Raw genomic sequence first — 57671 nt, 5'->3', positions numbered from 1 at the left:
GGTAAGGGCCGTAGGCTTCTTCGGCGCTGATGGTCACGTCAAGTTTTTCGCCTTTGACTTTGCCTTCTAACGCCGCTTCTAAACCTGGGATCAGGTTTTCGGTGCCATGCAAATACAGCATAGGTTCTGCGCTAAAAGAGTCTTCTAGCAGTCTGCCTTCTTGGTCTGATAAACGGTAATGAATGGTTACCGCGCTGTGTTGGGTGATCTTCATATCGCCTCCGGTTCGGAATGTGCGCGCATAATAACGTGCTTTTTTGACGCTGGCGATAATTTGAAGCAGCTTATGTTAGATATCGCACAGCTTTTTTTTCGGAGGATTAACCGCTGTTTTGTGCTGTGGAGTATGTGTAATGTGATTTTTGCTTGTTAGCCTACCAATATGCTCTGAGTGACAAGATGGAACAAATAAATGAGCCATAAAAAATAACTGATAAATAATTTTATGAAAAATAAGTGATTTTTATGTGTTTTTTTGGTGGTCTTACGTTAACGTCAACAGTTATCCTTTGCATAAACCGCATTTTTATCCCTGGAAAACTTTATATTAACTAATCTTGATGCAGCATTTTGTTGAGCCTTAAGATTTGCCTATAAATAATCCATTTTAGGGGTTGACAAGCGCGGGTAAAAAAAGCAATTCTGTTTATTAAGAAGTTAACATGGATTAGCCCAAACACATGCATAGCCTAGGTTTCGTAGTAATTACCATTATTACAACCACCACTACAACAACAGTGGGGGCGGGCTGATACACCCTAAAGAATTTTAACGATAAGCCCGCTTCCCACAAAGAAGCGGGCTTTTTTGTTTCTAGCTCTTATTTCTAAGTCGGGCGCGGTACACAGGAGAATAAAATGAAAGTAATGAAATTTGGTGGTACCTCGCTTGCAAATTGGCAGCGATTCTCGATGGCTGCGGATATCGTTGCCAAGTCATCTAAGCTAGAACCCATAGCCACTGTGCTATCGGCCCCTGCAACTGTGACCAATGCGTTATTAGAAATGGTCGACGTTGCAGTTAAAGGCGAAGATTATTCCCCAGTGATACAACATGTTGAACGGGTATTTACCTCGCTTTACCAAGATGCGGTGGCTTCTGGACTCTCTAGTGCCCAAAGTGAACATTTGTTTGCAGGTTTAGCGAGTCAGTTGGCGTTATGGCAAGATAGACTCCGTGGGATTGCCTTGTTGCAAGAGTGTCCCGATGGAATACGTGCCGAAATCGTGGTGGCGGGTGAGCGACTTTCTGCGGCCTTGATGGAGCAAGTCATGCTAGCAAAGGGTATTACATCGGGTTTGCTCGACCCCCGTGCATTATTTTTGGGGCGGGGGAAACCGTTGGAGTCCGTCGTTGATATCGGCGTCAGTAAACCAAGATTCAAAAGTTTAACCCTCGGGGAAAAGCGGGTGTGGGTGATGCCAGGTTTCACCGCCGCCGATGACCAAGGTAAAGCTGTTACTTTAGGCCGCAATGGCTCTGACTATTCTGCCGCCGTGCTGGCCGCCTGTTTAGATGCTTCAAGCTGTGAGATCTGGACCGATGTCGACGGTGTCTATAATACCGATCCTCGGGTGGTTGCCGACGCTAAACTCTTGTCTCAGCTCAGTTATCAAGAGGCGATGGAGCTTTCCTATTTTGGTGCTAAGGTACTGCATCCTAAGACGATTGCCCCTATCGCTCAGTTCCATATTCCCTGTTATATCAAAAACAGTTTTAACCCCGATGCCCCCGGCACTTTGGTATCCAATCAAGCCGATAAGAGCGGTTTGCAGGTTAAGGCTATTTCCAATCTCGATAATCAAACTATGTTTGATGTTTCTGGCCCAGGTATGAAGGGCATGGTTGGCATGGCGAGTCGTACTCTGGCGGCAATTTCCCGCAGCGGCGTGTCTGTGTCTCTCATCACCCAAAGCTCCTCTGAATACAGCATCAGCTTCTGTGTGGCGACGTCTGATTCGGCCAAAGTGAAATGGGCTTTAGAGCAAGAGTTTGAATTAGAAATAAAAAGTGATTTGCTTGAGCCTATCGCTATGCGCCATGAGCTGGCCATCGTTTCTTTGATTGGTGATGGCATGCGTACCCACAAAGGGGTTGCGGCGCGTTTCTTTCAAGCCTTAGCACAGGCAAGCGTGAACATTATCGCCATTGCGCAAGGTTCGTCCGAACGCTCGATTTCAACGGTAATCGAGCAGCGAAAGACAAAGCATGCGGTGGCGGCTTGTCATCAAGGCTTTTTCGATGTGCAGCAATATTTAGATGTGTTTCTAGTGGGTTGCGGCAATGTGGGCGCGGGTTTACTCGAGCAAATCAAACAGCAGGCGCCAGTCTTGAAGGATCAACATATCAGTATCCGAGTTTGTGGAATTGTGAACTCAAATAAGATGCTACTCGACAGCGCGGGTATCGACTTAAGCAACTGGTCTAGTTTACTTGCCGATAGTCAGCAAGCCTGTGATATTCCTGCGCTACTCGCATGGGTGAAAGAGCAACAGTTACTCAATCCAGTGCTGGTGGATTGCACTTCGAGCGAGCAAGTGTCGAACCTGTATTTGGATGTGATGAACGCAGGTTTGCATGTGGTCACGCCGAACAAAAAGTCTAATACCCGCGATTATGCTTATTACCAAGCACTGCGCCAAACGGCATTAAAACAGCGTCGCCAATTTTTATATGAAACCACAGTCGGCGCGGGTTTACCTGTGATCGATAACCTGAAAAAACTGTTATTTGCGGGTGATAAACTGCATAAGTTTAACGGTATTTTATCGGGTTCTTTATCCTTTATCTTCGGTATGCTCGATGAAGGCATGACACTGTCTGAAGCGACTGGTCTTGCGAGGGAAAAATGTTTTACTGAGCCCGATCCCCGTGATGATTTGAGCGGTATGGATGTGGCGCGTAAGGTGCTCATTCTTGCCCGTGAAGTGGGACTAAAGCTAGAGCTCAGTGATGTGCAGGTGGAATCTGTATTGCCTGCCGAGTTTGATGATTCAGGTGATGTTGAAAGCTTTATGGCACGATTGCCGCAAGTTGATGCCGTAATTGCCGCAAAAGTGGCGCAGGCCAAAGCCCAAGGTAAAGTGCTGCGTTATGTTGGGCAAATCGAGGATGGTGTGTGTCGTGTGCGTATCGCCGAAGTGGATGCAAATGATCCGCTTTATAGCGTTAAAGGCGGTGAAAATGCCTTGGCATTCTACAGTCGTTATTATCAGCCCATTCCCTTTGTGCTACGCGGCTATGGCGCAGGGACTGAAGTAACCGCCGCCGGCGCCTTTGCCGATGTATTAAGAACTTTGAATTGGACTCGTGAGGTGAGTGTATGAGTTTGACTGTTTACGCTCCAGCCTCTATGGGTAACGTGGGAGTCGGTTTTGATTTACTCGGTGCAGCATTGGCGCCGATTGATGGCAGTTTACTGGGCGATAGAGTGACAATCGCCGCGGCAGAGTCGGGTGTGAGCCTGACACAAACTGGCATTTGGGCCCATAAACTGCCTGATAATCCAAAAGATAATATTGTGTACCAATGTGCCGAGTTCTTTTTAGCTGCCCTGAGTAAGGAGTTCTTAACCGAGTTGGGTAAAGTAGATGAAGGCGTGGCACTGACACTGGAAAAGAACCTGCCCGTTGGCAGCGGGTTAGGATCGAGTGCAAGCTCGGTCGTGGCGGCGTTATATGCCTTGAATGAACATTTTGACAGACCCTATAGCGAGCAAGCACTGCTTGAACTGATGGGCGAGTTTGAAGGTAAGATCAGCGGCAGTGTGCACTATGACAACGTTGCGCCTTGTTACTTGGGCGGCATGCAATTGATGCTCAATGTGTCGGGCACAGTTTGCGAAGCGATACCGAGTTTTAAAGAATGGTATTGGGTTGTGGCCTATCCCGGGATTTCACTCTCAACGGCAATGATGCGTAAACTCATGCCTGATCAATATGATAAAAGTGTCACTATCGATTTTGGTCGCTATTTAAGTGCCTTTGTACATGCGTCTTACCAGCAGAATGCCAAGCTTGCGATCAGCGTATTAAAGGATGTGTTAGCCGAGCCTTACCGCGCCGCCGCGATCCCGGGTTACGACAAGGCCAGAGCCGCGTTAGCCGATTTAGGCATGTTGACTACGGGGATTTCCGGCAGCGGCCCAACGCTGTTTTCGATTACAGATGATTTAGCCACGGCAAATATCGCTAAAACTTGGTTAGAGCAGCATTATCTCACCGAGGCGGGTGGTTTTGCCCACGTGTGTCGCCTCGATGAGCAGGGCACGCGTAGAGTCGATTAATCGTCAATTTAGCTAAGACTAGCAACAAAAATTCGCATTTAAGCTTTAGCATCAAAAGGTTGAGTAAGCATGGAACTGTATAATTTAAAACACCCTTCGCAGAAAGTGAGCTTTAAGGAAGCGGTACAACTAGGATTAGGGAAAGACAGAGGTTTGTTCTTCCCCAGCCAAATACCTGTACTAGACGATATTGAAGCGCTGCTGGCATTGCCATTCGTTGAGCGCAGTAAAAAAGTACTCGGCGCCTGGCTTGCCTCTGAATTAGGCCAAGATGCGGTCGATGAATTAGTTGAGCGTGCCTTTAACTTCGAGTTACCTTTAGTTGCCGTCGATGAGCAGCGTGCCTGCCTCGAATTGTTCCACGGTCCAACCCTAGCGTTTAAAGATTTTGGCGCTCGTTTTATGGCGCAGTGCGTCAATGCCTTTGTCGGTGACACACGTTTAACCATTTTGACGGCGACCTCGGGTGACACTGGCGCCGCAGTTGCCGATGCCTTTTTCGGGCTTGAGAAAGTCAATGTGGTGGTGCTCTATCCTAAGGGCAAAATTAGCGAACTGCAGGAGAAGATGTTCACGACTTTAGGCAAAAATATTCATACAGTTGCTATCGAGTCTGACTTTGATGCCTGCCAAGATCTGGTTAAGCGGGCCTTTGATGATCCAGAAGTCCGTGATGGTTTGAGCTTAAACTCGGCGAACTCTATCAACATCAGCCGCTTACTCGCGCAAATTTGCTATTACTTTGAAGCGGTTGCCCAGTCTAAACAACGGCATGAAGCCGATCCTGTGATTTCGGTGCCAAGTGGTAACTTTGGCAACCTCACCGCAGGTTTATTTGCTAAAGCCATGGGATTACCGGTTAAACGCTTTATCGCCGCGACCAATGCCAACGATACTGTGCCGCGCTATTTAGACAATGGCCAATGGCAGCCCAATCCGACTCAAGCGACTATGTCCAATGCCATGGATGTGAGTGAGCCCAGTAATTGGCCGCGAGTGGAAGCCATTTGTGAGAAATTAGGCTGGCCACTGAGTAGCTTAGTGGGTATTCGTTTATCGGAGGAGCAAACTTCACAGGCATTAGCTGAGTTACATGCTCAAGGTTATGTGTCTGAGCCCCACGCGGCGATTGCGGCTAAGGCCTTATCTTTAACCTTAGTGCCCGATGAAGTGGGCATATTCTTAGGTACGGCGCATCCCGCTAAGTTTAAGGACGTAGTGGATAGGGAGCTTAAGCTTAACTTACCACTGCCTGCCGAGCTTGAGGCTGTGGCGACTAAGGCGATTTTATCCGCCCAGTTACCCGCAGACTTTGCCAAATTGAAGGCACATTTATTGACCCTGCTCGCCTAGTCTTAGGCTAAGTACACATCATTGCGAGTTTGGGGGAGCGAAGCTCCCCTTTTTACCGCTGCCTGCTGGTAACGCTATGACACATTTGCTAAAACTTCTTCGTTTTGAAGTTACTGAACTCTCTATCAAATTCTGCTAGCTTGATGGGCTAAATTATCAAACCTTAGGTTTGATTAACGCACATTGCGCAAAAGCTTATTACAAAAGCTCATTACAAAGTCCATGCAAAGGATCCATTGCTAACAATAACAATAGGATAAAGGCCATTTATGAAACTTCGTCATTCCGTCGCCTGCTGTATGCTCGCCCTAGGCACTTTAACTGCGACCCACGCCATCGCTGCCGTGAATAATCAAGGCTATTACCGCGCGCCAGCCCTGCAGGATCAAACCTTAGTCTTTACCGCAGAAGGGGATTTATGGACTCAGACCTTAGGCCAAAAAGCGGCGACTCGCTTAACAAGCTTACCCGCAGAAGAGCTAGGGGCGACTATTTCGGCCGACGGTAAGTGGGTTGCTTACGTTGCCAACTATGAAGGCGCGAGCGAAGTGTATGTGATCCCCATTACCGGCGGTGTGGCTAAACGGGTGAGTTTTGAAAATAGCCGTGTGCGGGTTCAGGGCTGGACTGCCAAAGGTGAGATTTTATATTCCACCGACACAGGCTTTGGCCCTGCTAATAATTGGATGCTGCGCAGCGTCGATCCTAAAACCCTCACCACCACAGATTTACCCTTAGCCGATGCGGTCGAAGGTGTGATTGATGATCGCAACGAATATGTGTACTTCACCCGCTTTGGTCTGCAGGTGACTGGCGATAACGCCAAAGTATACCGTGGCGGTGCAAAGGGCGAATTATGGCGCTTTAAACTCGGCAGCAAAACCGAAGCACAGTTACTCAGCGGCCAACACGACGGCTCAGTGCGCCAACCTATGCTATGGCAGGACAGACTCTATTTTATCAGCGACAGCGATGGCAACGACAATATCTGGTCGAGTGCGCTCGATGGTTCAGATGCAAAACAGTTGACCCAATTTAAAGATTGGCAAGTCCGCGGTGCGCGTATGGATCAAGGCAAAGTGGTATTCCAGTTAGGTGCGGATATCCATGTGTTTGATATTGCGGCCGCTAAAGACTCGTTACTCAATATTGAACTCATTTCCGATTTTGCCGAGCGCCGTGAGCATTGGGTAAAAGATCCTATGGATTACGCTTCTTCGACTAATTTGGCCCCCGCTGGCGATAAAGTGGTGATCACCGCCCGCAGCCACGTGGCGATCGCGGGTATTGATGGCTCGCGTTTAGTGCAAGTGGCACTGCCGGGGACTTATCGCGTTAGGGAAGCGGTGTTGAGCCAAGATGGCAAGTCGGTTTATGCGATTAGCGATATGACGGGCCAACAGGAAATTTGGCAATTCCCCGCCGATGGCAGCAGTGGCGTTAAACAGTTAACCAAAGATGGTCATACTTTAAGAATGAGTCTTAATTTGTCCAGTGACGGTCGATTTATCGCCCATGATGATAACGATGGCAACGTGTGGCTGCTCGACTTAAAGAAAAATACCAATCAAAAAATCATCACTAACGGCGAGGGACTTGGGCCTTACGCCGATATCCGCTGGTCCGGAGATAGCCGTTTTATTGCCTTAACTAAGTCGGAAATCGGTAAACAAAGACCGCAAATCGTCCTTTACTCTGTGGATGAAAATAAGGCAGAGACACTCACCAGCGACAAATACGAGTCCTATTCACCAACCTTTAGCCGTGACGGCCAGTGGCTATATTTCCTATCAAACCGCCAATTCAGCGCTACGCCAAGTTCACCCTGGGGCGATAGAAATATGGGGCCAGTGTTTGATAAACGCAGCCAAATTTTTGCCATCGCACTGGTCAAAAATGCCAAATTCCCCTTTAGTAAACCCAATGAACTCGAATCTAATCAAGTTGAAAAAACCGATGCTAAGGATAAACCGAGTCCAGTGAAAATCGATTGGGTGGGGATCTCCCAGCGTTTATGGCAAGTGCCTGTCGATTCAGGCAATTACAGTAAGCTGCGCGTCGTCGATGATAGACTTTATCTGTTAGATCAAGCGATTGGCGACGATGTTGCACCTAATTTAATGACCATCAAATTTGACCGATTAAGCCCCAAAGCCGAGGTTTTTGCCGAGGACATTGGCCAATATGAGGTTTCTGCCGATGGTAAAAAGCTGATGCTACGTAAGCACAGTAATGAGAAATCACTCCTGATTGTTGATGGCGGCGATAAATTAGGCGATACGGATAATGCCAAAGTGCAAACGGAACAATGGCAGTTAGCGATTTCTCCGCAGCTTGAATGGCAGCAAATGTTTGAAGATGCGTGGTTGATGCACCGAGAATCTTTCTTCGACAAGAAGATGCGCGGCCTCGATTGGCAGGCCACTAAGGCTAAGTATCAGCCTTTGCTCGACCGCCTGACCGATCGTAACGAACTGAATGACATCTTCATGCAAATGATGGGCGAGTTAGATTCTTTACACTCACAGGTGCGCGGTGGTGACATACCTCAAGATCCCGATGCGGCTAAAGCGGCAAGTCTTGGTGCGCGCCTACAACAAACTGCGGATGGCGTTAAAATCGCGCACATTTACAGTAACGATCCTGAGTTACCGGCTAATGCTTCACCGTTAAATCGTATCGAAGTCGATGCTAAAGCAGGTGATATGCTGCTGGCTATCAATGGCACGCCAGTGGCGAATGTGGCCGATGTCACGCGTCTTTTACGCAATCAACAGGATAAGCAAGTATTACTACAGCTTAAGCGTGGCAGCCAAACCCATAAAACCATCGTCATGCCCGTTAGTTCTGTGGTGGACAGTCAATTACGTTACTTGGATTGGGTGAGCCATAACGCAACTGTGGTCGAGGATGCAAGTCAGGGCAAGATGGGTTATTTGCACTTATATGCCATGGGCGGCGGGGATATTGAAAGTTTCGCCCGTGAGTTTTATACCAATTACGATAAAGAGGGTTTGATTATCGACGTTCGCCGTAACCGCGGTGGCAATATTGACAGTTGGATTATCGAGAAGTTACTGCGCCGCGCTTGGGCGTTTTGGCAACCGACCCACGGCACGCCAAACACCAATATGCAGCAAACCTTCCGCGGTCATTTAGTAGTATTAACCGATGAACTGACCTATTCCGACGGCGAAACCTTCTCCGCAGGGATTAAAGCGCTGGGTATTGCCCCCTTAATTGGTAAACAAACGGCAGGAGCGGGCGTGTGGTTATCTGGGCGAAATGCGTTGACCGATAAAGGAATGGCGCGGGTGGCGGAGTATCCACAGTATGCAATGGATGGCCGCTGGGTGCTGGAAGGCCATGGCGTAACGCCGGATATCGAAGTCGATAACTTACCTTTTGCTACCTTTAATGGCAAAGATGCGCAGCTCGAGGCGGCGATAAGCTACCTAAAAGATGAGCTAGTGAAACAACCTATTCCGGCCTTAAAGGCGCAGCCTATGCCTGCAAAAGGTATGGCCCAGGATATTAAAGCTAAGTAGTTGATGTTTAAGTTCAGTATTTAACTGAAATTTAAGCTATCTAGGTTAAGATGCTTAGGTACAAAGTTAGGGTGTTGTCTTGTAGTTCCCGAGACAACACCCATTTTTATGCCCATTCATCAACATCGTTACTCGCTTCTACATAGGTTTGCATAGTGTTTATTTGTTGTTGATATGCGAGGTGATTGACACTCGCTGCCCTAGCTTCTTCGTTATTGCTTAGATAATAGGCCGTCGGGGCTGAAATCCCTTCGCTATTCCCCATTGCAATGTTTGTCATATCGGATACGACCTGGTATTTCATTCTGGTTTCTTGAAAGGCAACATATTTTTCGATGTTGTCCTCAATCTGTGGCATATCCGGCACGCTGGGTAGCGGAGTTGACTCTGTCTTATCTTCGCCTTGAGCCTCTATTTGCGCAAGCTGTCTTGCTTCACTGGAGATGGTCACTGTTTCCGAGGACGCGGGCGGCAAGTTCGTTTGGGTCGAATTCAGCCAAGGTGCAGAATTGTTGGTATTGATGTATTTGCTTGCATTTACGCTTGCGACATAAGCGTTAGATTGGATATGCATGGCTTACCTCTTTCAAATCAAGACTGATAAATCGAGTCATTCAAGTGGGAGGTATCGTACGGTAAAAAAGCTGGACCTAAGCTGAATAGAGTGTAATTTAAACAGCGCAAAAGATGTTGGGCAAGCAAGCTTAAGCGCAAACTTGCCCTAATAGCTTAAAACTTGATGTGGATATCCGTTGCTAAACTATTGGCAATAAAGCAGTTAGCGTGTGCTTTCTCGTGGATCTTTTCGATCGTATCTCGGCTAACCTCGACACCGTCGGCAAATATCACTTTAGGATTGAGCACCATTTTGGTGACGGCTAACTTGCCTGCATCATTTTTTCCAAGTTCAGCCGTGGCTTCATCTACGTAGGATACAACGGGTAAGCGCTTAAGATGCGCAATCGCGAGGAAGGTCAACATATGGCATGAGGATAATGCCGCCAGCAGGCTTTCCTCTGGATTGACATTATGTTTATTGCCTTTGTATTCGGGTGCGGATGATGCCTGAATCGTTTGGCCGCTACCAAAGGTAATGCTGTGATCTCGGCAAAATTCGCCCTCTTCGGCGGGGGAGGTTTGCCAGTTAACCGTTAAGTTAAAGCCCATTATTTTCTCCTATCTGAAGGACATCAGGGCACTATAGCCTAGCTGTGCTTACTTAGCCATGACCAGCGGCTCAGCGTGGCAGAAGTTATAGTTTAGAGCGGCAGAAGTTATAATCCCGCGCCCAGTAATAGGCTGCCAGTGAGTACACTGCCTGTGACTATGCCAATAGGTAAATGTCGAGGGCTGTAGCTTAGGGTGAGAATGACCAGCATTGCCGCCAGGGAAATAATCCCCATAAACAAGATACTCCCGTACGCCCAACCTTGATCCCGCACGCAGGCGCTTAAGCTGAACATCAGCAATAACCATGCAAATAAGCTTAATAGACGGCTCTGCCACTGAGCCGGGGGACGATTAAAGACATCCTTAAAATGGCCAAATTTGGCTAAGGCAAATAGGGCGAGGGAGAGATAGCTCAAGCCTAAAATCCCAAGTACGGGAATAAATGCGGGCATCATGGTTTAGCTTCCTCCATTGAAGGCGAGGTGAGTTCGTTGGCGAGGGATGTTTTTGGCTCGCCGCGGCGCGCCTTATCGGTCTTGGTATTCGTTGAGGGTTTTCTTGCCTGGCGTTTCGCGGGGGCGGCCTTTGCAATCAGAGTTAATTTTTGACTGGCAAATAGCATAGCGCCGCCGAGCAGGATGGCGAGCAGATCAAACCCGACTAAAGCCCATTGTTGGGATTGGATATTATCGATGAGATTGCTTGGCGATGTGAAGGCATTGAGCACGGGCAGCGCACAGCACAAGGTCCCTGTGAGTCGTAATGCCGTTTGCCACTGACGACGTGAACGGCCAAAACAAGCCCAGACTCCCATTGCCACTAACGCGATAAAGAAGCTGTGAACTTCCCATTCAGCGCGGCCCGCAAAGCTTGTCGGTAGCAGACGGTTTGCGTAAAAGAAGCTCACAGCGCCTAAGGGTAATCCTAAGATAAACATAAAGTTCAACCCTTCAACCAAGCGCAATCCAAAGCTTGGTTTCTCGCCTTTATCTATGGCTTTCTGTTGTTTTTGACGTAGACGAATGGCCCACATCAAAGTGCCTGTGGCGACCATAGCGCAACCTAATAAACCGCAGAAAAAGAACAATATACGTAATAATGGGGCGGCAAAACGCGCCGTGTGCAGCGACATCATAGTGTCGTAGGTTGCCAAAGCCCCCGAGGTTTGGTGCGGGCTGGCATATTTAAGTTCACCATTTACACCGTTAAATATCATAATGTTAGCTTCATCGGTCACAGTTTTACCTGTGTTTTGATAGAAGGTTACTTGGCTATTTTGATCTTTAGGGTATGACACTATCACTTGCTTAATTGGCGCATCACCCCAGGCGGCTTTCACTTGAGGTAGTAATTGACTCAATTGCACCTGTGGTGCGCTAATGCCTGCGGCTTTCTCGGTTTGTCTGGCGGGGTTAAGTTCCTTTAAAAACGCTTGGTTATCGCCCGAATAGGCGGTATCCACAGTCCATGGGATATAGATCAGCATCAGGGTAATAAGCCCCGTATAAGTGATCATCAGATGATAGGGCAGGGCGATAACCGAGCTCACATTGTGTGCATCTAACCAAGAGCGGGCGCCTTTATCCCGTCTAAAACTGAATAAATCTTTGAAGATCCGTTTGTGGATCACTATGCCGCTGATAAGGGCGATTAGCATAAACATAGTGCAAATGCCGACGATATAGCGGGCGGTTATTGCGGACATATAATGTAAGTCAAAGTGCAGCCGATAGAAAAAATCGCCACCGCGACTGCTGCGAACTTCTGAGATCATGCCGCTACCCTCGGCGAGGGCGACATCTTCTTCTACCTTGCCGCGGCGCTGACCTTTTTCCGGCGGCAGTTGCCAGCTAAAACTTAAAAAGGGTTTACGCTCGGATGGGAAGTTGATCATCCAGCGCTGCGCCGTTTCGGGCGAATGGGTTTCTAGGTAGCGCTGGCCGCTGTCTAATTGCTCCTCGAGTGTCTCGGCTCGATAGTCTTGATACACCCCTTTATGTAACTCAGGTTCATTCCAAAGGCTGATCTCATGGCGAAAATAGCTCAAACTGCCCGCAAAGAAAATGAGCAGTAGTACCCAACATACGAGCAAGCCTGCCCAGGTATGTAGCCAAGATAAGGTTCTAAAAAATGTCTCTTTCATCCTACAGCCCACACACCTTAATCAATCCAAAACACAGTAAACTCACTAGGCCTAAATCTCGCCATGCATGCCAGGTTTTACGTACACAAAAGGCGTAAATAATAGCGATGGCATAGAACAAAAAGGACAACATATTGGCGGTTAAGGTACTTTCTAGCCTTGGCATGGGCAGCACTAATGTCAGTAGGCAGGCCAGAGTAGCGGCTGCAATATAACCCGCGAGTAGGGCTGCACTCGCACGGGCGAAGACTTTGAAGGCAAATAGCGATTGCTCTTGCTTAAACCATTGCACAATCTGCACAATCCCCCGTGAAATCAGCGAGAACGAGCGTATTTGCGCTGCTGGGGAGTGCGTTGAGGTTTCAAGCGCAGGTGTATTAGACATAAGTACCACTTCTCATTCCGTGTCTAGATGACGCTGTTTTGGTTTTTGCACTGGGGCTAATTATGGCCACTGTGCATTAGAGGCAAAGCGCAACTGGGTTGCATTCATAAGTGGAGACACTATGATTTTTTGGAGTATAACGCAGTTTATTTAAATGATAAACGATATCATTTAGGTTTAGATGTAAAATTGCGACCCAGCGCGAGTTTCCATTGCTCTTGCCTCTTTGCTTTGGGCATTATTGTGGGGGCCTCTCCTCTTTTTCCATCGTAAATGTTTGGTTTTATAGGTTTGATGGTTATCACTTGTTTAGCTTTTGGTTAATTTTTCTACTGTCATTGTGAGCTTAATCAAGGTAGACAGCTTGTCCTTTTGGCAAAATGCCACCCATCTTTTTACCGAGAGTCTGCCCTATAAACTATGCAAACACATTCTACAAAGGGTGAAAAACACCTGTCTGATAACGCCATTCTACTGTCCACAACTGACCTTAAGGGCAACATTAAATATGTAAACCAGACCTTTTCGCAGATCAGTGAGTTTAGTGTTAACGAGTTGCAGGGTAATCCGCACAACATAGTGCGCCATGCCGATATGCCCGCCGCCGCCTTTAAAATCCTGTGGGAGCGAATAAAGAGCGGTAAACCTTGGATGGGAATAGTCAAAAATAAAACGAAACATGGCGGTTACTATTGGGTGAATGCCTATGTTGCACCTGTGTATGAGAATGGGGCCATTCACGAGTTTCAATCCGTTCGCCGCCAGGCTACACCCGAGCAGATCAAAGCGGCCGAGGCTATTTACAGCGATATTAATCAGGGTAAACAACCTAAGGCATTGCGCAAAGATAGACTCGGTTTTAGCGGTAAAATTCTGCTGGCTATGCTGGTTTCGATTGTTACTACAGCTGTGATTGCCAGTTATTCTCCCATAGTGGCGGCGATTGCGGGGATGGGCATTGCGTGCCTCGCTTGGTACTACCTGATGCAGCCGTTACAAAAGTTGGTGTCGATAGCAACCAATATCATTGACGATCCCGTCGCCATGGGAGTGTATACCGGCCGGCAGGATGAAATAGGCAAGTTGGATCTGGCCTTGCGATTTTTAATCACCGAAATAGGCGGTGTGGTCGGGCGCATGGCCGATTCCGCCAGCGAAATCCAAGAGCAGAGCGTGAACCTTAAACAAACCATTACCAATACTTGGGAACATGCGGATAGCCAGAGCGAGCAAACGACGCAGGCGGCTACTGCGATGGAGCAAATGAGCGCAAGTTTTGCCGAAGTCACAGGTAATATCCATCGCACTGCCTCTGAAATGGTGTCTAGTCATCAGGCGGCGCAGCGCGGCCACTCACGCCTAGAAACCGTTATCGATGCAATTCATCAGTTGAGCGTGCAGGTCAGCCATTTCTCCGATGTAGTGCAAACGATTGAGCAGGATAGTCAGGCTATTCATCAGGTATTAGAAGTGATACGCGCCATTGCCGATCAAACTAACCTATTAGCCTTAAATGCGGCCATTGAGGCTGCTCGAGCAGGGGAGAGTGGCCGTGGTTTTGCCGTGGTGGCCGATGAAGTCAGACAATTATCGAGCCGTACCAGCCAATCGACCTCGCACATTGAGCAAATCGTCAGCCGATTTAGGGACAGTACCCATAAGGCGACCTCGACTATGGTCGCAGGACAGGAACAGGTCAAACGTTCCGTTGAGTTAGCCCAGGATGCGAGCGTGGCCTTTGGTGAGTTATTGTCATCCATCGCCAGAATTAACTCCCTCAGTGATGACAACGCTGCGGCTATGACCCAACAAGCCTCCGTTGCCGCTGAAATTAGTCGAGCTATCCATGTGATCAGTGATCTCGCTCAGCAGAGCCTAGAACAGACCCAAGATGCGGCCGCGCGGGGCGATCAAGTGTCGCGTTTATCGACTAAGACCCACCATTTATCCCAGCAGTTTTGGCAACAGAGCGTGCAGCGTAAATATTGAGTGCAATTAAAACGATTGAAATAGGCTAAATAGGTGGCAGTGGTTGATTTTTATACGGTTTGACTTTTTAAAATCAACCACTTACTCATCTATTAGATGGCGCATTTCTTGATGCGCCTCACATTTAGACACTGCTAATACCCGCTTTACCCGAAATATTTATCTTTAGGGCTTGTGTTTTATTCTGCATGCCCCAAGCTCTAATAGTGAAACGAAAATAAAAGTAATGACACTAAAAGGGACAACCTATGAAAATAAATCTTTCTGGTCACCATGTCGATGTTACTGATTCTGTTAAAGAACATGTCAACGAAAAGTTTTCAAAAATCGCCACCCATTTCCCTACTTTGATCGCGCTCGATATCATTATTGCGAAGGAGCATGGCGAGTTTCAGGTTGAAATTCGAACAAATTATGAAGGCAGTCGCATTTCTGCATCGGGGACGGATGAAATCATGTACCCAGCTATTAAGGCCGCATCGAAAAAATTAGATGCCGCACTTAAGCACCGTAAAGGCCAGCTAAAAGCCGATTTACATGAAACTCCAAGCTGCACTACGCCAGCGATTGCCCACGAAATTATCCAAGAGATGGATTTACGTTAAGAGCATTAATTCCCCGCGTTAAGGGAATAGAAAAGGGCCATTAAAGGCCCTTTTTGCTGTCTTGAGCAAGGCGAATGGTTAAATCAACGCCAGTTGCAGCCCTTTGAGCACGGCTTGGGTGCGATCCCGACAATCGAGTTTAGTGAGTATATTAGAGACATGATTTTTCACTGTGCCCTCGGCTAAAAATACCGCATTGGCGATTTCCTTATTGGAGAAGCCGCCCGCCATAAAACTGAGAATTTCCCGTTCCCGCTCCGACAACAATTCATTTCTACTCACCCCAACACTAAGGACTGGTTTGGGGTCACTCATCTGTTTGAGCACCGAAGGCTCAATTAAGTAGCCGCCGTTAGCGACGGTTTCTATGGCGTGCAGTAACTTGTCGAGTGACACATCCTTGAGTAAAAAGCCATTGGCCCCCGCCTGTAAACTATTGAGGAATAACTCACTGTCATCGAAGGTAGTCAACATGATGACGGGTAAGCGATTGGCACTCTGGCGTATCTGTTTAAGCATTTCGATACCGTCAAGGTTTGGCATGCGGATATCACTGAGCAGCACATCGACAGGATTGCTGGCAAGCTTTATGAGTGCATCTTGGCCGTCTTCGGCCTGCCACAACACGCGAATGTGGTCGGAAATGGCGAGCAGGCTAGCGATCCCTTGGCGAACCAATTGTTGATCCTCCACTAAGCCGACACTGATGATGTTGTTTTGCATGTCCATAGCAATTCCAAAGAGTATTTTATTGATGGTTAAGTGAGCGCAGGGAGTGTGAGGGTAAGGGTGCAGCCCGGCGCAGAAGCATTCGCCCTTAACTGTAAGGTGCCATTAAAAGGCTTAAGCCTTTCCTGCATGCTGCTAATTCCAGTGCCGTTTAGCCCAGTACCACTAAGCCCAGTGCCGTTTAGCTCAGAGTCACTAAGCTCTGTACCACTTAGCCCAGTGTCGTGTTTAGCCGATATGTTGCGTGTCGCTCCCCGGGTGAGTCCCACGCCGTTGTCGCTCAGTTGTAATATCAGTGCGCCATGGGCGTCTTCCATGCTCAGTTGCAGTTGATTCGCCTTGCCGTGGCGCACTGCGTTGCTGATGCCTTCCTGCAGCACTAACAGCAGGGCTTGAGTCAGTTCGGCTGATTGCAGTGGCTTCATCCCTTTGCTGGTGAGTGTGACGCTGGGTAAGCGGCTTATCAGCGCCTCTAGAGGGGGGATTAAATCCAATCCCACTTGGACTCTTTGGGCCCTAACGACGGCGCGAATACTTTCAAGCAGCTCTTTGGCTAGGGTTTTACTTTGGTTAACTTGAGGCTTTAGCTCTTCGGGTGCTTGATGGCTCAGTACTTCTAATTGCAGGGAGAGCGCCGTGAGCTGGTGGCCGAGAATATCGTGTAAATCCCGGGAGATCCGCAGTCTTTCCTGCTGTTCGCTGGCTTGACTAAGGAGGGCGCGGGTGGCAATAAGCTGCTGGTTTAGCTGTTCTTGTACCAAGCGAGATTTGCGCTCAGAAAGCCTTGCCTGGCTACTGCTATAGGCAAACAACTGAAACCCAAGATAAATCACTATAGTGAACACATGACTTTGATGATGGAGTTGCCAATGCAGCAGCACATAATAAATAAGGTTGGCTAACAGCAGTTGTGCAATCGCTTGGCGGCGATTAAAAAACTCAGGCAAAAGTGATGCCCAAATAACCAAGAAGATCGGCAGTAAGGCATTGTTGGCAGTGAGCATTAAGCCAAATACAATCAAAGGCATAGTGAGAGTAGCAAGGCGACGGAGTCGAATATCCCTATGGGGCACTATGTCCGTTGCTATCAGTATAAATTGCACTAAAAACAATCCATAGAGTGCGATATTGACCACGCCTTGCCATGTATACCATGGGGCTTGGGTTATCCCGACCCAAGTGATGAGCCCCCATGTGAGCAGCCCGGCGGCAATTAACAGGCTCTCTTCTTTCGTTAATCGATTTTCTAGCACGAATGACGATTCCTTAATCCAATTCTGCCGACCATTCTAAGGTATCACCGCCCGATGTCACTATGCCAAAAGTCATGTTGTTAACATTTTGTTTTATGACTTTTGGCACCTGTTTTTCATCCTGTGATTTTTTAAGCTAACTCCATCGCAATCACTATCACCGTAAGTAGCAGGAGTAAGGCATGAAACACATGAACTCAACTATGGCAACAACCCCATGTTTCCAAACCCATAGCACAAAAAGGACGTTATCAGCAGTTTGGGTCGCAGGCTTAGCTTGCCTACTCTTGTCAACAGGAAGCATGTCCGCAGGCATTCAGGCACATACCTTGACCGTAGATATAGATAATATTCAAGTGCAAACGGGCGCCTTGATGGTACAGCTTTACGCTAATGCCGAGGATTACACATCAGGCAAAAATCCCAGCGCTTCCATGATAAAGCCAGTGACTAAAACAGAGCACAGGCTGGTATTTAGCGATCTCGCCGATGGCCAATATGCGCTCAAGGTCTTTCACGATGAAAATAGTAACCATAGCTTAGATACCAATATCTTAGGTGTGCCGAGTGAAGGCTATGGTTTTAGCAATAACGCCGGCAGTTTTGGGCCTGCAAGCTTTAAAGACGCCAGTTTTAGTCTGCAGGGCGATACGCAAATCACGATACACATTCGCTAAGGGAGGGCTGCATCATGGATAGACGTCAATTTTTAGCCGGCTCAGCCGCCCTAATGACGACCGCAGTTTGGGCAAGTGCGGTGGATAAATTACTGGCACTGGATAGCGCACAAGCCATCAATCGTGAGCCATGGGCGATTGGTTTTAATGGGGCTGAAGGCGACTATCCACCGCTCACTATGCAGGTTTCGGGTGAGTGGCCAGCGCAATTGAGCGGCAATCTATATCGTAATGGGCCGGCGAAAATGTCTCGGGCGGGTAAGGCATACCAGCATTGGTTTGATGGTGATGGCATGGTGCAGCAGTTTAGTCTGGCCGATGGGCAAATTCAGCATCAGGCTAAGTTTATCCAAACAAAGAAGTTTAAAGTGGAGGAGGCCGCTGGCGGATTTAAGTATTCTACCGCTGGTACTGTGATCCCCGATGCTTTACCCATTCGCAATAATGATGATTTGAATGTCGCTAACACCAGTTTATTGCCGCGCCGTGGCGAGTTGCTCGCCCTATGGGAGGCGGGTTCACCCTATCGGCTCGATGCCAAGACCTTAACCACGCTCGGCGTGAAAAGCTTTGGCGACAAGTTTAAGGGCTTGCCCTTTTCAGCTCACCCGCTCGATGACGGACAAGGTGGACTGTGGAATTTTGGCGTCTGGTATGTTGGCGGCGAGAAACAATTACTTGTGTATCAAGTGGCCGCCGATGACAGCATTGCCAGAATGGAAGTGATTGAATTACCACAGGCGAGTTACATACATGCCTTCGCCCAAAGTGAAAATAAGCTAGTGTTTTATATTTCATCCTGCGTGTATGAAGAGGGCGAAACCTATATCGATGCCTTTAAATGGCGTCCAGAATTGCCATCGCAATTACTGGTTATCGACAAAGCTGACTTTAAAACGCGCCAGTTACACCCGTTGCCCGCAGGATTTGTGTTTCACTTTGGTCAAGCCATTGAGAATAATGATGAACTTTCGGTGCAGCTTTGCCTCTATCCCAATTCGGCAATTTTAACCCAAGGGATGAAAGGGCTACTGACGGGCACTCGCAAAACTAAGACCCCCCATGCCGAGTTGGTGACTATCACAGTTCCGTTGACTGAGACGCTGTCTTCCCCTGCACGCATTAACCGCAGCGGCGTGATGATGGAGTTTCCTCAGTTTGTGATCAATAAAGAATTTGCGAAGCAAACTATTAGTCATGAAGAGTTTGCACAGCAAACTATGAGTAAAACAGTGTTTGTTCCGCTATTTGGCATCGGAGCACGCTCAGAACTTGGCCCTCACTCTAAATCACAGACTGAATTAGATGCTGAACTAGAGTCTGAATTAGCGTCTGATTCAGGGATGAGTAACACTCTGTATTGTATTCATAATACAAAGGACAGCAGCAAGCTCGCTGCTGATACGCTTGGCAACGGGGGACTTAGTGCTGATAGCTATAGTGCGTATTATCTGGGGAACGGCAAGATTGCCGAAGAGCCGCTTTTTATTGCCGCCACTGAGCAGCATGAAGCCTATATATTGATGACTTGGCTCGATTACCACAATGCACAGTCCGGTTTATCTTTGTTCCGTGCCAGTGATATCAGCGCTGGCCCTATCGCCTCGGCGCAGATGAATAGGGTATTGCCATTAGGGTTTCACGGTTGTTTTATTAGCGCTTAATATCTTGATCTATAAACGAAAAACGCAGCCAATGGCTGCGTTTTGATTTCAGGCGAAAGGGGGATTACTCTTCAATTTCCGCATTGTGGTAGACGTTTTGCACATCGTCACAATCTTCTAATGCGGCGATAAACTTATCGAATACGGCCACATCTTCGCCGGTCACTTTAGTCATAGTTTGCGGGACGAAGGTGATGTTTTCGATTTCAAAGTTAATCTCTGGCATCGCATCGGTCAGTGCCGTTTTGACCTTGAAAAATTCAGTGTGTGGGGCAAAGACGCTGATCATGCCATCTTCAACTTCGACATCGCTCACATCCACATCGGCCATCATTAGGATTTCTAAAATGGCATCTTCATCATCGCCAGGGAAAACAAAAACGGCAGAATGATCAAACATATGGCCAACAGTGCCTGGGCCACCGAGTTTGGCATCGTTCTTCACGAAGGCTTGACGCACTTCGGTGAAGGTACGTTTTACGTTATCGGTTAAGCAGTCGACGATCACCATGCAGTTGCCTGGACCAAAACCTTCATAACGGGCTGTATCGTAATCTTCACCACCGCCGCCCTTGGCTTTTTCAATAGCGCGTTCAATCACATGCGCTGGAACTTGGTCCTTCTTTGCGCGCTCAATTAAACGACGTAGTGATAAGTTACCATCAGGCTCTACGCCACCTTGCTTAGCGACAACGTAAATTTCTTTACCGTAGCGCGAGTAAAGGCGGGTTTTCTGGCCTGCAGTTTTCGCCATGGATTCTTTACGATTTTGATATGCTCTGCCCATCTTGATCTCGTTAGCTCAAAAAAATTGCGCCGATATTAGCAGTTTTCTTGGTAGAAGTGCAGTCGTCTGGGCGGGAATAATTGCCAAGAAGAAGATACAGACCGCATTTCTGAGTGCTGGGGGAAATACGCTTTTAACCTCAGTTACATCAGGGGACATGACTTTTCAAAATAATCTCTAATGCCATAAGGTCGATAGACTGTCGATGATAGGCCATTGGTCTTATTTTTCGTCAAAGTGTGAATTGTTTTTCGAGTCAGAGGGATAGGCTAGTCGTATTTGCCTTAAGCTCCTCTGTTCTATCGGTTTCGCTGCTAGTTATTAGCGTGGCAATGTATGGCTATAGCCAAGCCCTGACGGGAAAAGTCTAAGCCGATATAATGCATAAAATCTTAGACCAACAAATGTTACACTTGTGATCGATTGCGCGAAATTGATTAACAAAATAGAAATTGATTGGCATCTATTTGCCGAAGTGCTTAAATAATAAAATATTGATGGTGCTAAGATATGCCGACCTATTTAGATGAAGCTGCTGAGCCGGTTTGTTTTTAGCGAATTGATTTTAAATAGTAAAATTTTTTCTAAGTTTTACTGTCTAAGAGAATAAGGGAGACTCTTGTCATCTAGGTCGATAGCAGCAGGCGCTGCTTAATGTGAGTTTAAAGCTATGCAAGCACAACAAGCGATTGTAACCGTTTTGTATTATGATGCACCAGTAGGGCTAATTATGCACAATGCTGTGCTAGATGGTTTGTCTGTTAGCGACTCTGGCCGTGTGATGATCCCAGCCAGTTTCCGTAAGGGAAAATCCATCATAGCTGTCCTAGAAGGTGAGTGTAAGATTTTGAACTCCTTAGGAGAACGAGTCTTTGCCCAGGCGAATATAGGTTAAGAGCACTTAGCGGTCGGGGCGGAAACTGTACAGATATTGGGGGACGGTAAAGATGATTTACCGTCCCTTTAACTTTAGTGTCAGTGGTGCATATGGTGTCTAAAGCGCCGCTCTCTTCCCAAACTAAAGCCGTTCACCTGTTAAATCTATTGCACTGCAGCTTAGCTTCGCACTTGTTATTATTCGCAGGTGTTATCGACAGACTTCGATAAAGAGCTTATCCGCTAATTGCTGTAAAATTTGCGCCTGTGGATGGGTATGGGCGAAGGTTCTCAGGCCGTATATTCCCATCATTAAGTATTGAGCCCTTTGGGTACTATTGCGTTCCCCTTCGAGTAACCCCTGGGTGGCGGCCAAGTCAAATTGTTGCGTCAGTGCATCCTGCCATATCTGTAAATTATTATTGATAATTTTTTGTATTTCATCATCTTGCTCTGCAATTTCGTTCAATGCTTTAGTGAGCAAGCAAGCTTGTGCGCTGTCGCAACTTAAGCATTCGACGACCAGATTATCTAAGTAGCGCTTTAGGTTTGCGAGGACATTTGCACTATCAGTAAAGAGGAGGCTGAACTGCGTGTTTCTATCGAGTTGGTATTGTTCGATTGCTGCAATTAATAGCCCGCGTTTATTGGTGAAGGCGCAGTAGATCGAGCCGGGGTGTAATCCCGTGGCTTGGGTGAGATCTTGCATGCTGGTTTTAGTGTAACCCTTGTGCATGAAGGCGGTCATAGCACCGCGAAGAACTTGTTCTCGGTTGAACTCTGCATTGCGCATCGACTGTATTTGACTCGTCTAGAAAAATTTAACCTCATTCTACCTAATTTTGAACATACATTCAAAATGAACTTGAATGTTCATTCAAATAATATTATCTTGAACGCACATTCAAGATTGGGACCGATATTATGACCACGCACGCCACATCAAATCTATTTGAAAGCTATAAACTTAATGATGCTATTACCTTAAATAACCGTATTTTGATGGCGCCCTTAACCCGTTGTATGGCGGATGCCGAACTGGTGCCGACCGAAGATATGGTTGCCTATTATGCGCGCCGTGCCGAGGCGGGGTTGATCATTACAGAGGCGACGATTATTCGCCCCGATGGCCAAGGTTACCCTAATACTCCAGGTATTTTTACTCAGGCCCAAATTGCTGGCTGGCGTAAGGTAACCGATGCGGTGCATGCCAAAGGTGGAAAAATTTTTGTGCAGTTATGGCATACGGGGCGCGTAGCGCATCCACACTTTTTTGGTGGTGGCGATGTGCTCGCCCCATCGGCGCAGAAGATTGAAGGATCAGTCCCCAGAATGCGTGAACTGACCTATGTCACACCAAAACCAGCAACCCTGGAGGATATTCAGGGGCTGGTGCGCGATTATGCCAAGGCGGCTGAAAATGCGATGGAAGCGGGCTTCGATGGGGTTGAAATCCATGGCGCAAACGGCTATTTGATCGACGCTTTCCTACATCACGACAGTAACCGTCGCACCGATGAATACGGCGGTACGCCAGCTAATATGGCGCGCTTTGCCCTCGAAGTCGTTGATGCTGTTATCGCTCAAATTGGTAAAGATAGAACCGGTTTACGTCTGTCTCCCGGCGCTTATTTTAATATGGCCACCGATAGCCGCGACCGTGCTGTGTTTGACTATCTATTACCTGAACTGGAAAAACGCGATATCGCCTTTGTGCATATTGGTATTTTTGATGACAGTATGGAGTTTGATTATTTAGGTGGTCGCGCTTCCAGTTATGTGCGAGCACACTATGGCAAAACCTTAGTGGGTGTGGGCAGTTATAGTGCCCAGAGCGCGAGTGAAGCGATAGCCGCAGATAAGTTTGATTTGATTGCTATCGGTCGCCCCTTTATTGCCAATCCAGACTATGTCGCTCGGGTGCGTGCGAGTGAGGAACTGGTGCCCTACAGCGATGAAATGCTGGCAACATTAGTTTAATTATCAAAATTAAAAACAAAGGGTTAGCTAAGTGCTAACCCTTTTTTTCAGCCTTATTTATCGGTTTTAGCGAGGGCTCTGAGGGCGTTGAGTTGTTGTTGGGCAATCCCGAAAATACTCTCGGATGCATATTGCCCTTGGCTTTTAGCCTCTGTCTCAATCCGCGTATCAGCGGCCTTGCCAAGTAATAGCTCCATGGCTTGGGTGACATGGGTGATGGCCCAAATATGGAACTCTCCTTGTTCAACCGCTTCGACAATATCTTTACGTAACATAAGGTTGGCAACATTTGAGGCGGGGATGATCACGCCTTGGCTCGATGAGCGGCCCTTTATTTTACAGACGTCGAAAAAGCCCTCAATTTTCTCATTGACGCCGCCAATGGGCTGCGCCTCTCCGAACTGATTCATCGAGCCTGTGATCGCAATATCTTGCCTAATAGGTTGCTCGCTGATGGCTGAGATAATGGCGCAGCATTCGGCCATAGAGGCGCTGTCGCCATCAACTCCGCTATAGGATTGCTCGAAGGTGAGATAAGTGGTTAAGGGAATTTGTGCCGTTTTGCCTAAAACCGAAGCTAAATAAGCGGTTAAGATCAGCACTCCCTTAGAATGGATCCGCCCGCCCAGTTTGACTCTATGTTCAATATCTAGCACTTCCCCTTTACCCAAGGCGGTGGTCGCTGTGATGCGATTAGGCATACCAAATTGATGGTCAGAGGTTGAAATAACGGATAAGGCATTGATTTGGCCAACGACTTTATCATGGGTGTTGATCAAGGTCGTGCCGTTAATAAAGCTCTCCATTATGCTGTCGTGCAGGCGGGAGACCCTTTTTTCTTGATTGCGAAGCGCTTGCTCTACATGGGGCAGCAGAATGTGATCGCTGCCAGCGGACTTGGCGCAGTAGTTCGATTCGCGCAGTAAATTCGCAATATTAGCGGAGTGCAGTGAGAGTTTTTGCTGATCCTGCGCCTCGCGGGAACTGTATTCGATGATCCTCGCAATGGCGCTACGCTCGCAGTGCAGCATATTGTTGTCGTGCACTATGCTGGATATAAAACGCGCATAGTGGGCTTCAGAGGCATGGGTTCTGTCCATCACATCCTCAAAGTCGGCGGTGACACGGAACAGTTCACTAAAATCAGGATCATAATGCTGCAATAGTTGATAGGTTTCGTAATCGCCAAACAGGATGATTTTAACGTCTAAGGGGATGGGCTCTGGCGCGAGGGAAATCGTACCCGAGAGTGAGACCTCACGCTCGAGTGAGCTTAAATCTAATTTGCGGGAACGTAGGGCTCGTTTTAACCCATCCCAAACATAGGGGCGTTCAAGCACTTTCACCGCATCCATCAATAAGACGCCGCCATTCGCTTTATGTAGACTACCGGAGCGGATCAGCGAGAAGTCGGTGAACACTGTGCCCCTAAAGGTCGCGTTTTCCACATAACCGAACAGACTGTGGTAGCTCGGGCTTTCTTCAACGACGATGGGGAATTGTTGTGAGCCTTGGCAAACCAACACATTCACTTGGTAACGGCGGGGCATTTTCTTTTCGAGGGAGGCGTAGGCGAGGGCGAGTTGTTCTTCACTCTCCTCTAAAAAGATATCTAAATTGCTTAAAATATCCGCCTGCATACCATTTAAAAAGGCTCTCACTTCGGGCTGATGTTTGTATTTGTCCTTCAATGGCTTGAAAAAGTGGATAAGTACATCCTTAGCGACTTGCTCATCGTGCTCCTGCTGAGTGTCGCTAAACTCTTCTTCCCATTCGGTATTTTGGCGGATAATGCCACGCAGTTTGACTTCAAGTCCGTTGATATTGCTCTCAAATTGACTACGTTCGGCCTCACTCAGGGCATTGAAGGAGGCTTCATCGTGGGGCTCGTCTTCGCCCTTAAGTGCGATCATTTGATAATCGCCCTGCAGGGTTAAGCTAAGGCTGATCCCTTTTTGCTTGGCTTCCTCGCTTAATTCGGTCAGTGCGGTTTCTTGCTTTTGGGCAAGTTGGCTTTTAAGTTTTTCGGCTCGCGCATAATACATTTCATTATCAAAGGCTAAGGGGAGTGCTTTGACTAACTTGAGCATGAGCTTTTCGATGGCTTTTTTAAATTCGAGCCCAGTTCCCGCCGTCAGTTTAAGGACCTTAGGGCTGCGGGTATCGTCGAAGTTGACCACATAGCACCAATCATGCAGATTGTGCTCGCTCGGCTCGTGACGATTAAGATAGCGCAGCATCATAGTGCGTTTTCCTAATCCATTCTGGCCTATGGCGTAAATGTTATAACCTTTTTCTTTTATACCCATGGCAAATTCTACCGCCTGCTGGGCGCGTTCTTGGCCGACGATATCATCGAGTGGGGTCAGTTCGGCGGTCGATTGGCAGTGGGGATCTAATTCTTGTAGCTCACATTTGCGATACAGTTGCTGGCTGGTTAATTGAATGGCTTGATTCGGCTTAGTATGAGAAGAGTGGTCAGTGGGCATAAATATCCTTGAAATTTCAGCCTTAATATTTCCATTGTAGACAATAAGATAACATCGTTGTCAATTAAAAGTAGGTTATTTCCCCTAATCTTATGGTGGCGTATCGCTGTGTTTTTGTTTTATAAATTATTTATGTATTAGGAAATAACGATGGTTTGGCCTCTATACTGATAATTGCTGATATGATGCAGTGCCACGCTTGGTATTTTTAGCAAAGGGTGTGCACTGACAAGAACCTAAGATCTGGTGACTGGTATTCATTTTCTGTGTCTGTGTATAAGGGCGCTTTGAGAGTTCAGAGTAAGTCAACATTAAGCAGTAACAAGGCGTTGATTGGCAACTATATGATTGATGTGATTATTCCACAACCACAGCAAGACAGTTGGTTAGGTGACTTAAACTTAGTCGCAGAGATGTCTGCATGCCATGGGCTTATCTTCGCCCGTAATGACTCGGGTCAATTGAGCCTATTGTTACAATCGATAGCCGCCGCGGATGAGGATATTGCATCGATACTCGCTCAACTTAATGCCCACCATGGTTTTAAGCTCCAACAAACCGCCACCCCACATAGTAAAGCCACGGATATCTCCCACACTCAGCCTGTCGATCAACCGAGTGTTTTCCATAGTCATCAAGTTATGGTCTCCAATGCCAAAACCCAGCTCTCGCCGCAGTTAGTGGCTAGGCCCTTAGTGACAGACACTTCATTGGATCCGTTTTGGCAACCCTATTGCCGTTTAGGTAGCCTGATTTGCTTGCCGATCCTATGGCCATCGGGGGCCAGTTTTGGCGCCCTGTGTTTGTACCATAGTGCACCCCATCATTTAACGGATAAGTCACTGCAACTTGCCCAGCTTAACGTCAACAGTATTCAGCTCAGTTTAACGGAAATCCTACGTCAACATAGGGCCGATGAAGCATTGGCCCGCGGCGAGCAAAGCAAGTTACAAGTGCTCGATTTACAAACCTTTATCGATAGCTTTGAGGAGCATATTTGGGTCAAGAATATTGATGGGGTTTACACTATCTGTAATCTGAGTGTGGAAAAAGCCTGGGAAATGCCGCGCAGTGACATTGTGGGCAAAACAGATGTTGAATTATTCGGTAAAGATATTGCCGATATTTTCCTCGATGGTGACAGGCTGGCCATTGAAACTGGCACACCTATTATCGTTGCCGAATGTTTAGATGGTGGTGAGCAGGCAAAACACCTCTGGTTAGAAACCCTAAAAATGCCCGCCTTCACCGCAGAGGGTCAGTTAGCGGGCGTGATTGGCATGACGCGCAATATCTCTAAACATAAGGAAGTAGAAGAGCAACTTACACTCGCAACGAATGTGTTTAAAAACTCGGTAGAAGGTGTCGTTGTGACCGATAGACACGGCAATATCACCGATGTGAATGGTGCCTTTTACGAAATAACGGGTTACTCCCGTGAGGAATTGCTTGGGCAAAACCCACGGCTGTTCAATTCTGATCGCCATGATAAAGCGTTTTTCGATGCCATGTGGAATGCCCTGTTAGAGACTGGTAAGTGGAGCGGCGAGATCTGGAATCGCCGTAAGAATGGCACTATCTTCCCGCAAAATATCACTATCAGCACTATCTACGACGATGTGGGTGATATTCGTTATTTTGTGGCGGTGTTTTCAGATATTTCTGCACAAAAGCAGAGTGAAGCCCAGCTTGCCCATTTAGCCTATTTCGATCCCTTGACGCATTTGCCGAATCGAATGAAGTTAATGATGCAGTTAAAACAAGAGGTGAGGCACGCTAAGCGCCTGAATGCACAACTTGCGACTGTGATTATTGATGTCGACTTGTTTAAGCACATTAACGACAGTTTTGGCCATAGCATAGGTGACGAGATGCTGGTGGAGTTAGCGAAGCGACTGCGTAGCAAAGTGCGTGATCAGGATGTGCTATCGCGTATTGGCGGTGATGAGTTTGTCGCATTGATCTCTGGCATTCAAAATGATGAGGATGCCACCCATGCCATCAATCAATTGCGCCAGGTTTTTGAGCAACCTTTTGTGGTGAGCACAGGTGATCACTTAAGGTTGACCGCGAGTATGGGCGTTTCACTCTACCCGAATGATGGAACCGATGCGGACACTCTATTGCGCAATGCGGATGCGGCCATGTATCGGGCAAAGAATGAGGGTCGCAATGATTTTGCCTTCTACACTGAATCTTTGACTAAACAATCCCTCGAGCATTTAAAGCTACAGAACGCCCTCTATGGTGCCATTGCCCAGGACGCTTTGTATTTGATGTACCAGCCAAAACTGGATTTATCAACCCGTAAAACCGTGGGGTTTGAGGCGCTGCTGCGCTGGAATGATCCGCAATTAGGGCAAATATCACCGGCGGTGTTTATTCCCGTAGCCGAAAAGGTTGGCCTTATTCACGATATCGGCCTGTGGGTGCTCGAAACGGCCTGCCGCCAAGGTGTTACTTGGCTGGCCGAAGGCCGGCATTTTGGGCGCATCGCCGTGAACGTCGCGGGCCAGCAATTACAACGCAGCACTTTTGTTGAAGATGTAAAACGGGTATTAGAGAAAACAGGCTTGCCTGCTAAACACTTAGAATTAGAAGTCACTGAAAGCGTGATGATGCAAAATCCTGATCTGGCTATCCGAGATTTAAAACGGCTTGGGGAGCTGGGCATTGAATTGTCAGTGGATGATTTTGGTACAGGCTATTCATCACTGAATTATCTGAATAAGTTACCGATCCATAAGCTTAAAATCGATCAATCCTTTGTGCGTGATCTTCCCTTCGATACCAATAATACTGCCATTGCTAAGGCCGTGATTGCCCTTGGCCACGCCCTAAAATTAGAGATTATTGCCGAAGGGGTTGAAACCGAAGAGCAGGCGGATTTTCTAAGACAAAATCTGTGCGATCAAGCCCAGGGCTATCTCTTTAGTCGGCCCCAGTTACCGAGTGCACTAGAGGCATTTATCGCCAGTCCTGAGTGATTGCTATGCTATGCGGCTCGACCTTGCGGCTAGTCGCACCTTGGCCAGTCTGTTAACATTGGCCCATTATGATTTGTGGTGATTTCCAATGTCTTTCAGCTCCCTTTCTTTGCATTCCCAATTAGTGAACACCTTAGCCGAACTCGGCTATCAGCAACCGACACCTATCCAAGTTGAGGCTATTCCTGTGATTTTGGCAAAACAAGATCTGATGGCGGGTGCACAAACGGGGACGGGAAAGACGGCCGCTTTTGCCTTACCGATTTTGCATGGACTGATGGCGGCCCCTTTAGCGAAGGACGCTCCAAGGTATATACGTGCCTTAGTGTTGGTTCCTACGCGGGAGCTTGCGGTTCAAGTTCAGCAAAGCTTTGTTAAATATGCGAAAGGTACCGATATCCGTATTGGGATCGCCTATGGTGGCGTGAGTATTGATGCTCAGGTCGAGGTGTTTAAGGCGGGAATCGATGTGCTGATTGCGACTCCAGGGCGTTTGCTCGACCATCTACGTCAAGGCGCACTCAATCTTAACCAATTGAATGTGTTGGTGTTTGATGAAGCCGACCGCATGCTCGATATGGGCTTTATGGATGAAATTAAGGCGGTACTCAAACAAGTGCCAGCGGAGCGACAAACCCTATTATTTTCAGCCACCTTAGACGATGCCATTTTCTCTTTGAGTAAAAATTTGCTGCGTGAGCCTAAATGGATTGAAGTGGCGAAACGCAATACCACGGCCGCGCAGGTGGAACAGCGGGTTTATGCTATAGATAGCGACCGTAAAACTGAATTCGTAAGTCATTTAATTCGCAGTCAAAATTGGCATCAAGTGCTTATTTTTAGCCGCACTAAACAGGGTGTTGATAAACTCGCCTTGCAACTCAATAAACTTGATATTGCCACCCAAGCATTCCACGGCGATTTGTCTCAGGGGGCGCGGGAAAAAGTACTACAGGATTTTAAACAGGGCAAAATCCAAGTGCTAGTGGCGACCGACGTGGCGGCAAGGGGGCTGGATATTGTTGAATTACAATATGTCATCAACTTTGAACTGCCTTTTATTGCCGAAGATTATATTCATCGTATCGGTCGCACAGGTCGAGCGGGTAATGCAGGTCTGGCCATTACCCTATTTAGTCAAGAAGATGCCTTGTTGCTTGAAGAAGTCGAGGCGGTGCTTGATAAGCGCCTGCCCCAGCAATGGTATCCAGGCTTTGAGCCCGATTTTAATAAAATGGCCCCCGAGCCGAGACGCAACAGTAAAGCCGCCCAAAAACAGCGCGCCAAAAAACGCGCCCTCGGCGGTAAAAAGCGTTAAGCATAGGTCAATTAAAGGAAAGAGTGCAGGTCCTTAAGTTGGCGTGCTTTGGGCGGAAGTGTATTAAAAAATCTATAATAAACGGGCAGTATAGATTGCTTAAGTTAATGTATTTATAGGAAATATAATTATAAGTCCATTGGGGTTAGTATTCATGGCTTTTTATAGCTCGAGATATAAACGATAGCCAACTCCAGGTTCAGTCCGCACATATTGGGGCTCGCTGGGGGAGTCACCTAGTTTTTGTCTTAAGTGACTGACGACAATTCTCAGATAATGTGTGTCTTCTGTATGAGCCGGGCCCCAAATTTCCTTCAGTAACTGAGTCTGAGTGACAACACAGTTAGGTGACGACGCTAATTTAGACAATACCGCGTATTCCTTGGGGGTAAGTTCGACAACTTGGTTGTCAACTTTTACCAGCCTGCGACTTAAATCAATCTGCAGCTTACCGTCATCCAAAATGGGTAATTTTTCAGATTTGATATGATCCCTTAAAATCGCCCGCACCCTTGCCAGTAACTCTTCCACGCTAAAGGGCTTTGTCACATAATCCTGCGCACCTGCATCCAGCGCTGCGACTTTTTCCTTATCTTGATTGCGAACCGACAACACAATCACTGCAACATCGGACCATCCCCGTAACTCCTGTAGCACTTGATGGCCTTCCATATCTGGCAAGCCTAAATCCAAAATCACTAATTCAGGTTGCTGGCGTGCGACAGCCGCGAGTCCTTGCTGACCATTTTCTGCTTCGGTAACGTCATAACCTTCACTGGTGAGGGCTATTCGCAGCATACGGCGTATTTGGTTCTCATCATCGATAACCACTATTTTTATTGCCACGTATCTAATCCATTGTGTGGTTTATTAAGGATATTTTGACTAAAAATGATTAGCCAGGAACCGGGTAGTCTAACGGTAATTCAACTTCAAAACGAGTCCCTTGCCCGTGCAAACAATCTGTGACCCGTACACTGCCCCCGTGTGCAGCTATCATGCCTTTACAAATAGCCAGCCCCATACCCGTGTTCTGCTTTTTCTGATCGCCATCGGCAACCACGTAAAACATATCGAAAATTTGATCCCTATGACTTTCGGGTATCCCCGGCCCTTTATCTTCAATGGCAATACAGCAGCGATGATTTGAAACCGTTAATTCAATGCTAATCGATTCTTCTGGCGGTGAAAAACGAACGGCATTTTCGAGGATGTTAAATAAGCCCTGTTCAATCAGCGCCGCATGTACAAATAGGAGTGGGGGCTCTTTTTCCCTGTGGTATTCAAATATGGCGTGAGGAAAATAGCGTTTGAGTCGACTGAGTACGCTGCCAATAATGTCATCTGCCGAAACCCAATCACGCTCTATGCTCAAAGTGCCATGGCCCAGGCGAGTCATATCGAGTAGATTTTGGATATAGCTGTCCAAGCGGCGGCTTTCCTGCAAGATAGTGTCGAGCAGCTCGTTGCGATCAGCCTCTAATAGTTGTTTATTCAATAACTTTAAGCTCTCCGCCGCCCCCATCATAGCCGAGAGTGGTGATTTTAGATCGTGGGACACTGACGATAATAATGCAGAGCGTAATTGCTCTATCTCTGTTTTCACCCGTGCCGATTCCAGATCTGATACTAACTGAATACGCCGCCAGGTATTAGCGCCTTGCTGTAACATGGCCAGAATAAGTTCTCTATCAAAGGGGCTCAGTTCATTGACTGTGGGTTGCCAATCTAAAATTGCCGCACCAATCGTCGTACCTTCTAGTTCAATGGGGAATACACTCACACCCGATGCACTTAAGGTGTCACTCAAACGGCCAGCCGTTTGCCCATGGCGCAGGGTCCAATCAATAGCGGCTAAGTCGAGATCATTGAATGGCGTATTAAGCGCGGGTAAATAGGTGCGTTGGCCATCTTTATGTTGCAGGACAATATAACAATCTGCATTCACTGAACTGGCAATTTTATGCCCAATTGTCTGCCAAAGGGCTTTTTCATCATCGGCGACTGAAAGCTCTTGGGCCACATCCTTTAAGGTCTCCGAATAACGGTTTGATTCACGTAGTAAAATAAACTGATTTCTGATCCGAGATGCGGCCGGACCACTGATGAGTCCAATACAAACCAAAAAAATTAAGGTAGCAATATCATCTTTACTGTTCACATTTAACGTAAATATAGGGGCGGTGAGAAAGAAATTAAAACTAAAAAAAGACCATACCGCAGTTGCCATGGCAGGCCGAGCGCCATAGGTTAAGCCAATACCGACAATCAAGAAAACATACAAGAGCACGAGATTGCCATTGCTGAGCCAAGTACTTAACAGTGCAACGACAGGAAAAATAGCAACCACGCCAATCAGCCCGAAAAGATGACCACGAAGATCCCCAAAACTGGCCTTAGGCTTGATGGGATCTCGTACTTGGACTTGGCTGTCGGGAGCATGATATACACTGACTTCAACGGGTAAACCAGATTCAACCAAACGTTGGTAGAGCCGTTTACGCCACCAAGGAAAGGTGCGTCTGACGCCTGCGCCCACCAATATAGTGTTAATTCGGTGTAGCGCTATGTAGGGTAAAACCGCCTGATAGCTGCTGGTGCCGCGTAATACCTCGGTCTGCGCACCCAGTTCTTTGGCTAAGGCAAAGGCTTCATTTAGCCTTTTCCGTTGGTAAAGACCTAGGGCTTTTCCTGTATCGACCCAGAGTACTAACCAAGGAATTTGCCGTCGCTCGGCGATCTGTCGCCCGATGCGGATCAAATATTGATGATCACTGTTATTACTGACTAGGACTAACAATCTATCTTTGAGCACAAACTCCGTCCCCTGAGCCTTGGCATCGAGCTCACAGAGTAGTTTTGCATCGACTCGCTCTATGACTTTTTTCATTGCCAATTCGCGCAGCGCTGTTAAATTCGATACCGAAAAAAAGGCATCTAAAGCTGAGCGAGCATACTCGGGTAGGTAGACTTTGCCTTGTTGTAAGCGTTCTATGAGTGTTGAAGGCGGTAAATCGACAAATATAATTTCATGGGCTTCATCGAGAAAATGGTCGGGGACGGTTTCTCTGACTCGCACTTGAGTGATTTGTAACACTAGGTCATTCAAACTGACCAAATGTTGAATATTGACTGTGGTATAGACATCGATACCCGCAGACAGTAATTCAGCGATATCTTGATAGCGCCGTTTATGGCGGCTACCGGGGACATTCGTGTGGGCCAACTCATCGACTAAGATAAGCTTAGGTTTACGAAGCAGCGCCGCATCCAAATCGAATTCCATTAACTGATTATGATGATAGTCAATGGATTTACGCGCCAATACCTCGAAACCCGCTAACATGGCTTCGGTATCGGCACGCCCATGGGTTTCAACCAGTCCAACCAGCAAATCTACGCCTTGCTGGGCTATTTCCCTTGCCGCACTGAGCATGGCATAGGTTTTGCCCACGCCTGGTGCCGCCCCAAGAAAAACCGTCAGTTTACCTTTATCATTTTGCTGTATCTGACTTAAGAGCGCATTGGCTTGCTGTGTTTGACTGATTGGTACCACGATTAGAAACTCCTTGAAAGACTGACTATCCAGCGCGCATCACACAGGGATTGACACTGACTCTGCGATAAATCCGTATCGACATAACCGACACTCAACACGTCCTGCTCAGTCATATTGAGGTTCAGCCCCACTCGCCAATCTAAATAGTGGCTATTGCTTGCGGCCATAGAACCTAAAAACAGTGCCATATCTTGCTCGGAAGCAAAAAAATTGCTCCCAAGATGCAGCGCTAGGCTTAGATTCGAGAACAGTTGCGGCCCATAACTGGCGTAAACATACTGAAAATCGTCTACATTTTCGCCAAAATAATCAGGAGAATAAACCAGCCCTAACTTAGCATCGGCGTAGCTTACCACAGCATAAATTTCGTTATAACTCAGGTCGGTATCGTCCTGCGAGTATTGGTAACGTATCACGCCTAGGTCCGTTGTTAAGCCATTATCCCAATCCTTGGCCCAGCCAGCGGACAAGTCGAGTTCTAAACTTCCATCCCCAAATTCGATGTTACTGCCCCAAAGTGAGCCATACCAGCCAGAATCATGGTTTAAGGTATATCCAGCTTGAACTGCAGGTCCTTCATCGGTTTGAGAAATACCGCGAAACGCATAATCACTGATGAGCATCACACTCCCTTGACTCTGCCAAGAGGCATTGCCCCCATGAGTCTCAGTGTTGGCAAGCGCGCCCATAGAGAGTGAAGATAATGCCATCATCACACTCGCGCAGAGGCGCGAACAACGTGAACAAAGAGCCGACTTAATATGTAACATAAAAATTTATCCTTAAATTCAGTAGAATATTGTTTTATTGAGCGTGTTTAGCAATCTGGTCGAGAGCGAGGTTGAGCTTGAGCACATTGACGCGCGCTTGCCCAAAAATGCCCCACTGCGGTGGTTCGATAAATTGCGCCACTAAGGTCAACACTTGTGGTTCGGCTAACTGTCGAGCCTGAGCCACGCGCGCGACTTGCAGTTTGGCTGCAGCGGGTGAAATATGAGGATCCAGTCCCGCCCCCGATGTGGCGAGTAAATCGACTGGGATATCAGCGGCCTGAACGGATTCCCTAGCTTGGATTTCTTGGCTCGTTGCCATCACACGTTCACGTAACGCCGGGTTACTCGGTGCAAGGTTACTACCGCCTGTCGCCATAGGATCGTAACCGACAGCGCTCGGCCGACTATAAAAATAGGCTGGATTAACAAAGGGCTGAGCGATGAACTCAGAACCCATAGCGACATTATCCCTGTGGATCACACTGCCCTTAGCTTGTACGGGAAATAAAGCGCCACCGAGCTGAGTCACAGTGCCGGTATAGACAACGCCGCACACAAATAACAGGGCGAAACTGGCTCTCAATCCCATAACGGCATGCTGGGTTTTAGTGGTATATACGATTGAATTCATTACTGTCTCCTAGAGCATAAGTGCAATGATTGAGTCGAGCGCTTTAATGCCGACAAAGGGTAAAATCACCCCGCCTAAGCCATAAATCAGCATGTTATTTCGCAGTAATTTTTCTGCACTTATGGGTTTGAGTTTGATGCCTTTTAAAGCCAATGGAATTAAGGCGGGAATGATAAGAGCGTTAAATACGAGCGCTGCGAGTACGGCTGAGGTTGGGCTGTGAAGCTGCATCAGATCCAGTGCACCAATCGCAGGCAAAGCCCCCGCAAATACCGCTGGAATAATGGCAAAATACTTAGCCACATCATTGGAGAGGGAGAATGTAGTCAAGGCGCCGCGGGTGATCAGCAATTGTTTTCCGACTTCAACGATAGCCAGTAATTTAGTGGGATCAGAATCCAAATCCACCATATTGCCCGCTTCTTTAGCGGCTTGGGTACCCGAGTTCATCGCAAGACCTACATCGGCCTGCGCTAATGCTGGCGCATCGTTAGTGCCATCCCCCACCATAGCCACTAATCGACCTTTGGCCTGCTCTGCACGAATAAGGGCAAGTTTATCCTCAGGTTTAGCTTCAGCGACAAAATCATCGACCCCAGCCTCGGCGGCAATCACGCCAGCCGTTAGCGGATTATCCCCTGTCACCATGATGGTCCGTACACCGAGCGCCCTTAAACGAGCAAACCGCTCCGCAACGCCCGGCTTAATCACGTCACTTAAAGCTATAACCCCTAAAATGTGTGTGCCACTGGCGACGACTAAGGGAGTGCCCCCCTGCAACGCCACTTTGCGGATAAGCGCGTTAACAGATTCAGGCCAGTGAATTTGATGCTGCTGCGCCCAAAACTGCATCGCATCGCCAGCGCCTTTAATGCCTTGAATACCATCGGTTAAAATCACCCCAGAAACCCGAGTCTCTGGCGTAAATGGGATAAAAGTCGCATCCGTAGGTTTGACGGGCAATACCGCGCCCAAATCTATGGCCAATTTGAGTACAGATTTCCCTTCAGGGGTGGGGTCATCGAGGGAAGAAAGCACCGCCGCATCACGCAACATCTCAGCTGCAATGCCTTTCACGGGTAAAAATGCGGTCGCTTGACGATCACCGAAAGTGATAGTGCCCGTTTTATCCAGCAGTAACGTATCGATATCCCCCGCAACTTCCACGGCTTTACCCGATTTAGCGACCACATTGGCGGCTAAGGCGCGGTTCATGCCTGCAATCCCAATAGCGGGTAACAAGCCACCAATCGTCGTTGGGATCAAACACACTAACAGCGCAATTAACATAGTGTAATCAAGGCTTGCACCGACGAAACCCGCCATGGGTGGCAAAGTCACCACCACGATCAGGAAAACCGCAGTCAATGATGCAAGTAGCACAGTCAACGCCGTTTCGTTCGGTGTTTTCTGACGCTTCGCCCCTTCGACCAGCCCTATCATGCGATCTAAAAAGCTATTCCCAGGATCGTTGGCAACCAGCACGGTAATTTCACCCGTAAGTACCTTAGTGCCGCCAATCACACCTGAATGATCTGTGCCTGCTTCACGCAGCACAGCCGCAGATTCACCGGTAATCGCCGATTCATTGATAGTGGCTATCCCTTCGATGATTTCACCATCGGCAGGAATATAATCACCCTGCAAAACCTTCACCTTATCGCCTTTGACAAGCAAAGTTGCGGATACGGATTCCAACTCACCGTGGCGTATGCGCCTCGCCTGCAAGGCCTCTTTCGCCGACTTTAAGCTAGCCGCTTGTCCGCGACCCCTTGCCTCTGCCACCGATTCAGCAAAGTTAGAAAACCACACGGTAAGCAAAAGAATAAGGGTCGTGGTTAACTCAAAAGCAACCGTCTCGCCATTGAAGAACTTTTGTCCAGTGATCAAAGCGGCGAGTAAAGCGCCCACCATCACCACGAACATCACAGGGTTGCCAGCCATACTCACTAAGGACATTTTCTTTACAGCACCAAAGGCAGCTTGCTTCACGCCGGCGCTATCTAATATTTGAGCAGGTTTATGCATGACTATTTCTCCAGACTCATAGTGGCAAGTTCTAAAGCTTCGCCAATAGGCCCTAATACCGCCGCAGGTAAGAAAGACAGGAAGTTAATGATTAAAATCACGGCAATAAGGGTGAAACAAAAGGTGGGACTCTCGAGCTTCAAGCTCGCGTTACTGTCGGGGCTCACTCTTTTACTCGACATCATCCCCGCAATCGCCAGCGGTAAAAACAGCGGCAGGTATCGACCGAGTAGTAAGGCGATAACGCAACTGATATTCCACCAAGGCGTGTTATCACCTAAGCCTTCAAAACCCGAACCGTTATTAGCAAAAGCGGAGGTATATTCGTAAAAGACTTGCGAAATCCCATGAAAGCCGGGGTTACTGTTGCCCGTAATACTCGGGATAGCCACAGTGATCGCCGTCAAACCTAAGACGCATAAGGTAGGTAAAACTAATAGACTTCCCAAAAGGGTGATTTCACGGGTTTCGAGCTTACGACCAAATATCTCTGGCGTACGGCCAATCATCAATCCCGATAAGAAAACAGCAATCCACACATAAACGATAAAGTTAACAAAACCGCAGCCAATACCGCCCCATATCGCATTGAGTAACATGCCTGATCGCGTCATCAATCCCCCGATTGGATTGAAGGAATCGTGCATGGCATTGACCGAACCGTTAGAGGTTTGTGTGGTAAAAGAAGCCCAGAGCGCCGATAGCTCAGGTCCAAAGCGAACTTCTTTACCCTCCATATTCGGCCCTTGGGCGCTTAATCCCGTAAAGGCGGCGTTGGGTTGCAACTCGCTGTACACAGTCGCCCCCAGAAAACTGACGCTCAATAGACCCATAGCAACTAAAGCCATTAGGGTAAATTTTTTGCGTCTTAGCATTCCGCCAGCCATAAAGACGACGGCCATAGGGATCAGCACTAAGGCAATGGTCTCGATTGCATTACTGACTGGCGTTGGGTTTTCTAGCGGGTTACTACTGTTGGGGCCATACCAGCCCCCGCCATTAGTACCTAACTGCTTAATGGCCACCATAGATGCAACGGGGCCAATCGGAACGACCTGCTCAGTGATAGGTGATGCAGAATCTAAGGTGTTCACTTTTTGCGCACTGTCAAAACTACTCGGTACGCCTTGCCAAGTCAGTAACAGCGCCACAATAGCCGCTAATGGCAGCATAAGTCTGAGTACACCGCGCACTAGGTCAACATAATAGTTACCCAGATTTCGAGCCTCGTCCTCTTTGGCGCTGTCATTATTAAGTCCGCCTAACATTCCCCGCAAAATCGCTACACAAACCGCCAGCGCCATGGCTGGAGTGACAAATTGCAACGTGACAATGACAAATCCTTGGGATAGATAACTGAGCTGAGCCTGCCCGGAATAGTGCTGTTGATTGGTATTGGTGAGGAATGACACCGCAGTGTGCAAAGCCAGATCCCAAGATAATGGTCCTATGCCATCGGGGTTAAGCGGTAACACATGTTGGAATTTAAGGATAAGAAACGCCAAAATGCCAAGTACCAAGTTGCTGATAAGAAACGCCGCACCATAGGATTTCCATGTCATCCCCGAATGGGCATTTACGCCTATAGCCCGATAAATCCACTTTTCAATGGGATTAAATAAACGATCTGAAAAATGGGACTGACCAGAGAAAATCCCTGTCATATAGGATCCCAACAGCCATGCGAGCCCAAGCGCAGTAATGAAAATAAGGGTGATTTCAAACATAACGACTCCTAAAACTTATTAGGGGCAAACATTGCCACTGCTAAGTAGATGAAAAGTGCTATGGAGAGTATTAGAAATATCCAGTCCATATAATTTGTCCTTAAGAAATTGAGTGACAGGACAAATATATGAATTAACCGCGTAAAGTCTCTAGAATGGCAAAGACGAATCCCGTAAAGAATACGTAAAAATAACAATATTTAGCAAAAGTAGGTGAGGATAAATATGCAACGTTGGTGTGTTTAGCAAGTGGCAAAGAAAGGCTGGATTTTATCAATATTTTAACAATTATTTGCCGTTATGGGTGATGTCATAGTCTTCAGAATTAGAAGGTAATCCACATCAACTACTGAGTAAATTATTAATAATAAATAGAAATATCAGCTATGGATACTAGCTGATATTGGGGGTTACTCTGCTAAAATAATCCTAGCACTTGATTTAATGAGGGGTAATATATAATGGATAACTCAATTATTCGTTGTTAAATTAAGCTCTATATTTTTTATTTTATTATAGCTATCTGTCTTAATCTCTTTAAGCACACCTTTATTATCATCAATAAATAATGCTTTTATATCATTCTGATTAGCGACGGCTAACCCTTGTTGACTTCCTAAACATAATAGCGCTGTAGACCAAGCATCTGCTCGAGCCGGATCCGTTGCCAACACAGTGACAGATACTGTGTTATGGATTACGGGTTTACCGGTTCGCGCATCAATAATATGTGAATAGCGCTGCCCTAAATGATCGAAATAGTGACGGTATGTGCCAGATGTCATAATGGCTTGAGGGAAATTGATCTGGAGCACTTTTTGCATAGTACGCTGTTCTGGCAGCGGTTTTTCAATCGCGATTTTCCAAGCAGAACCGTCGAGCTTACTGCCGTGTACGACCATTTCGCCGCCAATCTCTACCAAATAGTTATCGATATTGTATCGCTTTAGCACATCTGCAACTTTGCCTACACTATATCCCTGTCCAATCGAAGATAAATCAAGATGTACCTCTGGCAAATCTTTAGTTAATATTTGATTATTAATACTTAAATGATGTAAGCCAACATAGGTTAATGTCTGTTGAAGTGCACTTTCTGTAGGAATAGTTAATTGGTTATGGGTAAATCCCCACAAATCGAATAATGGTTTAATGGTCAAATCATAACATCCCTCCGTTTTTGACGTGACCTCCTTGGCTATTTCTATTAGTCCTAAAATATCATCCCCGACCGCCATAGCGGAATGCATATTGTTAAAACGAGAAATTACAGAATCTGAACGATAAGTAGACATATGAAGATCTATTTCTGCCAATTGCCGCTCAATATCGCGATTTATCTCTGTACTATTTATATTGTCTTTACTCCAAAATGTCACATGCCAACTCGTCCCCTGCGCAAGGCCTTCTAACTTGGTATAAACTGGCGATTTCTGACACCCTACTAACATAATGAGTAATATACATGCTAATAACCACTTCATATAATGATCCTTTCAATCAATACGGGTGATTGACTGCAAACTAAATTTATATTTAAAATCGCCAAAATGCTCGTGAGAAAATAATTAATACAGGAAATATTTCTAGTCGGCCAAAAAGCATAGCCACACACATCAGCCATTTCCCCGCATCTTTTAAAGTGCCAAATCCAGATGCTGTATCACCATAACCAATCCCCATATTATTAATGCAAGCGGCTACGGTTCCAAAGGAAGTGGCAAAATCATGTCCAATGGCAACCAATCCCCATACAAAAACGCAAGTAAAAAATATATACAGAAAAAATAATCCCCACACTGAACGAATGACCCTGTCTGAAACGACTTGACCACTAATCTTTGTGGTTAAAATGGCATTTGGATGAACCAATTGGTGAATTTCTCGGATCCCTTGACGATACAAGAGTAAAAATCTGACAGCTTTAATACCGCCACAAGTAGAACCAAAGCATCCGCCAAAAAAGCTTGCTCCTAATAACAAAAGCACTATATGACTAGGCCAATTAGGATAACCCGCAGAGCCTAATCCATTGTCAGTCATGACTGAAACCGTTTGAAAGAAGCCATGGACTAAAGCGTCTTGGGTAGCGAAAGTTTGAGTACGAACAAGCTCTATACAAGCAATTCCAACAACGATAGATAATATAAGAATAAAAAATCTAACCTCCGCATTATCCAAAATGGGTTTCATGCTTCTGCGAACTATCATTACATAATATAAGGCGAAGTTTATTGCTGCCAGTATTGAAAAAACACCACCAACAAGTTCAATTGCTGCACTGTTATAATATCCTAAGCTGTCACTATGGGTAGAAAAACCACCTAATGAAACGGTAGATAGGCTATGACATATCGCATTAAACCAATTCATTCCTGCAAGTTTATAGGCAACCGCGCAGCCTAAGGCGAGCACACTATAGAGACCCCATAGATTTCTTGCTGTATCCGCGAGGCGAGGCGTCATCTTTTCCTCTTTCATGGGGCCTGGCATCTCAGACTGATACAATTTTGCGCCACCAATACCGAGAAATGGCATAATAGCAACGGCCAAAACAATGATCCCTAAACCGCCGAGAAAATTAAGCTGTGCTCGATAAAATAAAATCGATTTTGGTAGATCATTAATATTTGAAAAAATTGATGCTCCAGTGGTTGTAATTCCAGATACGCCTTCAAACATGGCATCGGTTAAACTCAACTCTAAGCGTCTATCAAGAAGGAATGGTAATGCGCTCATTAATGAAAATATAAGCCAGAATAAGCATGCAACCATGAATCCATCACGTTTTTGTAGGTTTTTATTTTCCTGAATAGTCGTTTTCCAACCAATAAAACCAATAATAATAGAAAGTATAAATGTGCTTAAAAATGGTGTGATGTAGCCGTCATTATAAAACAAGGCAACAGCAATCGGGGCCAACATAGTGAAGCTATATATTATTATTAAAAAGCTACATAGATGAATAATTGTATGAAAACGAGAGCTAGTTTGATGCTTTCGACTTGTATCAATCATTCTAAAGTCCTTCTCTCTATCAATGATTTGTCTATATTCTGATAAAGGTTTTTATTTTTGGTTGTAGTTTTGTCAGCTGATAGGGTTGTTAGGTTTTTAGCGTGATTATTCTTGTTTTCTTTTCGTGGTTTTTTGTGGTTTTCAGTGAAATTAATGATAGTTTTTATAACGGCAATAAAAATGATTAAACAGATGCTGTCTGTATGATTTATTAAACTGAGATGGTGGCTAAGGTGAAAAAATAAAAAAGTAATAAATTCTAGAAATGAAAGTATGTGCACATAGTGAGTGCCATATTGAAAGGGAATCATGATGGTAGCAATTTGAATTGTAAGGGAAATTGCTATATATGATTGCAACAAATAGTTCAAGGATAAATAGATAGCAAGTGAGTTCCAAAAACTTGTTGATAAGTTCATAACAGGCTTAAACTTTTTTGCTCCGCTCATTAAAATACGTCTTTATGTAGTACAGGGTTTGACTCTAACAGTTGAATAGATTTTTGACGCGTAAAAAAAGCGTAAAATTTTACACTTTAAAAATAAATTATAGGTTAATCAATTGCTTGAGCATTGTTTCGATAAGCGCTAAGTGCAATGCTATAAATCCGTAACTGCAGATTTATTGGGCATGAAAACATGTAACTCATTTACTGCAACCAAGCAGTAAAACCCCATAAGGATATGATGAGTAATGATTCAAACTTTAGGGTTTGCCACTTTAAAGTGAGCTACTTCATATCACCTTAGTTCACAGTATTCTATTATTTTACAAATGATTAGCTTTAATGCACTTAGGCCTGGTTAGTGTTAACCGGACTTTTAAAAAATATTTATACAAAAACTTGATCCTTGTACAACTCTGGTTCGTAATTAGAGGCATAGTGATACAAGGAGTCGACTTATGTACAAGTTTAACCCACAGCGAATTCAGATTGGGATCAGTGCTTGCTTATTGGGAGAGAAAGTTCGCTTTGATGGTGGCCATAAAAACTCTTCCTATTGCAATCAAGAGATTGCGTCATTTTTCGATTATGTGCCCATCTGTCCTGAAATGGCGATTGGCTTAGGTGCGCCCCGTAAAAGTATCCGACTAGTCCGTGATGGTGAAACCATCTTGGTACAGAGTGGTGACGGTAGCTTAGATGTGACCTACAGGCTCAATGAATACAGTGAAAACAAGGTTCAGGAACTCGACTTCCTTGGCGGATACTTGCTCTGCGCTAAGTCGCCAACCTGCGGTATGGAGCGGGTAACTGAGTACAAAATTGGCACCAACAATGGCTCTAAGTCTGGGATTGGTGTGTTTGCCCGTAAGTTGATGGAACGTTACCCACTATTGCCCGTGGAAGAAGAAGGGCGCTTGCATGATATGGTGCTGCGGGAGAACTTTTTTACCCGCGTTTATGCCTATCACGATTGGCACTTGATGAAGCACGAGGGGCTGACTAAGAATAAGTTAGTGAAGTTTCATTCCCGCTATAAATATCTGCTAATGGCACACAGCCCAAAGTGGTATCGCGAGCTTGGGCCGATAGTGGCCAATATTGAGGATCTTGAGCAAAGCGCGACGCGCTACTTTGAAGGCTTTATGACGGCGCTAAAAATCAATGCGACCCGTAAAAACCATACCAGCACGTTGCAGCATATTCAGGGTTACTTTAAAAAGCATTTGAGCAAAGAGCAAAAGACAGAACTGTCTGAAGCTATTATGAAATATCGCCAAGGGCTATTGCCCCTGTTAGTCCCCATCACGCTGATTAACCATTATCTGCGGGAATTCCCGACGCCTTACATTGAAGATCAAGTGTACTTAAACCCCCATCCTGAGGAGTTAAAGCTGCGCTATGCCTATTAGTCGTTGTTTTCTACGCCACAAAAATAGTAAGTGATTAATATGAAAAAAGATTCACCCTCAATCAGGGATGACCAAACCTTACTGCCTATAGGTGAAGTGTCGGCCTTAACAGGTGTAAATGCTGTGACCTTAAGGGCATGGCAGCGTCGTTTTGGTTTAGTGATCCCTGCGCGCACGCCCAAGGGGCACAGGCTATATACGAGCGAAAATATTCAAGAAATCCATGAGATTAATGCATGGTTAGCCAAAGGTGTTGCGATCAGCAAGGTTAAACCTTTGCTGACGAGTGCTGCCAAGTCATCAAATGCAATGGCCGACCCCCAAACTGTCGAACCGTGGGGCGAGCAAATCACGGCACTGAATACGGCATTATTTGATTTCAATCAGCACAAATTACAGCAGATATTAGACGAGGCATTGGGCTTATATCCATTTCAATTAGTGAAAGAAAAGCTGCTGCAACCTTGGTTTAATCAACTCGAGGACTTAGTGAATGAGCGGCTCGATGCCGAACTCATTATGGCTTGGTTAAAGAGTGAATTACTGAGCCGAGTGGGTGGGCGTTATGCCTTTACCGGGCAGCCAGCTGCGGCGCGCATTGTTGTGGTGAGTTTATCCCGTGGAGTACATTCCTCGCTTAATTCCACCCGCACTAACATTTTGTTTTCTCTACTTCTATCGCTCGAGTTAGCGTCGCTGCGGGTATCGGTTATTGATCTTGGCGAGCAAGCCATAGGCAGTTTACCTTTGCTGCGAGGCAGGCTTAACGTCGATGCACTTTTGCTTATTCCCGACTCAAATCATTCGGGTTCTGAACAGACTGAAATGCTGACTGTATTGGAACAAATGACTTTCCCATGCTGGTTTATGGGCCCTTTTGCGCCAACGTTAAGCCTTTTATCTGCTTTTTTGGCGCCTTCGACGACAGACTTGATTGGGAAAATACCATCTCGTTTAGCGGGAAAGGTGAATAGAAGTCGTAAGCACAGTGGAAAGACGAATACCGTGAATCAAAGCGAGCAGATAAATAGCGAGAAAAACAATGACATTAGCTAATGATTCAATGCCAATAGATTCAATTCCAATAAAAGTGCAGAGCAATAACGCACTGATGTGGTTTCGGCAAGATTTACGCCTTGCCGATAATCAGGCGTTAACCGCCGCCTGCGATTGGGCGCGGGAGAATGGCGCGGCACTTAAGGCGATTTACATCGCTACGCCAACCCAGTGGCAGCGCCATGATGTGGCGCCCATTCAGTTGGATTTTATCGAACGTCATATCAATCTACTTGCCCAAGGACTGGCGAGTCTTGGTATTGAATTTGAGTTAATTCAGTTAGATACCTTTGCTGATGAGCCTGCGTTTCTCAGTCACTATTGCCAGCAACGGGGGATTGGCCGCGTGTTTGCTGGTCGCGAGCCTGAGATTAACGAGCAACTGCGCGACCAAGCCTGTATTCAATCGGGTATCCCTCTAGTGTTAACCGAAGAACACTGTTTGCTTAAGCCGGGCACTGTGCTGAATTTATCCGGCGATATGTACAAGGTGTTTACCCCTTTTAGCCGTAAGTGGCGGGAAATTGCCGCCCGTCATGCCATAGTACCGCTGCCTGTTCCTATGCCGCTTGGGCCTGTGCTGGCCGAGCCAAAGCCGCTTTTGTTTAACAATGTCACTAAAGTGTCGAGTGAACTTTGGGCGGCGGGAGAAGGGCAGGCAAAGCGTTTACTCACCACATTTATTCAGCAAAAAGTGCAGGATTATAAGCAAGATAGGGATTTCCCCGCCATTGATGGTACTAGCTCAATTTCACCCTATCTGGCTATTGGTGTCGTAAGTCCAAGACAATGCGTTGCCGCGCTGTTACATCACTTCCCTGAGGTGATTGTCGACGATACTAGCCCAGCTCGTACTTGGTTAAATGAGCTTATCTGGCGTGAGTTTTACCGTCATTTGCTGGTGGCATTTCCCGATTTATCTAAGGATCACAATTTCAATCGTCAAGCCGACCATGTGCAGTGGCGCAATAACCCGCAGGAGTTTGCCGCTTGGTGCGAAGGTCGTACTGGCTATCCGATTGTCGATGCCGCAATGCGTCAACTCAATCAAACGGGTTGGATGCACAATCGGCTACGTATGGTGGTGGCAAGTTTCCTGACTAAACATCTACTGATTGACTGGCGTTGGGGGGAGCGCTATTTCCGTCAAAAACTCATCGATGGTGACTTGGCCGCAAATAATGGCGGCTGGCAGTGGTCCGCAGGATGTGGCTGCGATGCCCAGCCCTATTTTCGCATCTTTAATCCTATGAGTCAGAGTGAAAAGTTTGATCCAGATGGCAGCTTCATCCGTAAGTACTTACCAGAGCTCGCATCTTGGGGAATTAAGCAATTACATCAACCCAGTGCAGCTAAGACACCGTCCTTGTTTGAACAGCCGTTATTTAACACTAAAACGGCTTATCCAAGTGCGATTGTCGAGCACAGTGCCGCAAGAGCAAGGGCATTAACCGTATTAGGCGTGTTGAAAAAGGCCTCGGCCTGATAAATAGGATCAGGAGCAATAACCAGATGACAAACCATGAGACGACTCTGCCTAATACGCTTGTTGATGATTTTATTCAGCTTTATCAAGCTTTGAATAAAGATAATTTGCACCTGTTGGGCCAAGTTTACGACGACAGTATTCGCTTTACCGATCCTATGCATCAAATTTTAGGGCTAGAGGCATTAACTCAGTATTTTGCGAAGTTATACAAGAATGTTCAGCATATTCAGTTTGAGATCAAAGAAGTACAGCAGGATGCGAATCAAGCCGCACTGTTTTGGCAGATGCAATATTGCCACCCTAAGTTAAATAAAGGCGGGCTTATCCGTGTTGATGGCATGAGCCAGCTGAAATTTAACGACAAGATTTATTTCCATAGGGATTACTTCGACTTAGGGCAAATGTTGTATGAGCATTTGCCTTGCATGGGTGGGCTTATTCGCTTGCTTAAAGACAGGGCGGCAAAGTAATGGACGCCGTTAAGCCGATGAAAATGAATACAGTGCTGATCACAGGCGCAAGCTCAGGTATTGGGTTGCAACTGGCTAAGGACTATTTAGCTTTAGGTTGGCATGTGATCGCCTGTGGCCGATCGCAGCAAAGGTTAGAGGCGTTAGCCTTGAATGAACTCCCTGGTGCCACGCTGTTAATTTTCGATATATCCCAGCGCGACCAAGTTCAACAAGCTGGCCAAGATTTAGCCGAGTTATTGGCGCAGACCGATAGTCAGCTCGATTTGGTGATTTTAAACGCGGGCAGTTGTGAATATATAGACGATGCTAAGGCTTTCGATGATCTATTGTTCGAGCGCATAGTCCATACCAATTTGATCGCGATGGGATACTGCCTTGGGGCATTTTTACCTTTAATGCCAAGGGGGTCGCGCATTGGCTTAATGAGTTCTAGCGCCATTTACTTGCCTTTCCCACGCGCCGAAGCCTACGGCGCCTCCAAAGCTGGCGTGCAGTATTTAGCCTCGAGTCTCGCCCTCGATCTTGCCAAGAATGACATAGGCGTGAGCTTGATTTGCCCAGGTTTTGTGGCAACGCCACTGACGGCCAAAAATGATTTTTCTATGCCAATGCAAGTGAGTGTGCAAACCGCTTCTAAGGCGATACGCGAGGGCCTTAATGCTGGCAGGCGCGAGATCCATTTCCCGCGACGTTTTACTTATCTATTGAAATTGATGTCGTTTTTACCTGCCTTTGTGTGGCAAAAAATGATTGCAAACGATACTCAAGCCAAGCCGTTTAAGGACCCAAGTTTATGAAAAATATCGCTATCGTCGGCACTGGCATTTCAGGCTTAACCTGCGGCCATCTATTAAGTGAATCGCACAAGGTCACAGTGTTTGAGGGCAATGACTATATCGGCGGCCACACAGCAACGGTCGATGTGGAACATCAAGGGCAAACCTACGCTATAGACACAGGTTTTATTGTGTTTAATGACAGAACCTATCCACGATTTGAACGTTTATTAGCTCGCCTTAACGTCACTATATTACCGACTGAGATGAGTTTTAGCGTGCATAACGCCCTGACTGGGCTTGAATACAATGGCCACAATTTAGGTAGTTTGTTTGCCCAAAAGCGTAACCTCCTGAATCCACGCTTTTGGGCCTTTTTAAAAGAAATTTTACGCTTCAATAAAGGCTGTAAGGCACTCTATCAACAGGATATTTATCCCGAAGGTAACTTAGGTGATTATTTAGACAATGAAAACTTTTCACCATTTTTCGCCGAACATTATATTTTGCCTATGGGCGCGGCGATTTGGTCTTCGAGCATAGAAGATATGCGTGCGTTTTCGTTGAAGTTTTTTATTCGTTTCTTCCAGCACCATGGATTATTAAATGTCAGTGATAGACCCCAGTGGTATGTGCTAAAGGGGGGCTCGCGTAGCTATATTCCTGATCTTATAGCGCCCTTTAAAAACAATATTCGCCTTAACTCCCCCGTGACAGGTATTGAACGCTATGGCAATGGGGTGAAGTTACAAGTCCACGGTGAATGGTTGGAATTCGATGAGGTGATTTTAGCCTGCCATAGCGACCAAGCACTGCGGATGTTAAAGGATCCTACGCCCAAAGAGAGCGCCATCTTAGGCGATCTCAACTACCAGAATAACGATGTGGTGTTGCACACAGATACAAGTATCTTGCCTAAGCGAAAAGCCGCCTGGGCGAGTTGGAACTATCGATTAGATGGCAATCTAAAACGCCCTGCATCAGTGACTTACAACATGAACATACTGCAACAGTTGCCAGCCAATGCACCGACCTTTTGTGTCACTTTAAATCAGTCAGAGTTGATTGATGAGGCAAAAGTCATACGCCGCTTCAATTATGCCCACCCAGTGTTTAACGAAGCTAGCCTTAGGGCGCAGGGTCGCCGTGAGGAAATCTCCGGTCAAAATCATACCCATTTTGCTGGCGCCTATTGGCACAATGGGTTCCATGAAGATGGGGTCCGCAGTGCACTGGATGTGTGCGCCCATTTTGGTATCAGTCTATGACCGATCTAAATATGACCGATCTAAATATGACCGATCTAAATATGACAGAGCTTAATAGTGGTATTTATTACGGCACAGTATCCCACAGCCGTTTTACACCAATTAAACATAGCTTTAGTTATGCCATGGCGCTGCTGGCGATTGACTTAGATGAAGTCGATAGGATTAGTGCTATGGGGCGAATTTTTGCCAGTCAACGCCGCGCTTTATTGAGGTTTAATCCAAGGGATTATTTAACGACTTTTACGAGCAAATCCAATCATAGTGGTGAAGTGGCTGTTGTCGATCCGAGCGCCGCGGCACTCAAGAGTCGCGTACTGGCGCAAGTGGCCGAGTTAGGCGCAGATAAGCTGTGTAATAGAGTCTTGTTTGTGGGGCAGATCCGCCATTTCGGCCTGTATTTTAGCCCGGTTAATTTCTACTTTTGTTATCAAGATCAAACGCCTTTATATATGTTGGCCGAAGTGAGTAACACGCCTTGGGATCAGCGCCATTGCTATTTAGTGGATTTAGCCGCGCCTAAAGCTTCAGATAAAGTGTTTCACGTTTCCCCCTTTATGACCCTAGATATGCGTTATCTCTGGCATGTGTCTGCGCCGGGTGAGGTTTTAAATATTGGTATTGAAAACAAGTCGATGCAAGAGAATGGCAAAAAACTGTTTAATGCCAATCTTGTGATGAAACGCCAACCGATCACGGCGGCCAATTTACGGACGCTATTGTTTCGCTTCCCTTTTATGACGCTCAAGATCTTCTTCGGAATATATTGGCAAGCGTTAAAACTCTTCTTCAAACGTGTGCCCTTTGTGCCGCATCCAGCTCAGATGGAGAAATAACATGGAAAATACGGCTTCGCAAACCTCAGTCACCACAGGGAAACTGCCCGACAGTATTGCGCGTAAAGTCTTGCTTAAGGCGCTGGAAAGTTTGCCCCACGGCTGCTTGACCTTAGTTGAGGGCGACAAGAGTTATCGTTTTGGTGAGAGTCATAGCGATTTACACGCGACACTTGTGGTTAAACACCCAAGTTTTTATCGTCAAATCATGCTTTCAGGCTCCATTGGTGCCGGTGAAGCTTATATTCAAAGCCATTGGACGAGCCCAGATCTCACCAAAGTCGTGCAACTGTTTGCCCGCAATTTAGCCTTACTCGATAGGATTGAAGCCAAATTCTCTTGGTTAACTGGCATGATAAACCGTGTGAAGCATGTGCTTAATCGCAATTCTCAAGAGGGCTCAAAGCGCAATATTCTCGCCCATTATGATTTGGGTAATGCCATGTACGAGCAATTTCTCGACCGTGAAATGTTGTACTCGAGCGCGCTTTATCCCCACGAGAAAGCCAGCTTAGAAGAAGCCCAGCAGTTTAAGCTAATGACTATTTGTGAACGCCTCGATTTACAGCCAGGGCAAACCTTACTTGAGATCGGTACTGGCTGGGGCGCGCTGGCTATCTATGCGGCAAAACATTATGGCGTACAGGTAACGACAACCACAATTTCAGATGCGCAATACGCCTATGCTAAAGCCCGCGTCGAACGTGAAGGGTTAAGCGATAAAGTGACACTGTTAACCGAGGATTATCGTAATCTCACTGGCGAATACGACAGGGTTGTTTCTATCGAGATGATTGAAGCTGTGGGGCATGAGTACATACCAGGCTTCTTTAAAAAGCTGCAATCATTGTTAAAACCCGATGGGCGCATGCTGCTACAGGCGATAACGATTGCCGATCAACGTTATGACAGCTATCGCAAAAGTGTGGATTTTATTCAGCGTTATATTTTCCCCGGTGGTTGCTTACCCTCAGTGAGTCAAATGGTCGGCCATATTGCCAAACAGACGGACATGGTGGTCTGGTCGCTCGATGATATGGGGCTCGACTACGCCAAAACCCTGAGGCACTGGCATGAGAATTTCGATCATGCCGTTGATGAAATCCAAACCCTAGGTTATGGCGAAGACTTTATTCGTATGTGGAAATTCTACCTAAGTTATTGTGAAGGTGGATTTTTAGAGCGAACCACAAGCACTGTGCATTTAGTGGCTGTGCGTCCGGACTACCGCATTGCTAGCCATCATTTCCCTAGCCCTAATGCAACGTAATTTTTTTGATTAAGCAACACTTTCGTGGAAATAACCATTTTCGCTGGAATGAGCCGCTTTGTTTACAGCAAGATAAATGTGAGGCAAAGATGAAGTCTGTGTTAGCTAACTCTCGGGTTTCTCTTAAACATCAGGGCTTTATTCTCTATAACGCCCTGAGTTTTCAGCTGGTGTGGTGGTCTAGCGTGCTTTGGCTTAACAGCTCACTGCTGCTTACTATCCCTTTGTTATTGATTCACTTTATCTTGTTAGCCGCCTTAGGTAAGCACGAGTATCGCAAAGTGGATTTGCTATTAATGCTAAAGGTTGCAGCCTTAGGAATTGGCGTAGATACCGTACTTGCTGTTTTAGGGTTGTTTGAGTTTGCTTTTTTCCCCTGGTGGCTTGGCTGTCTGTGGCTGCATTTTGCTTTGACCTTGAATCATAGCTTGGCCTTTATGCGGCCTTTACCGCTGATATTTCAGGCGTTACTCGGAGGCATATTTGGCGGGTTAAGCTATTTAGCGGGCGCAGAGTTTAATGCCGTGAATTTACCCTATGGTAATGTCATTTCTGCTTTCGTGTTATTTTTTGTTTGGTTGGTCTTGTTGCCATTTTTAATCCAACTTGCTAATCCCTATGGATTTAATCGAAGTACCAAGGCCCGTAGATTTACGGTATTGAACTCAAGCTGTTTATGTTTATTGGCGCTCGGTTTATTAACTGCGCCTTTAACAAAAGTAGAGGCCAAAACCTCTAGTGTTGAAAACAGGACTCTAGAGTTGACTGATGCCGGTGTAAGGCTGACGTTTTTAGAAGTGGGCCGCGCAGAAATGGATTGGCTGTGGTTTAACTTGTATAGGGCGAGACTGCTGACGCTAACTGGCCATTATCAAGAGGGGCAATATCCACAGCTGTTAGATATTGAATATTATCGCGATATTGATGCTGAAGATCTGTTAGAGGCGACAAAAGATCAATGGAAACATCTAGGGTTTGCCGAGAATGATATCCAGCGTTGGTTGGGTTTATTAGATGCGACTTGGCCGGATGTGAAGCAGGGCGACCATTTAAGTTTTAAAGTGATAGATGGAAAAACGAGTCAATTTTTCTTTAATAATCAACCGCTTGATGTTATCCATGATGCCAATTTTGCTGGCGCATTTTTAGCGATTTGGCTTTCGAAAGACACTAGTCGTCCGAGTTTGCGGGCGCAATTACTCGGAGAGAAACCATGCGATTGTTGAAACGACTTATCGGCCGCAAGCTATTTTTAGGCCTGATAATGATAGGGTTGTTATTTGGTTGTTCATCTGTGGAAGTGACTGATTATAAAGACACTCATCCGACACTGGTGTTGGAATCATTTTTTAATGGGCCATTAAAAGCCTCTGGGATTGTGCATGATTTTAGTGGCAAAGTGATCCGTAAATTCAATGTCATTATGGAAGCCAGTTGGCAGGGGAGTGAGGGAGTCATTAATGAGTGGTTTGTCTATGATGATGGCGAAACTCAAACCCGTGTGTGGCGTATTAAAGCACTAGGGGAAGGGCGATACTCAGGAACCGCGGGTGATATTATTGGCATCGCCGATGGTCAATCTAGCGGCAGTGCGCTACGTTGGAAATACGACATGTTATTGCCCGTAGATGGTGAGGAATATCAAGTACATTTCGACGATTGGATGTTCTTAGTGAATGACAATACCATTATTAATCAGAGTGATATTATCAAGTTTGGCATCACAGTCGCTAAGGTCACTTTAGTCATTCAAAAATAATGCCCCAACATAGTGATTAGGATTTTTAGCTTAGAAACAACAATGTGGTTAGGTGAAAATGGCAACCTCAATTAAGTATTGAGGTTGCTAGGGGAAATTAAAGATCTAACCCGCTTGGCGACTGTTATCGACGGATTTTTTATCGTAATACTCGAAGGGAAACAGATTACGGATCCTTTGCTTCATATTGTCACTTACATTGGCGGAAATATGTAAGCGCACATCTCCAGATTTTTCAGCCCTTACAGTGCAGGTCAATTTTTCAACTTTAGCTATGTGGCGACATTCGCGCTCGAAGCGCTCTGGGATCTTGCCTTTATGCTGGGTCATACGGCCATCTTTAAAATGCATTTCAAAAATTGTGAGCCCCTTTTTGCCGCCAAATATCAGTTTGTAAACCAGAAATAAACCAATCACAACAAAAATGAGTTTGAAAATATCGGCTGTCATAACGCCTCCTATCTTATGTTTATAAGGCAAAGATACTCTGGAGTGGGGTGTTTTAACAGTGCGCTAACACGCAATTTTGCATTGGCTATAAAAGGATTTCAGTCTAGACTTAATTGGCTAAGGAAAAGTAACCCCCAGTTAAGGAAAACGCCATGTACTTATCAAATGCAGACCGTTGGTCATTACTATGTAAGAAGCAAATCGATGTACTCGATAAACTTTCTATGCATTTCCCCGAGAGAAAAGCACATCTTAGTGAGCTCACTCAAGGCTGGCGCCATGTTCAACATCAAGTTCAAGCCGGTGATAGGCCTATGCCACTCGAATTAAACAAATAAACTGACAGTAAGTCAGTTGTGCTCTACGCTGGACATTTCAAATTTCAGATACAAAAAACCACTCAATGAGTGGTTTCGTTGTTTATATGGTGCCGGCACCAAGAGTCGAACTCAGGACCTACTGGAATTATCGAGAGTAAGTCAGTTGCGCTCTGCATTGAGCATTTCAAATTTCAGATACAAAAAATAGATACAAAAAAACCACTCAAGGAGTGGCTTCGTTGTTTATATGGTGCCGGCACCAAGAGTCGAACTCGGGACCTACTGATTACAAGTCAGTTGCTCTACCAACTGAGCTATGCCGGCTAAACTTTTACTGCAAAACTGTTACTACAAAATAATGGTGCCCGAACCCGGAATCGAACCAGGGACACGAGGATTTTCAATCCTCTGCTCTACCGACTGAGCTATTCGGGCAACTAAACTAAGCGTTAGTCAACTACTTCAAACTAAGGCTTTAGACCCTGTTTGTTCGAAGTGCGCGTATAATATAGTGCTCGCTTTGGCTGTGCAAGCCCTTTGTTAGGCGACTGATTAACTATTAAACAAAAAGCGAGTATTTATTTGTTTCGACAATTTTATCTTACTTTGATTGCTGAAAAATTTAGCATTTTGGCGGTAATGGATATTTTGATGCTCAATTTTCTGCCATCAGAACTCAAAAAGCCACTCATTGAGTGGTTTCGTTGTTTATATGGTGCCGGCACCAAGAGTCGAACTCGGGAGCTACTGGAATTATCGAGAGTAAGTCAGTTGCGCTCTGCATTGAGCATTTCAAATTTCAGATACAAAAAAACCACTCATTGAGTGGTTTTTTTGTTTATATGGTGCCGGCACCAAGAGTCGAACTCGGGACCTACTGATTACAAGTCAGTTGCTCTACCAACTGAGCTATGCCGGCTAAACTTTTACTGCAAAACTGTTACTACAAAATAATGGTGCCCGAACCCGGAATCGAACCAGGGACACGAGGATTTTCAATCCTCTGCTCTACCGACTGAGCTATTCGGGCAACTAAACTAAGCGTTAGTTGACTACTTCTAACTTACTGCACAAGGCTGTCTTGTTCGAAGTGCGGCTATATTAGCTAGGGAGTTTCACCTCTGCAAGTGCTTTTTCCCGACAAACAACTCGTTCGGCTGTTTAATGCGCATCTTGGGTGTTTTTTATCTCTTATTCTGCGAATTAACGCCAATTTCATTGGTTAACTGTATTTTTCAAGAAAGAGAGATACCGATGTTTACTATAGGTTTGGGCTCACAGAGCATGATTTCTGGCTTACTTTCTAAAATTTCGAAAGATATAAGCGATTTTTACTGATTTTAGTTTTTAAATTTAGACTTATGATAATGAAAATTATTTCATCGATAGATGGATATCTCGGGGTATGGAGTCGCAGTATGTTTCGAAATAGTCAGTTGGCTTATGGATTGATTGCCATGGTGACTCATTGGGTGAGCGCGTTAGTCGTCATAGGTTTGTTTGCAGTCGGTGTGTGGATGGTGGAGTTAACCTATTACAGTGCTTGGTACAAGACGGCGCCGCATCTACATAAAAGTATTGGGATTTTATTGTTAGCTTTAACTGTATTTCGTTTGTTATGGCGCTTAGTAAACCCTAAGCCCGCACCAGAGGCGAATCATCAACCTTGGGAGGTCAAGGCGGCACATATAGCGCATTTCGCCCTTTATAGCTTAATGCTGGTGATTATGTTTACAGGGATTTTAATTTCAACGGCTGAAGGCCGGGGGATTATGGTTTTTGAGTGGTTTGAACTCCCAGGCTTTGGACCTTTATTTGAAAACCAAGCCGATATAGCGGGCGATATCCACCAATATGCGGCCTACAGCTTGATGGCACTCGTCGTGATCCACGCTGCTGGTGCATTAAAACATCACTTTATCGATAAAGATGCAACTCTACTGAAAATGATTAAATTTAATCGAGGATAATATAATGAAAAAGCAATTGTTAAGCGCACTGATAGGTGCATCTCTATTGGTTCCAATGGCGGCGAATGCTGCTGACTATGTGATTGACCGTGAAGGGGCGCATGCTTCAATTACTTTTAAAGTGAATCACTTAGGCTATAGCTATGTGGTTGGTCGTTTTAATGATTTTAGCGGCGACTTTAGCTATGACGCTACTAAACCGACTGAAGCTAAAGTGAATGTAACTGTGAATACTTTAAGTGTGGATTCAAACCACGCCGAGCGTGATAAGCATATTCGCAGCGAAGATTTCCTCAATACTGGCAAATTCGCTAAGGCGACTTTTACATCTACTGCGGTGGAAGATAAAGGAAATGGCGATTTAGTGATTAACGGTAACTTAACCTTAAATGGTGTCACTAAACCATTAGCGATCAAGGCCCATGCCGTAGGTGAAGGTCAAGATCCTTGGGGGGGCTATCGTGCAGGTTTTACGGGCACAACCACGTTCGCGATGAAAGATTTCGGTATCAAAATGGATTTAGGCCCAGCGTCTAGCCATGTTGAGTTAGATTTAGTGGTTGAAGGCGTGCGTAAGTAACGCTTTATTCTGCCATTTAGAGATATAAAAAGCGCCGAAAGGCGCTTTTTTGTGGGTTTTATTGTTAGGTTAAAGCAAGAATTAATCTTGATCTTTTTCAGGTACAAAACCTTCAATTTCAACGTCTTTCCCTTCGAATAGGAAAGAGGTCATTTGTTCCTCAAGAAATTTACGATCATCAACATTCATCATGTTGAGTTTCTTCTCATTGATCAGCATGGTTTGCTTTTTTTGCCATAGGCCCCAAGCTTCTTTGCTGATGTTATCAAAAATACGTTTACCTAAATCACCTGGATACAGTTGAAAGTCTAGGCCGTCGGCTTCTTTATTTAAATATACGCAATTGACTGTACGCGCCATGATTATTCCTTACTGACTGCGGATTGAACGAGTGATCCCAAATTGGCTAGCACGCGCTCGGTGGCGGCGGCGAGTCCCACTTTGGAAGGATGACTTATGTTATACCAGAGAGACTGGTTTTGTTCCATGACAGCGCCCACGGTCTGTTTATTGCCGTGAGTTTTATCTAAGTTGAGCATCATGGGCTGAATATCTAAATGAAAGTGGCTGAATGTGTGTCTAAAGCCAGTTAACCATTCGAGTTGCTGCGCAGCAAACCCTTGATCTTCAAGATGAGTTTCAAGTGCAGCTTGGGTAGCGAATTCAGGGAAGCACCAAAGTCCACCCCAAATGCCCGATGGTGGACGTTTAGCTAAAAACACTTGGTTATCTTGCATCAGCACTAACATCCACGCCGCTTTGGTCGGTATGGTTTTTTTAGGCTTTTTGCCGGGGAAATCGGTTTGTCTGCCCATGAGTTGAGCTTTGCAATCAATAGCGACTGGGCAAGCTGCGCAGTTGGGTTTGCTACGGGTGCAAATACTGGCGCCGATATCCATCATGGCTTGATTATATTTCTGAATATCCTGCTGCGGCGTCAATGTATTCGTTAGTTGCCAAAGCTGTTCTTCAACGGTTTTTTGCCCCGGCCAACCTGCTATTGCCCCGTGTCTTGCTAACACGCGTTTTACGTTGCCATCGAGAATGGGGTGATGTTGCCCAAGGGATAGTGACAATACTGCGCCAGCCGTTGAGCGGCCGATGCCGGGTAGAGCGAGTACTTGCTCAAAATCCGTTGGAAATAATCCCTGATAATCGTCACGGATCATCTTGGCTGCTTTATGCAGATTACGCGCCCTAGCGTAATACCCAAGACCGGTCCAATGGTGTAATACTTCATCGTCTGGCGCGTTAGCGAGTGCTAACACATTGGGGAAACGTGCCATAAATTTAAGGTAATAGGGAATAACAGTCGCAACCTGAGTTTGTTGCAGCATGATCTCAGAAACCCATACGCTATATGGGGTTTTATCCTGCTGCCATGGGAGGGTTTTACGACCGTGATTGTCGTACCAAGAGACGATACGTGTAGCGAAGGAGGCTGTAGATTTCATCGGCGCAGTGTAGCGGCAGACGGCCTGTTAGACAAGCTAGAAAATGCAACCCGATAAAGCCTAAAACGATGAAAATGACGGCTAGATTCGCTCTCACGGATAATCTTGATATACTTCGCTTCCATTAGTGCTTGCACTG

The 57671-nt window shown here is 46.2% G+C and carries 49 protein-coding genes, 4 tRNA genes and 1 pseudogene (1 of these 54 only partly in view); 26 read left to right on the top strand and 28 right to left on the bottom strand.

Translation table 11 applies throughout. The annotated features are described in order from the left end of the window. Window positions 1-214, bottom strand: partial view of a peptidylprolyl isomerase gene (gene slyD / locus JFT56_RS14035; protein ID WP_198780676.1) — the start only. It extends 443 nt beyond the left edge of the window; the window shows 214 of its 657 coding nt (coding positions 1-214); the start codon lies at window positions 212-214; its stop codon lies beyond the left edge, outside the window. A gap of 643 nt (window positions 215-857) precedes the next feature. On the opposite strand from slyD, the gene thrA reads away from it, so the two are divergent. From thrA to JFT56_RS14015, 4 genes are all read left to right on the top strand, one after another. Further along, complete coding sequence (thrA, locus tag JFT56_RS14030; protein WP_198780675.1) at window positions 858-3326, top strand: bifunctional aspartate kinase/homoserine dehydrogenase I; 2469 nt, start codon at window positions 858-860, stop codon at window positions 3324-3326. Then, complete coding sequence (gene thrB, locus JFT56_RS14025) at window positions 3323-4285, top strand: homoserine kinase (protein ID WP_198780674.1); 963 nt, start codon at window positions 3323-3325, stop codon at window positions 4283-4285. The genes thrA and thrB overlap by 4 nt, the downstream gene beginning before the upstream one ends. Window positions 4286-4354: 69 nt before the next feature. Further along, window positions 4355-5638, top strand: coding sequence for a threonine synthase (gene thrC, locus JFT56_RS14020; protein ID WP_198780673.1), 1284 nt, complete (start codon window positions 4355-4357; stop codon window positions 5636-5638). A 269-nt stretch (window positions 5639-5907) separates the two neighbouring features. Then, the gene (locus tag JFT56_RS14015; RefSeq protein ID WP_198780672.1) at window positions 5908-9186 is read left to right on the top strand and encodes a S41 family peptidase; all 3279 of its coding nucleotides are present in this window, start codon (window positions 5908-5910) and stop codon (window positions 9184-9186) included. 106 nt (window positions 9187-9292) lie between these two features. Here the strand turns inward: JFT56_RS14015 and JFT56_RS14010 are convergent, their stop codons facing one another. The 5 genes from JFT56_RS14010 to JFT56_RS13990 form a co-directional block, all read right to left on the bottom strand. Next, a complete protein-coding gene (locus JFT56_RS14010; RefSeq protein WP_198780671.1) occupies window positions 9293-9760 on the bottom strand; it encodes a hypothetical protein in 468 nt (155 codons plus the stop codon). Window positions 9761-9915: 155 nt separating this feature from the next. Beyond that, a complete protein-coding gene (locus tag JFT56_RS14005) occupies window positions 9916-10353 on the bottom strand; it encodes an OsmC family protein (RefSeq protein ID WP_198780670.1) in 438 nt (145 codons plus the stop codon). A gap of 107 nt (window positions 10354-10460) precedes the next feature. Continuing rightward, on the bottom strand, window positions 10461-10811 hold the full coding sequence (locus JFT56_RS14000; protein ID WP_198780669.1) for a DUF3325 domain-containing protein: 351 nt from the start codon (window positions 10809-10811) through the stop codon (window positions 10461-10463). After that, on the bottom strand, window positions 10808-12499 hold the full coding sequence (locus JFT56_RS13995; protein WP_198780668.1) for a PepSY-associated TM helix domain-containing protein: 1692 nt from the start codon (window positions 12497-12499) through the stop codon (window positions 10808-10810). Before JFT56_RS13995 ends, JFT56_RS14000 begins: the two co-directional genes overlap by 4 nt. Window position 12500: 1 nt before the next feature. After that, on the bottom strand, window positions 12501-12884 hold the full coding sequence (locus JFT56_RS13990; protein WP_198780667.1) for a DUF3649 domain-containing protein: 384 nt from the start codon (window positions 12882-12884) through the stop codon (window positions 12501-12503). A 420-nt stretch (window positions 12885-13304) separates the two neighbouring features. Between JFT56_RS13990 and JFT56_RS13985 the strand changes: the two genes are divergently transcribed. Next, complete coding sequence (locus JFT56_RS13985; RefSeq protein ID WP_198780666.1) at window positions 13305-14873, top strand: methyl-accepting chemotaxis protein; 1569 nt, start codon at window positions 13305-13307, stop codon at window positions 14871-14873. A gap of 248 nt (window positions 14874-15121) precedes the next feature. Next, window positions 15122-15478, top strand: a complete 357-nt coding sequence (gene hpf / locus JFT56_RS13980) for a ribosome hibernation-promoting factor, HPF/YfiA family (RefSeq protein WP_198780665.1) — start codon at window positions 15122-15124, stop codon at window positions 15476-15478. Window positions 15479-15556: 78 nt separating this feature from the next. Here the strand turns inward: hpf and JFT56_RS13975 are convergent, their stop codons facing one another. Beyond that, window positions 15557-16207 carry a response regulator transcription factor gene (locus JFT56_RS13975; RefSeq protein WP_198780664.1) on the bottom strand — a complete coding sequence of 217 codons (651 nt, stop codon included), beginning with the start codon at window positions 16205-16207 and terminating at the stop codon, window positions 15557-15559. Window positions 16208-16236: 29 nt separating this feature from the next. Beyond that, window positions 16237-17460: a sensor histidine kinase gene (locus JFT56_RS13970; RefSeq protein WP_198780663.1), complete on the bottom strand. Its 1224-nt coding sequence runs from the start codon at window positions 17458-17460 to the stop codon at window positions 16237-16239. A gap of 302 nt (window positions 17461-17762) precedes the next feature. Here JFT56_RS13970 and JFT56_RS13965 point away from each other — a divergent pair, with 302 nt between their 5' ends. Both JFT56_RS13965 and JFT56_RS13960 read left to right on the top strand, forming a co-directional pair. Then, window positions 17763-18137, top strand: coding sequence for a DUF2141 domain-containing protein (locus JFT56_RS13965; protein WP_233095522.1), 375 nt, complete (start codon window positions 17763-17765; stop codon window positions 18135-18137). 14 nt (window positions 18138-18151) lie between these two features. Beyond that, on the top strand, window positions 18152-19801 hold the full coding sequence (locus JFT56_RS13960; RefSeq protein ID WP_198780661.1) for a carotenoid oxygenase family protein: 1650 nt from the start codon (window positions 18152-18154) through the stop codon (window positions 19799-19801). 64 nt (window positions 19802-19865) lie between these two features. Here JFT56_RS13960 and JFT56_RS13955 read toward each other — a convergent pair whose 3' ends face one another. Further along, window positions 19866-20588 (bottom strand): YebC/PmpR family DNA-binding transcriptional regulator, encoded by a 723-nt coding sequence (locus tag JFT56_RS13955; protein WP_198780660.1) that lies wholly within the window; start codon window positions 20586-20588, stop codon window positions 19866-19868. Window positions 20589-21258: 670 nt separating this feature from the next. Between JFT56_RS13955 and JFT56_RS13950 the strand changes: the two genes are divergently transcribed. Continuing rightward, window positions 21259-21483, top strand: a complete 225-nt coding sequence (locus JFT56_RS13950; protein WP_198780659.1) for a TIGR02922 family protein — start codon at window positions 21259-21261, stop codon at window positions 21481-21483. Between the two features lie 192 nt (window positions 21484-21675). On the opposite strand, the gene JFT56_RS13945 is transcribed toward JFT56_RS13950, so the two are convergent. After that, entirely contained in the window at window positions 21676-22257 is a 582-nt protein-coding gene (locus JFT56_RS13945) for a TetR/AcrR family transcriptional regulator (RefSeq protein ID WP_198780658.1), read from the bottom strand. A gap of 131 nt (window positions 22258-22388) precedes the next feature. Between JFT56_RS13945 and JFT56_RS13940 the strand changes: the two genes are divergently transcribed. Continuing rightward, entirely contained in the window at window positions 22389-23444 is a 1056-nt protein-coding gene (locus tag JFT56_RS13940; protein WP_198780657.1) for an alkene reductase, read from the top strand. 53 nt (window positions 23445-23497) lie between these two features. On the opposite strand, the gene JFT56_RS13935 is transcribed toward JFT56_RS13940, so the two are convergent. Next, window positions 23498-25933: a Lon protease family protein gene (locus JFT56_RS13935; protein ID WP_198780656.1), complete on the bottom strand. Its 2436-nt coding sequence runs from the start codon at window positions 25931-25933 to the stop codon at window positions 23498-23500. Window positions 25934-26277: 344 nt separating this feature from the next. Here JFT56_RS13935 and JFT56_RS13930 point away from each other — a divergent pair, with 344 nt between their 5' ends. Together JFT56_RS13930 and JFT56_RS13925 are read left to right on the top strand one after the other, a co-directional pair. Beyond that, on the top strand, window positions 26278-28920 hold the full coding sequence (locus tag JFT56_RS13930) for a bifunctional diguanylate cyclase/phosphodiesterase (RefSeq protein WP_198780655.1): 2643 nt from the start codon (window positions 26278-26280) through the stop codon (window positions 28918-28920). A gap of 88 nt (window positions 28921-29008) precedes the next feature. Then, window positions 29009-30238 carry a DEAD/DEAH box helicase gene (locus tag JFT56_RS13925; RefSeq protein ID WP_198780654.1) on the top strand — a complete coding sequence of 410 codons (1230 nt, stop codon included), beginning with the start codon at window positions 29009-29011 and terminating at the stop codon, window positions 30236-30238. A gap of 162 nt (window positions 30239-30400) precedes the next feature. Here the strand turns inward: JFT56_RS13925 and JFT56_RS13920 are convergent, their stop codons facing one another. From JFT56_RS13920 to JFT56_RS13875, 10 genes are all read right to left on the bottom strand, one after another. Further along, a complete protein-coding gene (locus JFT56_RS13920) occupies window positions 30401-31084 on the bottom strand; it encodes a response regulator (RefSeq protein WP_198780653.1) in 684 nt (227 codons plus the stop codon). Window positions 31085-31133: 49 nt separating this feature from the next. Next, entirely contained in the window at window positions 31134-33794 is a 2661-nt protein-coding gene (locus JFT56_RS13915; RefSeq protein ID WP_198780652.1) for a sensor histidine kinase, read from the bottom strand. A 2-nt stretch (window positions 33795-33796) separates the two neighbouring features. After that, on the bottom strand, window positions 33797-34567 hold the full coding sequence (locus JFT56_RS13910) for a TorF family putative porin (protein ID WP_198780651.1): 771 nt from the start codon (window positions 34565-34567) through the stop codon (window positions 33797-33799). 34 nt (window positions 34568-34601) lie between these two features. Beyond that, the gene (gene kdpC / locus JFT56_RS13905) at window positions 34602-35201 is read right to left on the bottom strand and encodes a potassium-transporting ATPase subunit KdpC (protein ID WP_198780650.1); all 600 of its coding nucleotides are present in this window, start codon (window positions 35199-35201) and stop codon (window positions 34602-34604) included. A gap of 9 nt (window positions 35202-35210) precedes the next feature. Further along, a complete protein-coding gene (gene kdpB, locus JFT56_RS13900) occupies window positions 35211-37229 on the bottom strand; it encodes a potassium-transporting ATPase subunit KdpB (RefSeq protein WP_198780649.1) in 2019 nt (672 codons plus the stop codon). A 2-nt stretch (window positions 37230-37231) separates the two neighbouring features. Next, a complete protein-coding gene (gene kdpA, locus JFT56_RS13895; protein WP_198780648.1) occupies window positions 37232-38956 on the bottom strand; it encodes a potassium-transporting ATPase subunit KdpA in 1725 nt (574 codons plus the stop codon). Window positions 38957-38964: 8 nt separating this feature from the next. Continuing rightward, complete coding sequence (locus JFT56_RS20115; RefSeq protein WP_105252297.1) at window positions 38965-39045, bottom strand: potassium-transporting ATPase subunit F; 81 nt, start codon at window positions 39043-39045, stop codon at window positions 38965-38967. A gap of 381 nt (window positions 39046-39426) precedes the next feature. Beyond that, the gene (locus JFT56_RS13885; protein ID WP_198780646.1) at window positions 39427-40440 is read right to left on the bottom strand and encodes an FAD:protein FMN transferase; all 1014 of its coding nucleotides are present in this window, start codon (window positions 40438-40440) and stop codon (window positions 39427-39429) included. A 52-nt stretch (window positions 40441-40492) separates the two neighbouring features. Continuing rightward, window positions 40493-41974, bottom strand: a complete 1482-nt coding sequence (locus JFT56_RS13880; protein ID WP_198780645.1) for a TrkH family potassium uptake protein — start codon at window positions 41972-41974, stop codon at window positions 40493-40495. Continuing rightward, a complete protein-coding gene (locus JFT56_RS13875) occupies window positions 41971-42423 on the bottom strand; it encodes a hypothetical protein (protein ID WP_198780644.1) in 453 nt (150 codons plus the stop codon). The genes JFT56_RS13880 and JFT56_RS13875 overlap by 4 nt, the downstream gene beginning before the upstream one ends. Before the next feature lie 454 nt (window positions 42424-42877). On the opposite strand from JFT56_RS13875, the gene JFT56_RS13870 reads away from it, so the two are divergent. From JFT56_RS13870 to JFT56_RS13825, 11 genes and pseudogenes are all read left to right on the top strand, one after another. Continuing rightward, window positions 42878-43831, top strand: a complete 954-nt coding sequence (locus JFT56_RS13870) for a YbgA family protein (protein ID WP_198780643.1) — start codon at window positions 42878-42880, stop codon at window positions 43829-43831. Between the two features lie 39 nt (window positions 43832-43870). Continuing rightward, on the top strand, window positions 43871-44887 hold the full coding sequence (locus tag JFT56_RS13865) for a MerR family transcriptional regulator (RefSeq protein ID WP_198780642.1): 1017 nt from the start codon (window positions 43871-43873) through the stop codon (window positions 44885-44887). Beyond that, a complete protein-coding gene (phrB, locus tag JFT56_RS13860; RefSeq protein ID WP_198780641.1) occupies window positions 44874-46373 on the top strand; it encodes a deoxyribodipyrimidine photo-lyase in 1500 nt (499 codons plus the stop codon). Before JFT56_RS13865 ends, phrB begins: the two co-directional genes overlap by 14 nt. A gap of 26 nt (window positions 46374-46399) precedes the next feature. After that, window positions 46400-46846, top strand: coding sequence for a nuclear transport factor 2 family protein (locus JFT56_RS13855; protein WP_198780640.1), 447 nt, complete (start codon window positions 46400-46402; stop codon window positions 46844-46846). Next, window positions 46846-47646 (top strand): SDR family NAD(P)-dependent oxidoreductase, encoded by an 801-nt coding sequence (locus tag JFT56_RS13850; RefSeq protein WP_198780639.1) that lies wholly within the window; start codon window positions 46846-46848, stop codon window positions 47644-47646. Before JFT56_RS13855 ends, JFT56_RS13850 begins: the two co-directional genes overlap by 1 nt. Then, the gene (locus JFT56_RS13845) at window positions 47643-48893 is read left to right on the top strand and encodes an NAD(P)/FAD-dependent oxidoreductase (RefSeq protein WP_198780638.1); all 1251 of its coding nucleotides are present in this window, start codon (window positions 47643-47645) and stop codon (window positions 48891-48893) included. Before JFT56_RS13850 ends, JFT56_RS13845 begins: the two co-directional genes overlap by 4 nt. A gap of 11 nt (window positions 48894-48904) precedes the next feature. Then, window positions 48905-49729, top strand: coding sequence for a DUF1365 domain-containing protein (locus JFT56_RS13840; protein WP_198783582.1), 825 nt, complete (start codon window positions 48905-48907; stop codon window positions 49727-49729). 1 nt (window position 49730) lies between these two features. Beyond that, window positions 49731-50999, top strand: a complete 1269-nt coding sequence (locus tag JFT56_RS13835) for an SAM-dependent methyltransferase (RefSeq protein WP_198780637.1) — start codon at window positions 49731-49733, stop codon at window positions 50997-50999. A gap of 89 nt (window positions 51000-51088) precedes the next feature. Beyond that, window positions 51089-51658: pseudogene (locus JFT56_RS20045) on the top strand (DUF2878 domain-containing protein); the annotation flags it as partial. Next, the gene (locus JFT56_RS20040) at window positions 51659-52225 is read left to right on the top strand and encodes a chalcone isomerase family protein (RefSeq protein WP_420136026.1); all 567 of its coding nucleotides are present in this window, start codon (window positions 51659-51661) and stop codon (window positions 52223-52225) included. It abuts the pseudogene before it with no gap. Beyond that, complete coding sequence (locus JFT56_RS13825; protein ID WP_198780636.1) at window positions 52213-52758, top strand: DUF3833 domain-containing protein; 546 nt, start codon at window positions 52213-52215, stop codon at window positions 52756-52758. The genes JFT56_RS20040 and JFT56_RS13825 overlap by 13 nt, the downstream gene beginning before the upstream one ends. A gap of 105 nt (window positions 52759-52863) precedes the next feature. On the opposite strand, the gene JFT56_RS13820 is transcribed toward JFT56_RS13825, so the two are convergent. Beyond that, entirely contained in the window at window positions 52864-53208 is a 345-nt protein-coding gene (locus tag JFT56_RS13820) for a DUF3634 family protein (protein WP_198780635.1), read from the bottom strand. 152 nt (window positions 53209-53360) lie between these two features. On the opposite strand from JFT56_RS13820, the gene JFT56_RS13815 reads away from it, so the two are divergent. Then, window positions 53361-53546: a hypothetical protein gene (locus JFT56_RS13815; RefSeq protein ID WP_198780634.1), complete on the top strand. Its 186-nt coding sequence runs from the start codon at window positions 53361-53363 to the stop codon at window positions 53544-53546. A gap of 230 nt (window positions 53547-53776) precedes the next feature. On the opposite strand, the gene JFT56_RS13810 is transcribed toward JFT56_RS13815, so the two are convergent. The 4 genes from JFT56_RS13810 to JFT56_RS13795 all read right to left on the bottom strand — a co-directional run bounded on the left by JFT56_RS13810 (window position 53777) and on the right by JFT56_RS13795 (window position 54558). Further along, window positions 53777-53852: transfer RNA gene (locus tag JFT56_RS13810), tRNA-Thr, on the bottom strand. Between the two features lie 35 nt (window positions 53853-53887). Continuing rightward, window positions 53888-53963 (bottom strand) — tRNA-Phe (locus tag JFT56_RS13805). Window positions 53964-54371: 408 nt separating this feature from the next. Beyond that, window positions 54372-54447, bottom strand: a tRNA-Thr gene (locus tag JFT56_RS13800). A gap of 35 nt (window positions 54448-54482) precedes the next feature. Further along, a tRNA-Phe gene (locus JFT56_RS13795) sits at window positions 54483-54558 on the bottom strand. Window positions 54559-54946: 388 nt separating this feature from the next. Between JFT56_RS13795 and JFT56_RS13790 the strand changes: the two genes are divergently transcribed. Both JFT56_RS13790 and JFT56_RS13785 read left to right on the top strand, forming a co-directional pair. Continuing rightward, window positions 54947-55498 carry a cytochrome b gene (locus JFT56_RS13790; protein ID WP_198780633.1) on the top strand — a complete coding sequence of 184 codons (552 nt, stop codon included), beginning with the start codon at window positions 54947-54949 and terminating at the stop codon, window positions 55496-55498. 4 nt (window positions 55499-55502) lie between these two features. Then, on the top strand, window positions 55503-56078 hold the full coding sequence (locus JFT56_RS13785) for a YceI family protein (protein WP_198780632.1): 576 nt from the start codon (window positions 55503-55505) through the stop codon (window positions 56076-56078). 81 nt (window positions 56079-56159) lie between these two features. Here the strand turns inward: JFT56_RS13785 and JFT56_RS13780 are convergent, their stop codons facing one another. Together JFT56_RS13780 and mutY are read right to left on the bottom strand one after the other, a co-directional pair. Next, complete coding sequence (locus JFT56_RS13780; RefSeq protein ID WP_011788659.1) at window positions 56160-56438, bottom strand: oxidative damage protection protein; 279 nt, start codon at window positions 56436-56438, stop codon at window positions 56160-56162. A gap of 2 nt (window positions 56439-56440) precedes the next feature. Beyond that, the gene (gene mutY / locus JFT56_RS13775; protein WP_198780631.1) at window positions 56441-57532 is read right to left on the bottom strand and encodes an A/G-specific adenine glycosylase; all 1092 of its coding nucleotides are present in this window, start codon (window positions 57530-57532) and stop codon (window positions 56441-56443) included. Window positions 57533-57671 lie beyond the last annotated feature (139 nt).

It is taken from the genome of Shewanella putrefaciens (assembly GCF_016406305.1).
Classification (GTDB): domain Bacteria; phylum Pseudomonadota; class Gammaproteobacteria; order Enterobacterales; family Shewanellaceae; genus Shewanella; species Shewanella putrefaciens_C.
Note: the sequence above shows the minus strand (reverse complement) of the source record. Positions and strands in the feature narration are given on the sequence as shown.

Bases quoted from the DNA above. Each gene is read 5' to 3' on its own strand.
- JFT56_RS13880 (WP_198780645.1), bottom strand. From the start codon at position 41,974: ATGATTGATACAAGTCGAAAGCATCAAACTAGCTCTCGTTTTCATACA.
- JFT56_RS13815 (WP_198780634.1), top strand. From the start codon at position 53,361: ATGTACTTATCAAATGCAGACCGTTGGTCATTACTATGTAAGAAGCAA.
- hpf (WP_198780665.1), top strand. From the start codon at position 15,122: ATGAAAATAAATCTTTCTGGTCACCATGTCGATGTTACTGATTCTGTT.
- JFT56_RS14005 (WP_198780670.1), bottom strand. From the start codon at position 10,353: ATGGGCTTTAACTTAACGGTTAACTGGCAAACCTCCCCCGCCGAAGAG.
- JFT56_RS13990 (WP_198780667.1), bottom strand. From the start codon at position 12,884: ATGTCTAATACACCTGCGCTTGAAACCTCAACGCACTCCCCAGCAGCG.
- thrA (WP_198780675.1), top strand. From the start codon at position 858: ATGAAAGTAATGAAATTTGGTGGTACCTCGCTTGCAAATTGGCAGCGA.
- kdpA (WP_198780648.1), bottom strand. From the start codon at position 38,956: ATGTTTGAAATCACCCTTATTTTCATTACTGCGCTTGGGCTCGCATGG.
- JFT56_RS13845 (WP_198780638.1), top strand. From the start codon at position 47,643: ATGAAAAATATCGCTATCGTCGGCACTGGCATTTCAGGCTTAACCTGC.
- JFT56_RS13950 (WP_198780659.1), top strand. From the start codon at position 21,259: ATGCAAGCACAACAAGCGATTGTAACCGTTTTGTATTATGATGCACCA.
- JFT56_RS20115 (WP_105252297.1), bottom strand. From the start codon at position 39,045: ATGGACTGGATATTTCTAATACTCTCCATAGCACTTTTCATCTACTTA.
- JFT56_RS14010 (WP_198780671.1), bottom strand. From the start codon at position 9,760: ATGCATATCCAATCTAACGCTTATGTCGCAAGCGTAAATGCAAGCAAA.
- JFT56_RS13935 (WP_198780656.1), bottom strand. From the start codon at position 25,933: ATGCCCACTGACCACTCTTCTCATACTAAGCCGAATCAAGCCATTCAA.
- kdpC (WP_198780650.1), bottom strand. From the start codon at position 35,201: ATGAATTCAATCGTATATACCACTAAAACCCAGCATGCCGTTATGGGA.
- JFT56_RS13985 (WP_198780666.1), top strand. From the start codon at position 13,305: ATGCAAACACATTCTACAAAGGGTGAAAAACACCTGTCTGATAACGCC.
- JFT56_RS13850 (WP_198780639.1), top strand. From the start codon at position 46,846: ATGGACGCCGTTAAGCCGATGAAAATGAATACAGTGCTGATCACAGGC.
- thrC (WP_198780673.1), top strand. From the start codon at position 4,355: ATGGAACTGTATAATTTAAAACACCCTTCGCAGAAAGTGAGCTTTAAG.
- JFT56_RS13885 (WP_198780646.1), bottom strand. From the start codon at position 40,440: ATGAAGTGGTTATTAGCATGTATATTACTCATTATGTTAGTAGGGTGT.
- JFT56_RS13855 (WP_198780640.1), top strand. From the start codon at position 46,400: ATGACAAACCATGAGACGACTCTGCCTAATACGCTTGTTGATGATTTT.
- JFT56_RS13940 (WP_198780657.1), top strand. From the start codon at position 22,389: ATGACCACGCACGCCACATCAAATCTATTTGAAAGCTATAAACTTAAT.
- JFT56_RS13780 (WP_011788659.1), bottom strand. From the start codon at position 56,438: ATGGCGCGTACAGTCAATTGCGTATATTTAAATAAAGAAGCCGACGGC.
- JFT56_RS13865 (WP_198780642.1), top strand. From the start codon at position 43,871: ATGAAAAAAGATTCACCCTCAATCAGGGATGACCAAACCTTACTGCCT.
- JFT56_RS13910 (WP_198780651.1), bottom strand. From the start codon at position 34,567: ATGTTACATATTAAGTCGGCTCTTTGTTCACGTTGTTCGCGCCTCTGC.
- phrB (WP_198780641.1), top strand. From the start codon at position 44,874: ATGACATTAGCTAATGATTCAATGCCAATAGATTCAATTCCAATAAAA.
- JFT56_RS13960 (WP_198780661.1), top strand. From the start codon at position 18,152: ATGGATAGACGTCAATTTTTAGCCGGCTCAGCCGCCCTAATGACGACC.
- JFT56_RS13820 (WP_198780635.1), bottom strand. From the start codon at position 53,208: ATGACAGCCGATATTTTCAAACTCATTTTTGTTGTGATTGGTTTATTT.
- JFT56_RS13785 (WP_198780632.1), top strand. From the start codon at position 55,503: ATGAAAAAGCAATTGTTAAGCGCACTGATAGGTGCATCTCTATTGGTT.
- JFT56_RS13875 (WP_198780644.1), bottom strand. From the start codon at position 42,423: ATGAGCGGAGCAAAAAAGTTTAAGCCTGTTATGAACTTATCAACAAGT.
- JFT56_RS14015 (WP_198780672.1), top strand. From the start codon at position 5,908: ATGAAACTTCGTCATTCCGTCGCCTGCTGTATGCTCGCCCTAGGCACT.
- kdpB (WP_198780649.1), bottom strand. From the start codon at position 37,229: ATGCATAAACCTGCTCAAATATTAGATAGCGCCGGCGTGAAGCAAGCT.
- mutY (WP_198780631.1), bottom strand. From the start codon at position 57,532: ATGAAATCTACAGCCTCCTTCGCTACACGTATCGTCTCTTGGTACGAC.
- JFT56_RS13945 (WP_198780658.1), bottom strand. From the start codon at position 22,257: ATGCGCAATGCAGAGTTCAACCGAGAACAAGTTCTTCGCGGTGCTATG.
- thrB (WP_198780674.1), top strand. From the start codon at position 3,323: ATGAGTTTGACTGTTTACGCTCCAGCCTCTATGGGTAACGTGGGAGTC.
- JFT56_RS13790 (WP_198780633.1), top strand. From the start codon at position 54,947: ATGTTTCGAAATAGTCAGTTGGCTTATGGATTGATTGCCATGGTGACT.
- JFT56_RS13925 (WP_198780654.1), top strand. From the start codon at position 29,009: ATGTCTTTCAGCTCCCTTTCTTTGCATTCCCAATTAGTGAACACCTTA.
- JFT56_RS13995 (WP_198780668.1), bottom strand. From the start codon at position 12,499: ATGAAAGAGACATTTTTTAGAACCTTATCTTGGCTACATACCTGGGCA.
- JFT56_RS13870 (WP_198780643.1), top strand. From the start codon at position 42,878: ATGTACAAGTTTAACCCACAGCGAATTCAGATTGGGATCAGTGCTTGC.
- JFT56_RS13930 (WP_198780655.1), top strand. From the start codon at position 26,278: ATGATTGATGTGATTATTCCACAACCACAGCAAGACAGTTGGTTAGGT.
- JFT56_RS13975 (WP_198780664.1), bottom strand. From the start codon at position 16,207: ATGGACATGCAAAACAACATCATCAGTGTCGGCTTAGTGGAGGATCAA.
- JFT56_RS14000 (WP_198780669.1), bottom strand. From the start codon at position 10,811: ATGATGCCCGCATTTATTCCCGTACTTGGGATTTTAGGCTTGAGCTAT.
- JFT56_RS13840 (WP_198783582.1), top strand. From the start codon at position 48,905: ATGACCGATCTAAATATGACCGATCTAAATATGACAGAGCTTAATAGT.
- JFT56_RS13835 (WP_198780637.1), top strand. From the start codon at position 49,731: ATGGAAAATACGGCTTCGCAAACCTCAGTCACCACAGGGAAACTGCCC.
- JFT56_RS13955 (WP_198780660.1), bottom strand. From the start codon at position 20,588: ATGGGCAGAGCATATCAAAATCGTAAAGAATCCATGGCGAAAACTGCA.
- JFT56_RS13965 (WP_233095522.1), top strand. From the start codon at position 17,763: ATGTCCGCAGGCATTCAGGCACATACCTTGACCGTAGATATAGATAAT.
- JFT56_RS13825 (WP_198780636.1), top strand. From the start codon at position 52,213: ATGCGATTGTTGAAACGACTTATCGGCCGCAAGCTATTTTTAGGCCTG.